The organism is Brevibacillus sp. SYP-B805 (assembly GCF_011059135.1).
GTDB lineage: Bacteria > Bacillota > Bacilli > Brevibacillales > Brevibacillaceae > Brevibacillus_F.
Genome location: NZ_JAALGD010000011.1, coordinates 55,950 through 113,412, shown reverse-complemented (window position 1 = coordinate 113,412; position 57,463 = coordinate 55,950). Strand labels below are relative to the sequence as shown.

Here is a 57,463-nt window from a genome sequence, read left to right as displayed (position 1 = left end):
ACCGTTCTTTCCGCGCGGAAGTGCCGGAGGGAGAGTACACCATTCCGCTTGGCAAGGCCAATGTCGTGCGCGAGGGCAGCGATGTGACCATCATTACGTACGGCGCCATGGTGCACACCAGCCTGAAAGCGGCAGAAGAGTTGGAAAAAGCGCGCGGGGCCAAAGCGGAAGTGATCGACCTGCGCACCATCACCCCGCTCGACATGGAGACGATTCTGGCTTCCGTGAAGAAAACCAACCGGGCGATCGTGGTGCAGGAAGCGCAGCGTTCGGCAGGGGTAGCGGCGGAAATCATCGCGCAAATCAACGAAAAGGCGATTCTGCACCTGGAGGCGCCGGTTCTGCGCGTAACCGCTCCGGATACCGTTTATCCGTTTGCCCAGGCGGAAGATATCTGGCTGCCTGATGTGAAGCGTGTCCTGGATGCTCTGAACCAAGTGCTCGATTTCTGATGGGCTGCGACCGGCTGGAGCGTTCGCTTGCGCCGGGCGGGTCATGAATAAACGGGCGGAAGTGGAATCTTCCGCCTTCTTTAGGAGGGAATAGCGTGAGTCTTTTCGTATTCAAGCTCCCGGAACTGGGGGAAGGCATACACGAAGGCGAGATCGTCAAATGGCATGTGAAGCCGGGCGATCACGTGGAAGAAGACCAGGTCATTATGGAAGTGCAAAATGACAAAGCCGTGGTGGAAGTTCCGTCTCCCGTGAAAGGGAAGGTACTGGAACTGAAGGTGGCGGAGGGAACCGTCTGCGTGGTCGGCGATCCGCTGATCGCTTTTGAAGCGGAGGGCGAAGTGCCCAATCTGCCGGACCATGGTCATGCGGAAGCGCCCGCTGCCGCTGCACCGGCGGCTGAACCGGCAAAAGCCGGGGTCGAACCCGGCTGCGATATCGGGGCACAGGTAAGCGCCAATGCCAACCAGCCGCTTGAGACGCCGCTGGCATTCCAGCAGGGAGCCGCTGCGGCTGCGCCTGTCGACCGCAAGCAGGTATTGGCTACCCCGTCTGTCCGCAAATACGCCCGCGAAAAAGGCGTGCAGCTCGCCCTCGTGCCGGGCACAGGCAAACTGGGCCGCATCACGCGGGAAGACGTGGATCGTTTCCTGGCGGGAGGCGCCGCGCCGCAAGCTGCCGCACCTGCAGCAGCTTCCGCGCAATCCGCTCCGGCCGCTGCAAATGTTGCGGAGGCTGCCACTGCACCGACCGTTTCATATGCGCCTCAGGCCGGCGAACTGGAAGAGCGTGTGCCGCTTAAAGGCATCCGCAAGGCGATCAGCAAGGCGATGGTCAAGTCGATGTACACCGCGCCGCATGTCACCATCTTTGACGAAGTGGATGTGACGGCCCTGGTCGAGCTGCGCAAACAGGGCAAGGTGCTGGCGGAAGAGAGGGGCATCAAGCTGACCTACCTCCCGTTCATTGTGAAGGCGGTGGTGGCCGGTCTGAAGAAATTCCCGGAACTGAATGCCTCCATCGACGATGAGAAGCAGGAGATCATTTACAAGAAATATTACAACATCGGCATTGCAACCTCTACGGATGAGGGCTTGCTCGTGCCGGTTGTCAAGGCGGCGGACCGCAAATCGATTTTTGAAATCGCGGCTGAAATCAATGAACTGGCAGCGAAAGCGCGTGACCGGAAAGCGACTGCCGATGAGCTGAAAGGATCCACCTTCAGCATCACCAACATCGGCTCGGCAGGCGGCATGTTCTTTACCCCGGTGATCAACCATCCGGAAGTGGCCATTCTGGGTGTCGGACGCATCAGTGAGAAGCCTGTGGTGAAAAACGGCGAAATCGTTGTGGCGCCTGTTCTCTCCCTGTCGCTCAGCTTTGACCACCGTCTGATCGATGGCGAACCTGCGCAGCGTTTTGTGAACTACTTGAAACAGCTGTTGGAAAACCCTACGCTGTTGGTGATGGAGGGATAATATGGTAGTAGGTGAATTTACCACCGAATTGGACGTTCTGGTCATCGGTTCCGGGCCGGGCGGCTATGTGGCGGCCATCCGCGCCGCACAATTGGGCAAAACGGTGGCGGTTGTGGAAAAGGCCCAGATCGGTGGCGTCTGCCTGAACGTCGGCTGCATCCCGTCCAAAGCGCTGATTCACGCTGCCCATACCTACGAGCATGCGCAGCATACGGCGGAGATGGGCATTACCATGGAGAATGTCCGGGTTGACTTTGCCAAGGTGCAGGAGTGGAAGAACAGCGTCGTGGGCAAGCTGACCGGCGGGGTATCCCAACTGTTTAAAGGGCACAAGATCCAGGTGATCCCGGGGGAAGCGCTGTTCGTCAACGAGAATGAAGTGCGCGTCTTCCACGGTTACGATGTCAACCGCTATCGGTTCAATCACTGCATCATCGCAACCGGTTCCCGGCCGATCGAACTGCCGGCCTTCCCGTTTGGCAAGCGCGTCCTGTCTTCCACGGAAGCCCTGGCGCTTACCGAACTGCCGAAGAGCCTGGTCGTCATCGGCGGCGGCTATATCGGCATCGAGCTTGGCACCGTCTTCGCCAAGTTTGGCACCAAGGTGACCATCCTGGAAGGGGGCGAGCAGATTCTGCCGGGGTTTGAGCCGGAGATGACCCGTTTGGTGGAGCGCAAGCTGAAAAAGCTGGAGGTCGAGATTCATACCAAGGCGCTTGCGCAGGGCATGGAAGAGACGGAGAACGGCGTGGTGGTCAAGGCGGAAGTGAAAGGCGAAGCGAAAAGCTTCGAAGCGGAGTACGTGCTTGTCACCGTTGGCCGCCGTCCCAATACCGATGAACTGGGCGTGCGCGACATCGGCATGAAGCTGACCGACCGCGGATACATCGTGGTTGACAAGCAGTGCCGCACCAGCATCCCCAACGTCTATGCCATCGGCGACATTGTGGAAGGTCCGGCCCTGGCCCACAAGGCTTCGTACGAAGGCAAGGTGGCTGCCGAAGTGATCGCCGGCCATGCCGCCGAGGTGGATTACAAAGCCATTCCGGCTGTGGTTTTCTCCGATCCGGAAATGGCCAGCGTCGGCTTGAGCGAGCGGGAAGCCAAAGAGAAAGGCATTGACTACGTGACCGGCCGCTTCCCATTCGCCGCAAACGGCCGCGCCCTCTCTGTCAATGCGGGCGAAGGTTTTGTGAAAATCGTGGCCGAAAAGGAATCCGGGCTTGTCCTGGGCGCGCAGATCGTGGGGCCGGAAGCATCCAACATCGTGGCGGAACTGGGGCTCGCGATCGAAATGGGGGCAACCTTGGAAGATATTGAACTGACCATCCATGCCCACCCGACCCTTGGCGAAGTCACCATGGAAGCGGCGGAACTGGCATTGGGCCGCCCGATACACGTTTTGAAATAACCTGGTCGCAAAGAGAAGGGGACGAGGCGATCCCTTTCTCTTTTGCGCGCATAAGGAGGACGAGGTATGTCCGTTACTGCCATGATCCACGACACGGCTGCGCTGTTTATCATCACCTGTCTGTCCATGCCGTATTTTGCCTTCCGGTTGGGCAAACTGACCGGAGCGGATGCGGCCAAGCTGGCTGGAAAGATAACCGTCTATCTGCGGATCGCCAACTTTGTCCTGATCATCTCCCTGCTTACCGGTCTTATGCGGGTGGGATGGACGTTCAGCGGCTGGGTCCTGATGGTGCTCGCGATCTTTTTGGCCATCGCGGCGCTGCTGGGGATTTCCATGAAAGCCGCCAAGAACATCGGCACAGAAGCGGCAGCGGAGCGGGATATCGCCGGGAGCGTTGCCAAATTCCAGCGCGTCAGCATGCTGCTCGCTGCCGCCATCATCGTGATGGTGCTCGTAAAAATTGTCTAAATTGCGACAAAGCCGACGCTGATCACCATCAGCATCGGCTTTTTCCATCCGTTCCCTATTTTCATGCGGTGGCAACTCTTGTAAAATGATGGCAGGACTAATCATGCGGAGGGTATTGCAGCATGGAAAATGCAGAAGCGATGATCGAACAGTTGCGCCAGCATTTGCAAGCAGAAGCGGAAAAGACAGGCTATAACTTTCTGGATCCCCGCATTGTCCGAATCAGCCAGGAGTTGGATCGGCTCATCGTGGCCAGCATGCTTCCCTTGATCAAACAGCCATGAATCCCGTGATGATGTCGGAGCCTCACCCGTCAGGGCAACAGCCACTGCCCGGGTGGGGCCTTTTGTCGTGTTTCTGCGGAATTCGGTATAGCAGGTGTCCGACACCGTCCTGGATGTGCCAGGCTGCATCATCCGGATAGAACCAGCTGGGATACAGGACAAGCAGGCGCATGTCCACGGAAGCGGGGGACGAGTCTGCATGGCTGTCTGAGCCAATCGGACTCCCCTCACCAAGGGGAAGGGGAATCGCCCGGAGAAACGAGAGCATTTTCTCGGGAGCCATGCGGGCCTCTTCGATGCGCAGCCCTTCTTTCTCCAACGCAGGGGCCACTTCCTGCCACGCTGCCGCAAATGCGCTTTCCCAGTAGGCGGACAAAAACAGGCTGAAACGTCCTTTGACAAATTCCGCATCGCGCTGCAGATCGACTTCCAGCGCGCTGGGGAGATGAACTTGGGCCAGCTGTTTCCCGCGCAGGGCAAGGGAAAAGGCCTCCCGGAAGCGACGGACAGACAGGTTGGTGATGTAGGTGAACATCTCCTCAGGCCCGGTGATTCCGACTGTGTGATTGGGATGAAAAATCCACGGGATGTTCTGGGAAAACGCAGGCGCAAAATAGCAAAACTCCGGCATCAGGGACAATTGTGACAGCACGGACTGCATATGGCCCATCCATTCGTCGGCTGGTTGCGCAGCCGGCGTGCGACAGAGAAGATGAAGGCTGGCTGCCAGTTCAAACAAACAAGAGACGCGGTACCGGACCTGATCCGGCGCGAGTCGTACAGCGGGAAAAGAAGTGGATTCCATGGGATCTACCTCCTGCGCATGCTGATTTCATCATACGCAGTATCGTGGGACAATTCAATCGGGAAAGAAAGAGAAGGCCAGGCTTGCCCTAGCCTTCTCTTGTCTTGATCTGCCGGGAGTGGTTTGCCTGCTTCACTTTTTTGGAACCGGACAGGGGCTGCCCATCCTGATCGGCCGGTTCATAGCGGTTGTTGAATGCTTTGTGCGGATTGTCGTTCAGCAGATTGTCTTTGCGCATGACCTCATCTCCTTCCGGCTTAGTATGGGTTAACCGGCTGCCTCCCATTCAGCGAAGGGAGCGGTAAGAAGGGATGGCTAACGGGGGGATTAACTGGTATGCTATAAGCTATGGGAAGGAGAGTGGAGAGATTGAAGCAACATACACGATTGGCGGCCTCCTTGGCCGTATGCGCGTTCCTGATCACCAATGGCTGTTCTTCCACCCAGCCGCCGGCGAATCAACCTGCCGCCGAGCAGTCCCAACCGGGCAAACCGGCTGAACCGACGCCTGCCCCAACCGGACAAGCCGCATCGTCTGCCGGACAGTCTGTATCGGCTGGACAAGCTGCTCCGTCGGCGGGACAACCCGCAAGCAAGGGGGAACAGCAGCCGATCAAGCCGGCACCTTCCGCGCAACAACCGTCGACGGGCGGGGGAGAGGTAAAACCGGCGCAAAAACCGACACCAGCCAATAAAAACGACTATCGCAATGAACTGGTGCTGTACCCGTCCATCGTCATCGGCCAGACCACCATGGATGACATGATCAAGGCATATGGACAGCCAGTGAAGGTGGAGACGGTTCCCTCCCGTTTCCGCGAAGACATTGCCAAGGGGGTAGACTCTCCGGCCGTGGAAGAAGTTCTTGCCACGTTCAAGGTGAACCCCCTGACCGGCAAAAAATTTAATACCCCGTTCCCTTTTTACTTTACAAAGGACAAAAAGATTTTGGTCGCGGCGCCCATCTTCTTCTTGCGCGACGGGCTGTTTGACAAAATGAAAAACAACACCATCACCTATCAGGATGTGAAGAACAGTTACGGGGAACCGGTGCGCGAATCGGAGAAATCCATTGAGTTCTATGATTTTGACCACAAAATCTCCTTGCTGGTGTACAAAAATGAGCGGGGAGAGCTGGCTTCCCTGTTGACCAAGTATGATCTGCTCTACGGATCAAACACGAATGGAATGAAACATCACGAGGCGATGGTGAAGCTGCTGAAGGCCATCAAGGGGGTAAAAAAGTAAAAGGAGCTTCAGGTACCATAATATATGTTATGTAACCTAACGGGCAGAGGAGAGGAAGCATGCCGCACTTGATTGCTCCGGTCTTTAATTCGGTGACGGCGGAACCGGTTGCCATCGAGTTGGACAAGCCGTTCGTGCTGGTCTCCGGCAACCATCGCCTCTACGAGGTGACGGCGCGTTACCTGCGCAATGAGATGAACGAGAACCGCTTTTTCTTCGATAAGAAGGTGAGCCCGAACAGTTTGTTCCTGTTTGCCGAATACCCTCGGATGAAGGTGACGGAAGACCGCCCATGGATTGAGGAGATTGAACACAAATTAAATCTGGCCGCCGAAGACGGGATCTGTTCCATTCCGTATGTGGTCACCAGCGAGCAGCCCGCCTACGGGATCACCTACCTGAAGCGGTCTCTGGAAGGCAGCCCGCTGGTGTTCCAAGGCAGAACGCGAGCGACCTTTGAACGATTGTTCCGCCATAAGGGGCAGTTTCCGCAATTGGCGTATAGCCGGTACATGCTCTCCCTGGAGAAGGAAAGCTGGGAAGACCGCTTGCTTGATCTGTGGATTGCGTTGGAGTCGCTTTTCGTGCCTGACGGCAAAAAGGGGGAGATCATGTACAAGCTCCGGTACCGCATCGCGTACTATTTCGCCGATTCGTTCGCACAGCGGCAAAGGCTGGCCGATTTTATCAAGCATTCCTACAATCACCGCTCGGAAATCGTCCACAGCGGGAAAATGATGGGGAGTGAGCTGAAGAAAGAGGTGCGGACGCTGCGCAAGCTGGCCCGGGCCGCGCTCATCAACCTCTATCTGGAAGGGGTGAATCAGCAGCTGCTGCGGACCCGCCTGGATGAATTGATCCTGTCGGGACAATGTTACCGGGAGCGTTTTCAGCCGGAGCATTTCGAGACGGTTGCGATCTAAAAAGGCAGTACGTCACTGGCGTACTGCTTCAGTATGCAGTCAAAGTGGGATCATGGGTAATGGTTCCTGCTCGCTCTCTTGACGCCCCGCGAGGAAGCTTTACGTGTCCGCTCCGAAACGCGACGCGGGCAGGGAGCTCAACATCTGGGCGTCACAGGGATGTGAGACTCACGCCCCCTGGGATCCCGCGTCTTTGTTTCTCCGCTGAGTCGGTCGTCAAAGGAGCTCGCTTGGCCCCATTCCTCCATGCCCCAAACAGAAGTTTGTCATCAGTCTGAGGCAGTACGTTACTGGCGTACTGCCTTTCTCCTTAGTAGACGGCCCATGCGTTGGGCAGAAAACGTCCCCGGTAGTATGGACAGGCCGTTTTCGTAATCGCTTCGCCGTTGTACAGCATCAGGGAACTGGAGCCGCCGTCCATGGCCATGGCGTTGATCACGCCTTTCTCTTCCAGCAGGTTGGCCAGGTCGGTCATGCTGGCGCCGATCGAGTGTCCCGGCTGGCGGCCGTCAATCACCACGAAGACGATGGTTCCGTCCGCTTGCTGCCCCACCGCTGTTCGGGGCTGGATGCCCCAGCTTTTGGCGGGACGGTCGGCAAACAGGTTTTTGCCGTTGACGATCAGCTGGGGACGGAAGCTCATGGCGTCGCGGGCTCCCATCTTGATCAGCTGCTGGGCGGTATAGCTGCCGGTGATCAGCTTGCCGTCATAGGTGATGGCAAGGGCTGTTTCACCGCTTTTCGGATTATAGCTCTGCAGGATCTTGCCGTCGTGGATCACCAGGCCAAACGCCGTTTTTCCCTTGCCATACCCGTCCGGATCATAGAAGCCGCTGGCGTTGACGATGCCGATCGCCTTGTAGGTTTTGGCAAACTCGTCAAGCAGGTCGCCGCGGTCCTTTCGCTTGGTGATGACCAGATGGACCCGGTTCGGATCATGGATATACATGATCTTTCCCCTGAAATTGTAGGTACCCTTGTCCACGCTGATCTCTTCGATTTCCACAAGTTCCCGCGGCTTTTCCGGCTCCTGCGGCGGCAGCGGTTTCGTGCGGGCCGCTGTCGGATCCGAATTGACAATGACGGGCTCTTTGATCTCTTTTTTCAATTCATTCAGCGTGGCTTCCGGCAAAAACGTGTAGGGGGCCCAATAGTCGTGCTGGGTCGTCAGCAGCGTGCCGGCGGCCCATTCCCGCAGTTCAAAGCCGGTGTCCGTCATGAACAAAAATACGCCGCCGGCTCCAGCGAGAAGAAGGAACCATAGACAGGTGTACAGTATGATCCGTTTCAGCCAGCGTAGCGGGTGGCGTTTTTTGCGTCTGTTTGCTGCCTTCACGCGAGATAATGTTTGCATGGTATTTCCCTTCCAACCCTTTTTCTCTCTTATCTATGACGAGCAAGCGTTTCAAAAGTTTCGCTGTCCGGATGAGGAATATGGGAAGGAAAGGGGAGGGAACAATACGGGCAGGAGGTGAGCAGGCGATGCGCGGATTTGACAAGGAGTTCCAGAAACAGGTGGAGGAATACATGGCGAATCCTCCGGGTACGGTGAACCAGCGCACGGAGAAGGACCGCCACGACAAAATGGAGGCAAGGGAAACACGGCTCGACAGCAACAACCGGTAGGCCGGACAGAGCCGAAAACAGGCGGAGTCCCTCGCGGATTTCGCCTCTTTTCTTCCGGGCGGAAACATGGTAAGCTATCCCGTACGTGAATGTGTAAGGGAGGATCCTGGTGGCTACTTCATTTGCTGCGTTGCAGATACCCGCTTCCTTTGTGGAGCATTTAACCGAACGGAACATCGTCACCCCGACACCGGTCCAGACTGCCGTCATTCCGCCCATCCTGGCAGGAAAAGATGTGCTGGCGGAGTCTCCGACCGGATCGGGCAAGACGTTGGCATATCTGCTGCCATTGTGTGCCCGGCTGGATGCCGAAAGCAAGGAGATTCAAGGGCTCATTCTTGCTCCCACCCATGAGCTTGCGATGCAGATCTTTCGGGAGGCCGAACGCGTGCTTGCCGTTTCCGGGCTGCATGCGGTGGCATTGATTGGCGGCGTCGATCCGAAGCGCCAGCTGGAAAAGCTGAAAACGCGGCCCGCCGTCGTGGTCGCGACGCCCGGCCGGTTGAAAGAGCTGTTGGAGCAGCGCAAAGTGAAGGTCCATACGGTGAAGACGGTAGTTGTGGATGAAGCGGATCGCCTGCTGGATGAAGGCTTTGCTGCAGCGGTGCGGGATGTGCTGCGGCGCTTGATGCGGGACACGCAGCGCCTCTTTTTTTCGGCGACGCTGCCGGAGTCGATCGTCTCGCTGATCGAGCCTTTGGTGAAAGAACCCGTGATTATCCGCGCGGAAGCACCGGCAAGCCGGATGAAGGTGCTTCACTTCTACCTGGTCTCGGAAGGACGCAAGAAGGTGGATACGCTGCGGCGTCTGCTGCGCCTGGTCAATGCCCGCTCGGCCATCGTCTTTGTCAACACCCTGGAGAAGGTGGAGGAGATCGTCGCCAAGCTGCGCTATCATCATCTGGAATGCCGACTCCTGCACCGGGATGCGAGCAAGGAGGAGCGCGCCCATACCCTGCAGCAGTTCCGCGCTGGCGCATTCCCCGTGTTGATCGCAACGGACGTGGCCGCTCGCGGGATTGACATACCGGGTGTGGAGTGCGTGGTGCATTTCGATCCGGCGGCGGATGCGGACGCATATGTGCACCGCAGCGGCCGGACGGGAAGGATGGGGGCCGCCGGACTCGTCTTTTCCATCATTGAGCCGAGGGAACGCTTTATTCTTGAAAAATTTTCCAAACGCCTGAATCTCCCGATCGTGGAAAAAGCGATGTCGTATGGCGCGCTGGTTGATCCGGCAGACGTACGGAAAAAGAAACCCCCCGGAAAAGCGGCAGCGAATGGAGCGGCCGGAAAGCCGGACAGGGGAACGAAGCCGCCCCATGGCACGCGCTCCGGGATGCGGAAGCGGTAAGCGTCGATACATAAGAACGGCCTCTTTGGAACAAAGTAGGGAAAGAGCGTATCTCTTTTCCCCCACCAGGAGGCTGATTATGCGGAAAGATCGTCTGGACGAAGAAGAGTTGCTGGTGAACGGCTTTGTCGGCGGAGAAACTTTGACGCGACAGGAACGGGAAACGCTGCGGGACGAGGCAAAGGAACTGCAGCAGCGGATGGATGACGCGAAGACGAAGCCCATAGCGGAATAGCAGGATGACAGAAGAGCAGTTTCAACCCTTACGTTGAACTGCTCTTCGTCTTCCTCAGATAGCGGTCGATCTCCGCAAGCAGCTGGTCCACATCCCGATAGGGCGGGTCGATCTGCAGCAGCTTGCGGATCATCCTCCGTACCTCCGGCGACAAGGCCAGCTCCTCTTCCCAGGGACGCTCCGGCTGCCCCGGTTGGGGGGTATACGTCGAGTAAAGCAGAAACAACAGAAAGTGGCCGAGCGCATACAGATCGCTTGCAGGCTCGACCTGGCGTTTGATCCGCTTTTCCGGCGGGTACTGATCCAGCGTATCGTGGAGGGCTGCGTCCTTGTCTCCGAGAAAGCGGGCGAGGCCGAAGTCGATCAGATAGGGTTTCCCCTCCCGGACGATCACGTTCGGAATGCGCACGTCCCGATGGATCACCTGCCGCTGGTGCAGGTAGCGCACGATGTCGGCAACCTCTGCCAAAAACGCGACCGCTTCCCTTTCCGTGAAGGTAGCCTGATGTTCAAACAAGTAATCCTCCAGGGTGGTCCCCGTCAGGTACGTCATGACGAGGAAGGAATCATTCCCGATCTCGAAGCGTTCCACGGCCTTGGGAATCTGCGGGTGATCCAGCGCCTGCAGGACCTTCATCTCATAGGTCTGCAGGTCCCGGCCTTTGGGCGAGCGGCGCAGGCTGGGCTTTACCTGTTTGAGCACGAACTCCCGGCCGGTCGGCTCATGGACGGCCAAATAGGCAATGCCGTAGCTGCCCAGCCCCAGCACAGCGGTCGTGCGGTAATCCTTCAGTTTGGTTCCGCGGGGATAGGGCCGGTCGGTCCATACGCGATGGAACCAGGCTTTCCCCTTTTTCCAGCACAATCTTCGCACCCTCCTGTCCGTTTCTCTTGGTTCATTATAGCAGGAGACGCGCTGCTCTGATATAATCAGGACGTTCAAACCGGACGAGGAGAAACAGCGCGATGCATTTTTCGATAGAATGGCTTGTCTTTACAGTGATTGAACAAGAAGCGGAAGAGAGCGGCAGCAAGCGCATCCGTATGACCAAGGCGCTCTCGCACGACGAATATCAGCGAAGCGAACTGAGGCCGTTTCTCGACGGCGAGTTCGTGAAAATCGCCAAGCGGAAAGTGGAGGCCAATCCCAAAAGCGAGGGAAGCCCGACGAAGCTGGGACAGTTCGTTGTGGCGGAGGGGCACGGCGTCGAGTCCAATCCCAACTACGCACTGCTCAACAAACTGCTTGCCGCAGAAAGCAAGGAACAAGGAAAAGAAGTCAGCCTGGAGCTGGTGCAGGCATATCTGCGCACATCGCAGGTGCGCAGCGGCGTGCTGCTCGTGGTCAAAACGAAGCTGGAGCGCTTCGACGACCGGTTCCTGTTTATCCTGAAATGCGACTTTGAGCAGAAAACGGCCGTCATTACGGATGAAACCACGTTGATCGCCAATGTGGAGAGGGCCATCAACGCCAAAAACATGAAATCGATCCTGTATCCCCACATGATTGAGCCCGGCATGCTGGACTGGTATCACGTCAAGATCCATCAATTTTCCCATGCCCGCTATTTTGAAGAGTTCCTGAAATACATCGAATACCCGCAAACCGTGACGGATATCGTGTCGCGGGAAGTGGTGTCGCTTGCGAAGCAGCATCTGGAACAGGTCTATCCGGAACCGACGGAAGAGCGATTGCGGGAAGAGGAGGCCATCGAGTCGCTGGCCGCCACTCCGAAGCGGGAGCTGTCCGAGCGCTGGGAGCATGAGACCGTGATGGAGGCGATGCAGCTCATCACGGAGCGGCAGCCGGATGTGGAGATGCGGTTCAGGCTTGACCATCTGCAGATCCGCGCCCTGCTCTCCGATTACGGTTCGCGGGTACACATCGCCAAGGCAAACGGGCGTTATCTCGTGCTGCTGGAAGGGGACAGCCTGCAGTTCGAGAAGGGGGTCTCGCCGGTGGAGTTCCTGAAGCCGAAGCCGCTGCAGGAGCTGCTGGCGGAGATGGGAGAGCGCGGCATGAACCCCCGCATGCAGCAGCAGGACGGGGACGATCTGCCGCCCTGGTAGTCCGAAGAATTGAAGGGGGTGAACGCGATGACAGAAAACGATACGGCACGCATCCGCTCTTCGGTGCAGCGCCGTGTGTGCGAACTGTTAACCCGGGAGCTGCCTGCAGGATGGCTGTGCCGGATGGAAGGGGACGGCCTGGTGCTGACGCGGCAGGACGGGGGACAGCCCCTCGAGAAGCGGCTCAGCCTCGAGGCGCTGTACGACCGGGTGCTGCGCCATCCCGAACAGCGGCGGGATGCCTTGTACGCCTTTGTGGAGCGTGTCGTGGCCGGCGTGCGTGGACTCATGGCCAGCCGTCGGTTGACGGGAAAAGAAGGGCAGGTATATCCCGTGGTGCGGCATCCCTCGTCGGTGAGACGGGAGGACGGGGAGACCGCATGCGTGACGCTGCCGCATACGGCGGAGACGGTGGTGGCGTTCGCCTTCGATCATGGCGACGGTTATCTGTTGATCGATCATCCCATGCTTGCGGAAGCCGGCTGGTCCCTCGACCATCTCCATGCACATGCCATGGAAAATCTCCGCAAGCTTGAGGTTCCGGTCCGCTCCCAGCAGGTTGGCCCCCACCTGATCCACTTCATCAGTCCGCGGGACGGCTATGCGGCCAGCCGCGTCCTGCTTGACGACCTGCTTGCCGATTATGACCGGAAGAAGGCGGGACAGATGCTGGGGGTAGCGATCCCGCATCAGGATGTGCTGATCCTGGCCGATTTGAAGGATAACACGGGTGCCCAACTGCTGGCGCGGCTGGCCAGTGATTTTGCGGCCAAGGGACCGATCCCCATCACGCCGCTTCCCTTTCTGTACGACAAGGGGCAGCTGGAGCCCTATCTGATCGTGCACAAGGATAAAGGATGATAAGCAGAAAGGACGGATCACGGATGTTGACCAAACAGGAGAAAGAACTGCTCGAAGAATGCCTGGATGAGCTGTACGAAGAATACGGCACCTACCGCAAATCGCTGAAACCCGGCGAGCCGATGAACGCCACGTACCAGCTCTTCCTCAGCATCGTGAAAAAGCTGGGACTTCGCCAGCCGAAGTAGGGAAACCCATGCTGCCGCCCGGATTCCGGCGCTAGTCAAGCAGCCTGAGAAAACGGGCCGCTTCATGGATCAGCCAGTACTTGGCCCGGGGACCAAAGATGTACAAGTCTGCCGCCGTGTTGACCATCCGCCTGACACGCTCCTCATCTCCCATAAGCCGCGCAAACTCTCCCATGATCATCCATGGATACAGGTCACCGGTGCGAAAGGTATCAAAGCAGGGGAAGCTGGCCGTCAATTGGTCATACAGCTGGATGGCCTCGCCGCTCTGCGGGGGGATGATCCCGTACAGGACCGGAAACGCCTGGCTGGTGGCGTCTGGATACCACTTGGTCCAGCGGGGGTAGTACCGATCATAGACCGCGAAGGTTTTTCGCTTGGGATCGTAGGTGGCGGCGATGCCCCTTCTGCAGGCAAGAGCCCCTTCATGGGCGAGCCGTGCCGCTTCCTTTTCTCCGATTTCCCCGAACAGAAAGGCCGCATCGGCCAATCCCTTGTATGCCTCACAATTGTCCATCAGATACTTTACCTTCCAGCGCCTTTTTGCCCAGGTAAGGCCATCGGGCTGCTGCAACGACAGCAGGGCGGACAGGAGCGTGCGAAGAACGTCCCGGTTCCTGATGCACCATGGGATGTCCCCGGATTCTGTCAGATAGGCGGCCAGCAGGGTGAAATAGGTGGCATGGTAGCTGTCCTCGCTGTCGGCTTTCCCCGTGTCGATTTCCTTCCCGTCTTCCAGGCGGTAATCGTTGACGAACCCGTCCGCTGACACATGGGCCAGATACCAATCCAGGTGATTTTTGACCGCGGAAAGCTCGCCGCAGGAGACCAATGCCAGCAGGGCTAGGTTGGTGAAATACGGATTGATGCTCGGACTGTGCGGTGACATCCGAAACGTTCCGCTCGGCAGTTGGCACTGCAGCAGGTATTTTTTCTGCCTTTCAATCATCAGGAGCACCGTCCTTTCCATGTTAAATAACCCCGCCGACTTAAGCTTACGCTGGTGTCGGCGGGGGCCCTGCAAAAAAAGCTTCGCTGCGGAAGCTTTCGTTCAGTCGGGGGTTATCCGATCATTTCCAATACCATCAAGGTCGTCAGCAAACGATCTCGGGCTTCTTCCCACGTTTTGCCGGTTTTTACGATGCGTTCCGATTGGTAGTCGATTTCGGCGATATAGACACCGTCGTGTTCATAGATCAGCATGGGTGACCTTCCTTTCCTGTTGCATTCCTTTCGCACATTGTATGCATGTGCTTGGGCAATGATGCATCCAAAAGAAAAGGGGCAGCCCCGTTGCGATTATTTGGGAAGAAATTGCAGAATGAAGCCGAGCATGCCCGCTGCGATCAGCGGCCCTACCGGCACGCCGCGGAAAAACGTGACACCGAGGATGGTGCCCACCAACAGCCCGGTGACGATCAACGGATTGGCCGTCAGCAAATGGGCGCCGCGCCCTCCCAGGAAGGCGACAAACAGGCCGATCGCCACCGCAAGCAGGGCTTTCCAGTCGGTCAACGTCTTCACGATCGTTTCCGGCGCAATTTTGCCGCTGGCGACGGGCGCCATGACGCCGATGGTAAGGATGATAATCCCGACTTGCAGGCCGTACTGTTCCAGATAGCCGAAAGCACGGTCAAAGTGAATGAGGCGCAGGAACAACAGCACGGTGACAGAAATGGAAATAGACGGATTGTTCCCCACAATGCCGAGTGCAAGAAAGAGCAAAAGCAACAGGTTGGTCATATCCATCGCTGGTACCCGCTTTCTTTTTTTGTCTATTATACCCCGAGTGCACCGGGGGTGGTGCAGCATGCAGCCGTCATTCTTCCTCCAGCATGCCCACCGGAAAACCCAGCTGCTCGCCATTTCCCTGGAACCGTCCCCAGGCGAAAACCCCGTTGAAATAATCGACGGTAAAGGGCGCCTCATGCCCGTGAACGCGGTAGGACTTGCCCACGCGAAAGCCATCGGTGCCGACAAAGTACGACTTGGCTATGAAAAATTTTCTTTCCACGACATGGTATTGGGACAGATCGCCCCTCTTTTTGGCATCGTCCATTTCCTGCCGCAGCCGTTCCATCTCTTCCTGCAGCTCGGCCAGCGTCATTTGGCTGAACAAACGCATTGCCATCTCCTCCTTATGTCTCTTCCATTGTAGCAGGAAAACGGATGTGAGGCGAAAAAAACGGCAGCGATCCGTGTGATCGCTGCTCTTCATTCACCCTGTTACTTCTCTGTAATGGTAATCGATTTGATCGTGACGGGCTGTACCGGCATGCTTACTTCCTTGGTGACCGGATTGGCTTTCACTTTCACGCTGGCGATCTTCTGCACCACATCCAGCCCTTTCGTCACTTTGCCGAAGATCGTGTAGTTGGGGAAGTTTTTCAGCCCTTCCACATCCGGGCCGGAGCCGATGAAGAACTGGCTGCCATTGGTGTTGGCACCGGCATTTGCCATGGCGACAACCCCGACTTCATATTTATGGCCGTTTTCCAGCTCGTCTTCAAAGGTGTATCCCGGGCCGCCTGTACCGTTGCCGAGGGGGTCGCCGGTTTGGATCATGAAGTCTTTGATGACGCGGTGAAACGTCAGGCCATCATAGAACTTGTCTTTGGACAGAAAGACAAAGTTGTTGACCGCCTTGGGCGCATCCTTGGCAAACAGCTGTACGGTGATATCCCCCATCGACGTATGGATGACTGCCGTATACTGTTTGTTGGGATTGATCTTCATCGCAGGCGGTTGGGCATATTTTTTCGCTCCGGTTGGTGCCGGGGGTGCGGCCGGTTCCGTCGTCTTTGGCTTCTCTGCCGGTGCGGGCGGAGGAGTGGGCGTTTCCTGGGCATTGTTGCCGCAACCGGCTAGAAGCAGGGTTGCAAGCAGCATCAAACAGATAGCACTAAGGATTCGCTTCATAGATGTGCACCTTCCTTTGCAAGTCTTCTTGGTCGTTCCACAGGATTATAGCACAAAGGAACAGGTGAATTCCAACCGGACCCATTGGCTGTTTTTTCGGGCAATTCGCCCTATTTTTCCTCATCTGCTATAATGGGAGAAATGCTGACAGAGGTGATGCCATCGTGACAGAGCGTTTCGAAACCAAAACCGTACATATCAGCCATCCCCATGTAACCGATGTAAGCAAAGCCACTCCGATCTATCAAACGTCCGTATTTGCGTTTCCGGGATTGGAAGAGGTGGAGGCATACTATGCCGGGAAACGCGATTATTTGTACACCCGCAACGGGAATCCCAATCAAACCGAACTGGCGGATGCCGTTGCGGCCCTGGAAGGGGCGGAGCGCGGCGTCAGTGCGGCATCCGGCATGGGGGCCATCATGGCCGGACTGCTGGCGGTCCTGCAGCCGGGGGATCATCTGCTGGCCTCCCATGAGCTGTACGGCGGCACCTACGCCCTGATTCAGAAAGAGTTGTCCCGTATTCACATCGAACTGGAACTGATAGATCTCACCAAAGTATCATCGCTTGCCGGCCATCTGCGCCCCACGACCAAAATGCTGTTCATGGAAACGATCACCAACCCGCTGCTGACCGTGGTGGATCTGCCGTTTTGGATCCGGGAGGCCAAGCAGCACGGCTTAACCGTCATGATTGACAATACGTTCGCCACCCCTTATCTCGTGCGGCCCGTCACGTTCGGGGCCGATCTCGTCGTCCACAGCGCGACCAAATACATCGGCGGCCACAGCGATGTGACAGCCGGTGTCCTGGTGGGACGTGCGGGACTGGTGGAGCGGGCGCGGGAGATCATCGTTCATTACGGGGCGTCCCTGAGCCCGTTTGAGGCATGGCTTGCGGCCCGCGGCCTGAAAACCCTTGCGTTGCGGATGGAGCGCCAATGCGACAACGCGAAAAAGGTGGCCGCATTCCTGCGGAACCATCCGGCGGTAAAGGCCACCTACTATCCGAGCGAAGCGGCCACCCGTTTTTTTGATCGGCCGAAGCAGGGAGCCATGGTTTCGTTCTGCCTGGCGGATGAAGAGAAGATTTACCAGTTCTACCGCTCCTTGAGCTGGATGAAGCTGGCCCCGTCCCTCGCCGGTGTCGAGACGGCCGTCTCTCATCCTGTCACGACCTCCCATCGCGCCTTAAGCGAAGAGCAGCGGCAGGCGACCGGCATCACGAAGGGGCTGGTTCGCCTCTCCGTCGGCATCGAAGCGTATGAGGATATCGTGGAGGAACTGGATCGCGCCCTGTCCCGCTAGCACCGCTTTGCCAAGCATCCGACTCGTCGCATCGGGACGGGTCTTTTTCTTTTTCTGCAATAAAAATTTTATCGACTGTGACCTTTTTCCCGGTCATCCGTCAAATGAGGTAGAAACAGCAAATGGGCTTGGGAGGAAGAGTGATGGGAATGGCCATGAAACAAGGGGTGCAGGAGCCCGTGTCACCCCCCTCTGAAAATGTGGAATATTTCGAATCGCGTTCTTTTACCGAGCTCTATGACGAGTACTTTGACAAGGTGAACCGCTATTTGCGCTACCGGGTGCATAATCCCTGGGATGCGGATGACCTGACCACGACGGTCTTTTTGAAGGCGCTGGAGAAATTTGACCAGTACAGCCGGACGAGTCCGTTTGCGTCATGGATTTTCCGCATCGCGCACAACACATTTGTCGATTTTGTCCGGAGGAACCGGGAAACGCCGATGGATCAGGAAGAGCTGTTCCAGGATGAGGCGGATGACACCTGGCAGCCGGAGCAGAATCTTTTGACAAATGAGGAAGTACTCTTGCTGCGGGAGAGACTGGACATGTTATCCCAGGATCAGCGGGATGTATTGACGCTCCGCTATTTCGCCGAATTGAAAATCCATCAGGTGGCGGAAGTGCTGGGAAAATCCGAGTCGAGCGTGAAAATGATCTCCTATCGGGCACTGCAGCAGTTGAAACGGCTGTATGAGGGAGGGAACCGCGATGAGAGATGATGAGCGCATGTCAACGGAAGAACTGCATGATTCGACAATCACGGATCTGCTCCGACACCTTCAGCAGCTGCGCCGGGCCGTTCCGGTCAATTATCAGTTGAAGGCGGAGTTGAGGGAAAAGCTGTTGGAGCGGATGCGGGAGATGGAGCTGCAGCATTCTCCTCAGCCGCCGGACAGAGACGTCGGAAGGCGCTGGAGTGTATGGGGGATCTACGGCGGTGCCGTGGTATTGATCCTGGCGGCCGTTCTCTTGCTGGTGACCCGCGATGCCATCGTCGTGCGCGAAGAGGAGCTGGCCGGATTGCGGATGGCCCAGTCCGCCGAACAGGTCGCACTGGCCCCGGACGGTGAGCATATCGCGTACGTGGCAAACGGGGATCGCTTGTACACCCGGCCGCTGTCCGAGGATCAACAAGAGAGCCGGTTCATCCTGCCTGCCACCACGGGACGGTACCGGGCGGTCGCCTGGTCCCACAGCGGGAGACAGCTGGCGGTTGTTGAAGAGAATCAACAGGTGAACCGCATCTGGCTGGTGGAAACCGATCCGGACGGAGCTGTGCGGGCAAGCAGCCGGCTGTTGAAAGAAGAGAAGGGAGCCGTCTACCACACACCCAGCTGGTCACCGGATAACCTGTCCATTGCGTATACCCGCATGACGGGAGGAAAAGAAGAGATTTGGGTAAGCAGCACGCTCTCCCTGCAGGAGAAGAGGGTGACGGAAGGCAGCCAGCCGGACTGGTCGCCGGATGGCGGTTCCATCGCTTTCGTGAAGGGGGGGACGGTCTCCGTGCTGAATCTCCGTACCGGAGAGGTGCGCACGATCGGGCCGGGAACATGGCCGGCATGGATCGCACCGGATCAGATCGCCTACACGACGCCGCAGGGCAATCTGGTTGTGGCCCGGCTTGAGGAGAAATCGGTGGAATCCGATATGCTGCCTGTCCCGGCAGCCATGAAAGATAGAATCGTACGAGCCGATTGGTCGCGCGACAGGAAAGAGATCCTGATATCCTACCAAGCGGGGCAGTCGCTCGCATTTGGCTTTGCCGTTCGACGATAGGGGAGGGAGAGAACAAATCATGTGGAAATGGTTGCTGGCACTTGTCCTGATCGTCCAGTGCCTGATTGCGATACCCGCCGCAGCGGATGAACCGTTCGACTTGTCGATCCATCTTCCGCTCGGAGGCGTCATCAAGAATAACCAATGGACCCGTGTGGAAGTTTCCATCACCAATAACGGAGGAGAGCGTTTTTCCGGAGAAATGGAGTTTGGCGACGAGCCGCATTCCGGTTTGAATCGGGCCATCTATCGGCAGGCCATCACGCTTGACGCGGGAGAAACCAAGAACGTTCCGATTGATCTTCCGGCTGAGATGCTCATGCAGGGACCGACAGAAGTTCGATTGATCAAAGGGGAGCAGGTGATGGCAACCGAGGAGTTTCCGCCGATTACCCCCAAAGGGGAGCGGGTGGTCGGGGTGATTGCCGACGAGCCGAGCGCCTTTCATTTTCTGGCCATCGGCAGCGATCAGCGGCTGGACAACTGGATTCCTTTTACCGTCCAGCATTTCGAGCCGGACGCGCTGCCGGATCAATCATGGATCCTCAAAAATCTGGACATGATCGCGATCGGTCCTCTCACTTCCGGCAAACTGAAGGAGAACCAACTCGCGGCGCTGAAGGAATATGTGCGGCGCGGCGGCGTGCTGATCCTGTCCGCCCGCCCCGGCGATGATGAGCTGGTCCAGCAATTCCGGGATCTCCTGCCGGTTGCGGGAGGACAAGGCGGCATGCTGACCAATCTCGGGGAACTGGAACGATGGACGGGAAGCACCCCGCTCCCCCTCTCGTCCATTCCCGTATACAACCGGCAATTCCTGCTGATCACAGCCAAGCAAATCGACGGGGGCGTGTATCTGTTTGCCAATTATGATGTGACGGCTGAGCCGATGGCATCCTGGCAATATAACCGGCAGCTGTGGAAAAAGGTGCTCACCCAAAGCAAGGCGGTTGAGCGCATGGCGGAGAAGGATGAACGGAGCCCCTTGGATGTCTCATTGGTGTCGTTAAGCAAATTGATTCCGGGCGTCCAAGTGCCATCCGTCGGCTGGATCATCCTGATCTGGCTGGTGTATCTGCTGGTTCTGGCGCCGGGACTCTATCTGGCGCTCAAGCGATGGGAGCGGCGTGAATGGGCATGGGGTATCATCCCGGTCACTGCCATCCTGCTTTCCGTTACCGTTTACCTGTTCGGCCGAACCACGGTCGCGGAGGAGGACGCGAGCTACCGCGTTTCCATGCTGCGCATACTGGATAAGGACCTGACGGAGGTGCAGACAGCCGCATCCTTTCTGACCGTCTCCGGGGGCAGCTATTCGGTACGGGCGGAGAACGGATTCCTTGCCGTTCCGCTGGCCTACAATCAAGTGAATATGGCAGATGACGATACGATGATGGGAACCGATGGACAGGGATCGAAAACCATCCAGTTCCGGAACGTGCCGTACCTGTCCATCAAGCAGGCCGTCGCCTCCGGAATCCTCCGGGATATCGGCTCATTTGACGCCGTCCTGCAGACGAATGGCGATCGTTTGCAGGGGGTGATTGTCAACCGGACGCGCCTTCCCATGGAGGAAGTGTATCTGAATCTCGGCTTGCAGCGCATCGCGCTTGGCTCCCTGCAGCCAGGAGAGAAGAAACAGGTGGATGCCAAGATCGAGGAATACGTGTTCCCCCAACAAAGCGATCAGGACTCCCCCTATGAACGGGCGCTGAACCGGGAGCAGCAGATCGCCAGACAGAAGGAATGGCTGATGAATGGGGAGTCCAACCAGCTCCGGCTGATCGGTGTCAGTTCCCAGCCTCTTCATACACTGGAACTGCTTCAGCAGGGACAAAAGCATGATTGGAATGTCGTCGTGCAAAACATCTCGCTGATGCCGGACGCTTCCGGCCACATCGTGTATCCGTACGGGACTTTGCCCGTCCAGAAGATCGACGAGAAGGGAATCGTGGATTACCGGCATCCCAACATCTGGAACCTGGGCAGGGGGGAAGTTACCTTCGCGCTGTCGGTCGATCAGAGCGGCCTGGACGTGACGAAGGTGGAGATTCCGCTGGATCAGAGCCCGTACCGTCCGTTCCGGAAAGAGATCTACCATGCCAAGACCGGGAAATGGAAACAGCTAGGAAGGGAAGAACGGGTGATCCTGGGGAAAGAGTTAGGGGAGTATCTCAATCGGGAAGGGCAGATTCTCGTGCGGTTCACCAACCCGACGGATCAGCGCTTCTCCCTGCCGCAGCCATACCTCCGCCTGGAAGGAGTGGAGAAAAGCAAATGATCCAGACTGTCCATCTGACCAAACAATACGGCAAGCTTGAAGCGCTGCACGATCTGAATCTTCATATTGAGAAGGGCAAAGTGTTCGGGTTCATTGGCCCCAATGGCGCCGGAAAATCGACGACCATGCTGATCCTGGCAACCCTGCTGGCTCCGACTGACGGCAAGGCGTACGTCGCCGGCTATGATGTGGTGAAGGAACCGAAACAGGTGCGCCAGGCGCTTGGGTATATGCCCGATTTCTTTGGGGTGTACGATAATCTGAAAACAGCGGAATATCTGGATTTCTATGCGGCGGCGTACAACATTCCACCGGCAAAACGGAAGTCGATCATCGTCGATCTGCTGGAATTGGTCAACCTGTCCGACAAGGCGGATGCCTACGTCGATTCCCTTTCCCGCGGCATGAAGCAGCGCTTGGGGCTTGCGCGGTGCCTGGTTCACAGTCCCGATGTGCTGATTCTCGATGAACCGGCTTCCGGTCTCGATCCGCGCGCTCGCATCGAGATGCGGGAGATCCTGAAACAACTGCGCGGGATGGGAAAAACCATTTTGATCAGTTCGCACATCCTGCCGGAGCTGGCCGAATTGTGCGACGAGATCGGCGTCATCGAAAAGGGGCGGCTGATCGCCTGCGGCGCAGTGGAGGAAGTGAGTGCCGGCACGCGCGGCATCTCCGTGATGCAGGTGAAGGTGCTGCAGAGCCATGACGCGGCGCGCACCGTGCTGCAGGCATCCCCGTATGTGCGCCGCCTGGATGACAAGGGCAGCCATTTTCGCTTTCAATTCACCGGGACGGAGGTCGATAAGGCGGTTCTGCTGCAGCAGCTGATCGGAGCCGGTATTCCGGTGGTCCATTTTGGCGAGTCCAAGGAAAATCTGGAGGACGTCTTCCTCGCGATCACGGAAGGAGTGGGCAGCTGATGAAAGCATTTCTCGCCAATCCGCTCATCGTCAAGGAAATGCGGGAACGGTTCCGGAAAAAGATCACCTATTGGATCCTCGGCCTCTATCTCTTCGTGATGGGCGCCATCCTGCTTGGCTTCATGTATGTGAACCAGCTGAACAGCATCATGATACCCGGCGAAAACCGGGAACTGTTTATCCTGATCGCCGTCATTCAATATGCCATGATCTGCTTTATTGCGCCGGCCCTGTCGGCGGGAACGATCAGCGGCGAGCGGGAAAGGCAGACGCTGCATGTGCTCTTGACCACCCAACTGTCGCCTGGCCGGATTATTTGGAGCAAGCTGCTGACCTCGCTCGCCTATATTTTTCTGATGGTCATCTCATCCCTGCCGTTGTACAGCTTCGTCTTCCTGTATGGCGGCATCTCGCCCCAGCAGCTGTTCACGCTGGTGCTCTTTTTCGCCGTCAACATCGTTTTCTTTGGCGCATTGGGGCTGTTTTGTTCCACCTGGATCAAACGGACCGGCGTAAGCACCATCACGGCTTACGGGCTGGCGTTCTTCTTCGTGGTGGGGACCGGGCTGGTCTGTCTGTTTACAGCGGATCTGCTGCAGGAATTGTACCCGCAGCAATATCCGCCGGGCGATGTGTATCAGGAGCCGGCTCTGCAGATGCTGGCCGCCTTGAATCCCGTCAATGTCATGTTCCAACTGCTGGGGGAAGAATTGGTTCCGGCCGGCGAATCCTTCTTGCCGCCATGGCTGATCTTTACCCTGTGCTACCTGGGATTCACCGGGATATTGGTAGGGTGGAGCACCTATCTGCTGCATCCCGTGCGCCGCTTGCCCTGGCATTGGACCAAATAAGCATATGGCCAACACTGACCAACGGAAAAACAGCCGTTGGTTTTTTTCATGGCTGGCGAATCATATACAGAGATAAAGAGAGGGGGCATTCAATAAAATATAAAATACAGATAAAATTTTATTTTCAAACTTGTAAAAAATGGGTACAATCTTATTACTTATATAAATTCTTTTTCCAAAAAGGGGGATCAATGTGAGAAAAGCAAAAAAATGGGCAGCCACTCTGGCCGTATTGCTGCTTGCCGGTGCAGTGGCGGCAGGATGCGGGAATTCCGCTCCTTCGTCCACAGGCACGCCAAGCTCGTCCCAGCAAGGAAACGCGACGCCGCAGACCGGAAACGGCACGGCGGAAAAGCCGGTCGATGGGGGAACGCTGACATTCAGCAGCTTCTCCGACATCGTGTCGGTGAATCCGCTGTTTGTACAGGACACGGCTTCTGGGGACATCGTCTACCTGATTTTCGCCAACCTGTATGACCTCGACCGGCAGGGCAAAATCGCCGCGAAGCCCTGGTCGCTGGCCGCCGAGCTGCCGCAGGTAAGCGAAGACGGGAAAACCTACACGATCAAGCTGAAGGAGAATGCCAAGTGGAGCGATGGACAGCCGGTAACCGCCGATGACGTGGTGTTCACCATCAATACCATTCTGAATCCGGAAACCGGGTCGCCCTTGACAAACCAGTTCGACAAGGTGGAATCGGTCAACAAATTGGACGACCACACGGTGCAAATCAAGCTGAAGCAGGTGTATGCGCCCTTCCAGTACTCGCTCTACAACCAGATCGTGCCGTATCATGTGCTGAAAGACGTGAAACCGAAAGAGCTGCAGAACCATCCGTTCGGGAAAGATCCGGCCAAAACGGTCACCAACGGCGCATGGAAATGGAGCGAGTGGAAACAGAAGCAGTACCTCACCTTCGACGCGAATGAGAATTACTGGGGACCGAAGCCGCATATTCAAAAGATCGTCATGAAAATCTACGCCGACCAGAACACGGAGGTGCAGGCACTGCTGAAAGGGGATACCGATCTGATCCAAGCGATTCCGGTAACCCAGGTGGAAGCGGTAAAGGCGCGGGGGAATATCAATGTGATTCTGGCCCCGGGTCCGCAGTATGAATATATCTCCTTCAACTTTGATCCGAAAAACTTTCCGGATCAGTTCGTCCCGTTTGCCAGCCAGAAAGCGCGCCAGGCGATCGCGTATGCGCTCAACCGCCAGGGCATGGTTGACAACGTGCTGAAAGGAACCGGCACCGTGATGAATGCGCCGTTCCTGCCGGGGTCCTGGGCGGATCCGGGCGATGCGGCGGTCAAGTACGACTATGATCCGGAAAAAGCGAAGCAGCTGCTGAAAGAAGACGGCTGGACGCCGGGACCGGACGGCATTTTGCAAAAAGACGGCCATCGCTTCTCCTTTGAACTGCAGTACAACGCCGGCAACAGCCGCCGTGAGCAGGTGGCTGCCGTCATTCAGCAAAACCTGAAAGACGTGGGCATCGAAGTCACGCCCAAAGCGATCGACTTCTCTTCCTGGATCGACCAGAACGTAAATCCGGGCAAATATCCCGCGATTCTGCTGGCCTGGTCACTGACCAACCCCGACCCCGATCAGGAGCAAATTTTTTCCTCCAAGTACTTCCCGCCGAAGGGTCAAAACACCGGCTGGTACAAGAATCCGAAGCTGGATGAACTGTGGGTGAAAGGGTACTCCACGATCGATCAGAACGAGCGCAAGAAGATCTATGCGGAAGTGGCCAAGGAAATCTCCACCGACCTGCCTTACGTCTTTCTGTATCAATACGGGCAGCCGGAAGGACTCGGGCCACGGGTGCATTTTGCGGAGGAGGACAGACCGGAGCCGTCGCTGGCCTACGGTTATTTCTACCACATTATCAACTGGTGGGTAGACAACAAGTAATCGGAAGGTACGCCTTTCAAGAAGGGCGTATCGGGGATGACAAGACGTGAAGCTACAGACGGAGGGGAAGGGAGAGGCCATCTCCCTTCCCCTTCCATAAACGAAGGGAGGGCGCTGGATGACCGAATATCTGATCCGCCGATTGCTGCAATCCCTGTTGGTCCTGTTTCTGATCACGGTGGTCACCTTTGCGCTGATCCACGCGGCGCCGGGCGGGCCGATGCAAATCTTTCTCGCGCCCGGCCTCTCCCAGGAAGCGGCCAAGATTCAAGCGCACAATATGGGGCTGGACCAGCCGCTGCCCATCCAGTACCTGCGCTGGCTGGGCGGTTTGCTGCGGGGCGACCTGGGCTATACCTTTAAAAACCATCTTCCCGTAGGGGAAATCTTGTGGCCGACGGTATGGAACACCATGGTATTGATGGGAACTGCCTGGTTCCTTTCCCTGCTGGTCGCCATTCCGTGGGGCATCTACAACAGCACGCGTGAATACGGGTTCTCCGACCAATTGGCTTCGATCCTGTCATATCTCGGCTTCGCCATGCCCACGTTTTGGTTCGGCATCATCCTGCAAGAGTTTTTCGCGCTGAAACTGAACCTGCTGCCGCTCTCCGACATGTGGACAATGGGCAGGGAAGGGGAGATCGGCGACCTGATTCTGCACCTGATCCTCCCCGTTACCGTCTTGACGCTCGGCTTTTTGGCCGCCTACGTCAAATATTCCCGCTCCAGCATGCTGGAAGTGCTGCAGCAGGATTATATCCGCACGGCCCGGGCAAAAGGGCTGCGGGAAAGAAGGGTGATTTTCCGCCATGCCCTGCGCAATGCCTTGATTCCGATCATTACGATCATCGGGCTGGACCTGCCGTATCTGGTGGCAGGGGCGGCGCTGACCGAGAGTGTCTTCAACTGGCCGGGGATGGGCCGTCTCTTCGTGGACATGGCGGTGGCGCGCGAGTACTCCGTGCTGATGGCGATCACCCTGATCACCGCCGTCATCGTGATCATCGGCAACCTGCTTGCGGACATACTCTATGTGCTGGTCGATCCGCGCGTTCAGCTCGGACGGAAGGGAGGACAATCGGCATGAGTGACGTACAGCTTCGGGAAAACCCAGACGTTCAGCAGAGAGTCGGCCGCGCGCCGAAAAAGACACACATCCCCCCTGCCGAAAAACGGCCGCCCGGACTGTGGGCTGCCGCCTGGAAAAAATTTATGCGCAATCCGTTTGCGGTCGTGGGCCTGATCGTTCTTCTCTGCTTTATCTTTGCGGCTCTGTTTGCCAAATGGATCACCCCGTTTGATCCGAACCGGATCGATATGCTCAATGCCAATCTGCCCCCCGGCAGCGGCGAGCATCTGCTGGGAACGGATGAATTGGGACGCGACATCTTTGCCCGCCTGCTGTACAGCAGCCAGGTTTCTCTCCTCGTCGGCTTCGGCGTCGCGCTGGTCTCCGTCGTCATCGGCACCCTGATCGGAGCGGTCTCCGGCTATTTCGGCGGATGGGTGGATGCCTGCTGCATGCGGCTGGTGGACGTGATGAACTCGATTCCGCTGCTGTTCCTCAACATCCTGATCCTGGCGATATTCGGTTCCGAGTTCATCTACATGATCCTGATCCTCGCGTTTACCAGCTGGATGGGCGTCGCCCGGCTGGTGCGGGGGACATTTCTGCAGTTGAGGGAAATGCAGTATGTGGAAGCGGCCAGGGCGATCGGCGTCTCCGACTGGGGCATTATCACCAGACACCTGATCCGCAATGCAACCGCGCCGATCATCGTCAACGCCACGCTGATGGTGGGGACAGCGATCCTCAGCGAATCGGCGCTGTCGTATCTGGGATTGGGGGTGCAGGCACCGCAAACCAGCTGGGGCTTGATGCTGAGCAATGCGCAGGAATTCATGCTGATTGACCCCCTGCAGGCGCTCTACCCGGGGTTGTGCATCCTGATCGTGGTATTGGCGGTCAATTTTATCGGTGACGGTGTGCGGGACGCGTTGGATCCCCGGAAGAAGATGACGATTCCGCCAAGGAGGTTGGCAAAGTGGCGCAGCGCTTACTCGAAATCCAAAATCTAACAACCGGCTTTCTGACGGAACAGGGTATCGTCAAGGCGACCGAACGGGTAACCATCACGGTGGAGAAAGGGCAGACGGTCTGCCTGGTCGGCGAGTCCGGCAGCGGCAAGAGCGTGACGTCACTCTCCATCATGCGCCTGCTTGAGTATGCCGGCGGGATCATCCTCGACGGGAGCATCCTGTTTCACGGGGAGGATCTGGTGAAAAAAACGCAGGATGACATGATCGGCATTCGCGGCAACAAAATCGCGATGATCTTTCAGGATCCGATGTCCGCCCTTAATCCGGTCTTCACCGTGGGGGACCAGATCGCGGAAAGCCTGATGCACCATCAGAACATCAGCAGGGAGGAAGCGTGGTGCAGAGCGGTTGAACTGCTGCGTCTGGTAGGAATACCGGCTCCCGAAATGCGGGCCAAGCAGTATCCGCACCAATTGTCGGGCGGCATGTGCCAGCGGGTCGTGATCGCGATGGCGCTGGCGTGCAATCCGGAACTGCTGATTGCCGACGAACCGACCACGGCGCTTGATGTCACGATCCAGGCGCAAATCCTGGATCTTCTGCAGCGGCTGCAGAAGGAATTGGGCATGTCCATTCTGCTGATCACCCACGATATGGGCGTCGCCGCCGAGATGGCGGATCGCATCGCCGTGATGTATGCCGGCACCATTGTGGAAGAGGGAACGGTGGCGCAGATCTTTGACCGACCCCGTCACCCCTACACGGTCGGGCTGCTGCGCTCCATTCCCGGATTTGAAGGCGAACGGGGCGTGGAGCTGTACACCATCCGGGGAAACATCCCGAACATCAGCCAGCTGCCGTCCGGCTGCCGCTTTCATCCGCGCTGCCCGCATGCGATGGAAAGGTGCCGACAGGAAGAGCCGCTGCTGCGTGAGGTCGAAGGCGGTCAGTATGTAGCCTGCTGGCTGGAGGAAGAGACGGCCAAGGATGTTGGACAAGACGGAGAAGCTGCCCGGTGGAATATGCATGCAAGCAAAGCAGAGGTGAGCCGCCCATGAAACAGACGTATTTGGTGGAAGCGCGTCGCGTCAAAAAGTATTTTCCGATCAAGACCGGTCTGCTGAACCGGGTCGTGGGCCATGTGAAGGCGGTTGATGACATCAGCTTCGGCATTCGGTCGGGGGAAACGTTTGGCCTGGTAGGGGAATCGGGATGCGGCAAGTCGACGCTGGGCAGAGTTCTCCTCCAACTGCAGAAGGCGACGGACGGGGACATTTTGTTTGCCGGACAAAACATTCGTGAACTGGATTCCCGCGACATTCGCCGATTGCGGCAGGAAATGCAGATCATCTTTCAAGATCCGTATGGTTCCTTGAACCCGCGTTTTCTCGTGCGCGACATCATCGGGGAACCGCTGCGCGTCCATCTGCGCGCCTCCGCAAAGGAAGTGGAAGAGCGGGTTGTCGAACTGATGGAGCTGGTAGGACTGGATGCTTCGCGCCGCAACCGTTATCCTCATGAATTTTCCGGCGGGCAGCGGCAGCGTATCGGCATCGCCCGGGCCATCGCCCTGCATCCCAGGTTCATTGTCGCGGACGAGGCGGTTTCGGCCCTGGACGTCTCGGTGCAGTCGCAGGTATTGAATCTGTTGATGAAACTGCAGAAGGAATTGGGCCTGACCTACCTGTTTATCGCGCACGGGCTGAATGTGGTGCGCCATATTTCCGATCGCGTCGGCGTGATGTATCTGGGAAAAATGGTGGAGGTTGCCCCGACGGAGGAACTGTTTGCGCATCCCCTTCACCCGTATACGGCCGCTCTGCTGTCCGCCATCCCCAGGCCGACGCCTCATCGAAAACAGCAAAGAATCGTGCTGCAGGGGGATGTCCCTTCGCCGGCCAATCCGCCTGCGGGCTGCCGTTTTCATCCGCGCTGCCCGCTTGCCCAGGAGCGCTGCCGGAGGGAGGAACCGCTGCTGCAGGCAGTGTCGGGCGAGCGGCAGGTGGCCTGCCATTTTCCTCTCGAATAAGGCCAATCTGCGGAAAAATCCTTTCGTCTCGGAAGGATTTTTCTTTTTCACACCTCGGCCAATCTGCCCCCGTTTTGAACAGCGTGCCTACTTTTTTTTGCTTCTTGTCCAAAAAACAAGTATGATGAAAGGGTACAAATCCACAAAAAGGACGTGTCCATCATGAGTGAAGCCGATAACAAAGAGTTGGAACTGGGCGACGTGATCACGCTGGATGACGAAAACGGCGAAGTGATCGGGGATTTTGAGGTGATCGCGCTGTTTGAATCGAACAACAAGCAGTATGTGGCGTTGACCGCCGCGCAGGACGAAGAGAGCGAGACGGAAGAGGATACCGAAGAAGAGATCGATATCTTTGTATTCAGCCTGCAGGATGGGGAATTGGTTCCGCTTGAGGAGAGCGAAGAAGCGGAAGCATACGCGAAGCTGGATGAGCTGCTGGAAGATATCGAACTGGTAAGCCATGAAAAGTAAACATTCCTGTTTCTGAGGAGAGAACCCGACCGGCAAAGCGCTATACAGCCGGTCGGGTTTTTCTCTTCCCAGTTCTGGGGATTTAGGTTCTTTAAAGTGATATAGTGACGAAGCAAGCTTTGGGGGCCCCCGCCGACACCAGCAAGGGACCCCACTCGGCAAAGCGTTAGCTATCGCCGAGTGGGTGGAGCGTTCGCTTAAGTCGGCGGGGTTATTGTACTACATGAAAGCTCTCCAAAAAATGGGGTTGGTAGATGCTGACCATCCATGCCGAGAGCAGGATCAAGCCGGCGGGAATTTATTGCAGATAGAGATGGCCCACCCCCGGGATGAGCGCCGACCAGACTGCGGCCACCCAGGGAACCCGTTTGTCCAGAAAGTTGATGCCGATTCCCGATATTTTCATCAGTTGAATCGGAGCGTTTTCCGTGTCAGCCAGCAGATACTGGTGATTGATGTCCACGGTCAGCCGATAGCTGTCCCAGATCGCGTAAATGCAGACCGGGATGTACAGCAGGAGCCAGCGCACATCCAGCGCCTGTTTCGCTTGGTCAAACCGTCCGGTAAAGGAGTAAATAAAAGCGGTATTCAGGTTCGCGTTCACGTTGATCAGGAATTCCCAAATCATCAGGACAGAGCCTTTGAGGAAGAAACCCAGCTTCAAGTGACCGAAACTGGGAAAAGCCGCCGACGACCAGGCCGCGAGCCATGGGTTGCGCAGTTGGATATGGTTGAGATTATAGTTATCCATGTGAGAAAGAAAACGGCGGTATGATCCGGATGCGTGCTGATCGTGCAAGAAGACGAGCCTCCTTTGCGGGCTTTTCGCGGACAGGTGCCATGCTGAAAAACACTCTACCCGTCCCAGTGGGGTAGAGTGTCGGACACAGACACGCCAGCGCTAATCGCTCATCTTGATGATGTTATCCTTCAAGTCCCGCACCACCAGGAGGCAGGTATAATCGCTCTCTTCCAGCTCGCGCACCAATGCCGAGGCCTCATCCTTCGTCAGGCCGAGGTGTTCCAGTTTCGAGCGCAGCTCCTTTCCGCCGTTGTTGAAATACTGGGCCTTGCTGTCGATATCGCCGACTGCGCTTTCAACATGGGTGCTGAACTTGTAGTAATTGTCCCGCTGATTCGAGTGGTTCTTGTCCGGATTCCACTTCAGCACCCAGATGTCGTCCTTGGCGTACCCGGAGGAGTTGAGAGCCTGAATGTCGGAGACCAATTCCTGATCGTAGCGGTGGAATTTCACAAACGGTTTGGTTGCGCTAATCACAAAAAATCCCCCTTTATACCAGTCGGTTACAGCATCCTTCCATAGCTTGCCCCTGACCGCTGCCCATTAACCGGCAAGCTTTGACCAACCTTGTCCGCAGTGCTAAACTATAAAACGTGAATTCCTGTGCAATGGGGAGAGTTCGATATGCCAAAGTTCAAGCTGTTTGCCAATAAGAAAGGGATTGCAGATCAGAAACGGAACAACCAGTACGTCAAGTTTGCCCGCCAGATTTATGTCGAGGCGAAAAAAGGCGGTCCTGACCCGAACGCCAACCTGAAATTGAAGGCGATTATCGCCAATGCCCGGGCGATTCAGATGCCGATGGAGAATATAGAAAGAGCGATCAAAAAAGCGACCGATACCGGCAACGCTGACAACTACGAAGAGATCCGCTATGAGGGGTATGGGCCCGGCGGGGTGGCGGTGATTGTGGAATGTCTGACCGACAACCGGAACCGCACCGCTGCGGATGTGCGAGCCATCTTCAACAAACGGGGCGGGAATCTGGGAGAGACCGGTTCCGTCAGCTTCATGTTTGACCGCAAAGGGGTTATCGTGATCGACCGCGAAACGCATGCCGTTGATGAAGACACGATCCTGATGCACGCCCTGGAAGCCGGTGCCGAAGATGTGGTGGTGGAAGAAGATACCTACGAGATTCTTACCCATCCCCATGAACTGGATCAGGTGAAGGCGGCATTGGAGAAGGAAGGATATACGTTCAGCAACGCGCAGGTGCAGTGGCTGCCGCAAACCACCACCAAAATCAGCGGGGAAGACGCGGCCAAGATGCTGAAGATGATGGAAGCTTTCGAAGAGAACGACGACGTGCAAAACGTTTACGCCAATTACGAGATTGATGACGACGAGATGGAAAAGTTGCTGAAATCGTGATCGTGGAACCCGCCCGGCTGGCGCCAGCTTGCAGTCGGGCGGGTTTTCGCGTCATGGAGGTTTTTTCTTTCCGTCAATTGGTATACAATACCGATGAAGTGTTCGCCTCTACGCTGCTGCAATGGAACACAAAGGGGAGTAGGTAATGAAGGAACATGAGACGCTAACCTATACGGAAGAGGATATCCAGGTCCTGGAAGGGCTGATCGCCGTCCGGAAGCGACCTGGCATGTATATCGGCTCGACGGGAAGCCGCGGGCTGCACCACCTGCTGTGGGAAATCGTGGACAATGCGAAGGATGAGACGCTCGCCGGCTTTAATGACACGATCATCGTCACGCTGGAAAAAGATGGAAGTGTCAGCGTGGAAGACCACGGGCGCGGCATTCCGACCGGGATGCACAAAAGCGGTCGTCCCGTTCCCGAGGTGATTTTTACGACGCTGCATGCCGGCGGCAAATTCGGCGGCGGCGGCTACAAGAAAAGCGGCGGGCTGCACGGCGTGGGCTCCAGCGTGGTGGTTGCGCTGTCCAAGTGGCTCGAGGTGGAGATTCACCTGCACGGCAAAATCCATAAGCAGCGCTTTGCATATGTCGTGGACGAGAACGGCGTGGAGCATGTCGGCAAACCGGTCACCGGCCTGGAAGTGGTTGGCACTACCAACCGCACAGGCACCACCGTGACGTTCCTGCCCGATGATGCCATTTTCAGCACCACCCGTTTCGATTACGAACTGATCCGCGACCGGCTGCGCGAAACCGCTTTCCTGCTGAAAAAGCTGCGGCTGGTGCTGATCGACAAGCGGGGGCCGGAAGTGAAGCGGGAAGAGTTTTACTATGAAGACGGCCTGAAATCGTATGTGGCGTATTTGAACGAAGGCAAGCAGCCGCTTCATCCGGTGGTCTATTTCGATGGGGAGAAGGACGACGTCTATGTGGAGCTGGCCTTCCAATACAACGACGGCTACACGGAGACGCTGGTTTCCTATGTCAACTCGATCCCGACCACGGACGGCGGCACCCATGTGACCGGTTTCCGCAACGCCACCACCCGCGTGTTTAACGAATTCGCCCGCCGCAAGGGCTACCTGAAGGAAAAAGATGCCAACCTGACCGGGAACGACCTGCGCGAAGGCTTCCTGGGCGTGCTGTCGCTGCAGATGGCGGACGTTCAGTTCGAATCCCAGACCAAGGACAAACTGGGGAACGAAGAAGCGCGCACCATCGTGGAGCAGGTGGTTGCCGAAAAGCTGGGCTATTTTCTCGAAGAAAATCCGGAGATTGCCAAGCTGCTGATCGAGAAGGCGATCCGCTCGGCGGAAATCCGGGAAGAGCTGAGAAAGCAGCGGGAAGCGCTCCGCGGCGACAAGAAAGGAAAGGGTACGAAGAAGAGAAAATCGATCTCGGACAAGTTCGCCCCGCCGCAGCACAAAGATCCGAAGCGGAATGAACTGTTCCTCGTGGAGGGGGATTCCGCCGGCGGCTCCGCCAAGCAGGCGCGCAACTCGGAGTTTCAGGCCATCTTCGGGTTGAAGGGAAAACCGTTGAATACCGAAAAGGCCAAGCTGTCCGAGGTGCTGTCCAACGAAGAGTTTCGCACGATCCTGGAAGTGCTGGAGACCGATATCGGGGAAGACTTCTCCATCGAAAACTGCGCGTTTGACAAGATCATCATCATGTCCGACGCCGACGTGGACGGTTCCCACATCCAGACGCTCCTGCTGACGTTTTTCTTCCGCTACATGCAGCCGCTCATCGCTGCCGGGAAGCTGTACATCGCGCAGCCGCCGCTTTATCAGGTACGGAAGGAAACAAAGGGGAAAGAGGCGCAGGTGATCTACTGCTGGAACGATGCGGAGCTGGAGCAGGCGCTGAAGAAGCTCGGCCGCGGAGCCGAAGTGCAGCGGTACAAAGGTCTCGGCGAGATGAATGCCGACCAACTGTGGGAGACGACCATGAATCCCGAGACCCGCAAGCTGATCAAGGTATCGCTGGAGGATCTCGCCCATTGCGAAAAGCTTGTCACCGTGCTGATGGGAGACAAGGTTCCCCCCCGCCGCGAGTGGATCGAGAGCCACGTCACGTTCGAAGTGGGAGAGGATGAATAACGATGCTGTCCAATCAAGTGATCGAACAGAGCTTCGCCGAGATCATGGGCAAGCGTTTCGGCGATTACGCCAATCTGGTGATTTTGTCCCGGGCCATTCCCGACGCGCGCGACGGCTTGAAGCCGGTGCAGCGGCGGATCCTATACGCGATGTACCAGGAAGGCAACACCAGCGACAAGCCCTACCGCAAATCGGCCAAAACGGTCGGGTACGTGATGGGGACCTTCCACCCCCACGGCGACAGCGCCATTTACGAAACGATGGTGCGCATGGCCCAGTGGTGGAAGATGCGGCAGGTGCTGATCCAAGGCCACGGCAACTTCGGCAGCCTGGATGCCGATCCGCCGGCCGCCATGCGCTACACCGAGTCCCGCCTCTCTGCCCTGGCCAACGAGATGCTGCGTGACATTGAGAAAGAGACCGTCACCTTTATCCCGAACTACGACAACTCGGCCCAGCAGCCGGCGGTGCTCCCGTCCCGTTTCCCCAATCTGCTGGTAAACGGGGCGTCCGGGATTGCGGTCGGCTTTGCCACGGACATCCCGACCCACAATCTCGGAGAGGCGATCGACGCGACCATCGCCCAGATGAAAAACCCCGACATCACCGTCGATGAACTGATGCAGTACATCAAAGGACCGGATTTCCCCACGGGCGGCATCGTGCAGGGGGTATCCGGCATCCGCAAGGCGTTCGAGACGGGACGGGGCCAGTTTGTCATCCGGGCCCGCACCCATATCGAGGAGCCCAAAGGAAGCAAGGTCAAGAAGATCGTCATCTCGGAGATTCCATACGATGTGGTGAAGTCCAAGCTGGTCGCCGCGATCGACGAGCTGGTGATGGAACGCAAGATCGAAGGGGCGCTGGCCGTACGGGACGAGACCGGCCGCAAAGAGGCAGAGCAGAAAAAGGTGCGCATCGTGATCGATGTGCGCAAAGAGGCGGACACGGACGCCATCCTGCATTATCTGTACAAAAACACCGATCTGCAGGTGTACTACAACTACAACATGAATGCCATCCATGAGGGCTCGATCCGCCAGATGGGGCTGAAGGAGCTGCTCGATGCCTACATCTCCCACCAGAAAGAGGTGGTGACCCGCCGCTCCCAGTATGATCTCGACCGGAAACGGAACCGCGAGCATGTCGTCCAGGGATTGATCCGGGCCAAGTCGATCCTGCGGCAGATCGTGGAGACGATCATGGCGTCCGACGACCGGGCGCATGCCAAGGAAAACATCATGCGGGAATACGGCTTCACCGATATCCAGGCGGATGCCATTCTCAGCATCCAGCTGGCCTCCTTGACCCGGATCGACATCGTCAAGCTGGAGAAGGAGCTGCATCAGCTTGGCAAGGAGATCAAGGAGCTGGAAGCCATTCTGGGCAGCGAGAAGAAACTGATCCAGGTGATCGTGGGCGAGCTGACCGAGATCAAGAACAAATACGGGGAGCCGCGCCGCACGGACATCCAGGGCGAGATCGAGGAGATCAAGGTGGATCTCGCGATGCAGATCAACGCGGAAGACTGCATCGTGACCCTGACCAATGAAGGGTATATCAAACGCACCAGCCCCCGTTCCTTCAAATCCATGGGGGGAACCATCGATACCTGCGGAGTGAAGGAAGGGGACAGGGTCCGTTATTTTGCGGAGACCAACACCTCCCATACGGCGCTGTTCTTCACCCAGGACGGCAGATATTTCGCCACGCTGGTCAACGCCATCCCGGATGAAAAGTGGAAGGAGATCGGCTCGGCGCTGGTCAATGTGATCCCGCTGGAAAAGCAGCAGCAGATCGTGGCGATGCATATCGTCCCCGATTTCAAACAGCCGCTGTTCGTGTGCCATGTGACCAAGTCCGGCCTGATCAAGAAAACGCCGCTCGCCGAATACGAGACCAACCGTTCGGGCGCGCTGGTGGCCGCCAAATTGAAAAGCGAGGACGACGAAATCGTCAATGTCCTCCTCGTCGGGGAGGAAGGAACGTTCCTCGCCGTGACGAAGAACGGGATGGGCATCCGCTTCCCGCAAAGCGAAGTATCCCCGACCGGCCGCGCTTCCAGCGGGGTGAAGGCGATCAATCTCGCCGACGACGACGAATTGGTCAGCGTGCTGGCTATTCCGGAGCAGGAGGCGGGCGTCGTCTCCATCCTGACGGCAGAAGGCATTGTGAAACGAACGGCGCTCGCCGAACTGCCTGTCCAGGGGCGGGCCGGAAAAGGGCTGGTGATGATCCGCAAGCGCAAGCTCAATCCGCATCGCGTCGTGGCGGTGCAGCTGGAGGATCGCGAACTGTTGTACGCGCGCACACCGCACGGGGAGTGGGTGCTGGTGAACGCACAGCATGTTCCGATCAACGAGCAGGGAGGCATCGGTCGACTCGTGGTGGATGCGGGTGTGAGCGCGGTCGCTTACGAAGCGGTGCTCCCCACGGAACACGCCAAGGAGCCGCCGGCAGCCGGTCAACCGCCGGCAGCGGAAGCACCCCATTCCCCGCATGACGAAGCGCCGGTGGAGCAGATCAGTCTCTTTGAGGACGGAGAAAAAGGATGAGTAACATGACACAACCGTTTGCCCCATTTGCCTCATCGCTCAGCCGCCAGCAGGTTTCACTCCTGCTGGATACGGTGCTGTATTTTGAAGACGCGCCGAAGCTGCTCTCCATTCCAGACGGGAATGAGACGCCGGTAGCCGTCCCCCTGCTGCCGGAAACGCTGCGCAGCATGCTTGACAGCCTGCCGGAAGACGAACCGTTTGCAAAGGGCCGTTTTCAGTTTGACTGGCTGAGCCATGGAGAGAACCTGGGAGAGCTGCTGGTTACGCTGCCAACAGGGGAAACCATCCGGCAGAGAACCGCGTTGGATCAGTTTTCCCCGCTGTAACCGGAGCGTTATTTCCTAGGCAAGCGCAGGTTTCGCGGCGCCTCGATCCGGTTTGACATGTAGGGAAAGTTTTTTGTCGCAATCGGCAAAACTATGCGGGGAGGTGACCCGCATGGAGCGAAACATGATGGTGAACGGACGGGTGCTGAACTTTGCCACCACGTACGACGGCGATTCCCAGTATAACGTACAGGTGCGCAGCGGCGAAAAGGTGATCTCGATGTTCAAGGTGTCGGCGGATCAGGAGAGCGATGTGTTTGAAAGCGCATTGGCCCGGTTCAAGGCAGACGTCGAGGTAGGCAACGTCAAGCTGTAAGCAGGAGAAACAAAGGCTTATTCCGGAACACCCGGGATAAGCCTTATTTCTTTAGACGCGCATGCTGGATGGTGTCACAGAGTTTCTCGCATCCCCAGCCAGGCAGCCATCTTCCCCCGTATCCAAAGATCCAGCCCCTTTTCTTCTCTTGCAAAACGTGGTACAACAGGTGAGAAGCATGAACAGGAGGTCGGAGAGATGCAGCATCAGCAGCAGCCTGCCTGGATGAACGACATCCGGCAGTGGCGTGAACAGAAACCCGATTTGTCCCGCCTGGCTGAGGGCCAGCTGATCAGCTGGCTGGCAGATTTGCAGGCGCGGCGGGAACAGCTGGATGAACGGGAACGGAACCGGGCGGAAGCGGTTCTGCTGACGCTGTTGGCGGAAAAACGGCTTCAGCGGCCGGGGGGCGCCACGCAGGCGGAAGAATGGATCGGCCGGGCGCGCCGCCTGGACCCTGATCTTCGCGATGCCGCCCGGCTGCAGGTCCGCATCTGTCTGCAGCGGATGCGGGAAGAGCTGGGTGTCCGCGATTATCCGCAGTTACGCGAGACGGACAACGCCGTCACCAAGAAAAAGCAGCTCGAACGGCTGCTGACGCTCCTGGAGGAAGAATCCCGGGCGGACTGGGAACGGGAGCAGCTGCTTCAACAGGCGCAGGAAGCAGCCCGCGACGCGGCAGACAGGGAAGCGGAGATGACGCTGGCCGCCCTGCTGGAGTGGCAGCGTGAGCGGACCGACATGCTGCAGCAGTTGAAAGAAAAGGCGGACGCCTACGCCGCTTCCCTGCAGGGGCTGTACTATTCGTCAAACCTGCTGGCGGAGCTGCAGACCGACATCCGCAGGCTGCAGGAACACGAAGCGCGCAGGGAACGCCTGCTGCAGGAGGAACAGCAGGAAGACACGCCCGGCGAATCCGCCCTCGCCGACATCGATGCCTTGATCGGCCTGCAGGAGATCAAAACCCGGGTCAAGCAGCTGGCCGACTTTCATCGCTATCAACGGCTGCGCAGCGAGCAGGGGTGGGTCATGCTGGATCGGCCCGAACTGCATCTGGTGCTGACAGGCAATCCGGGAACGGGCAAAACGACGCTGGCCCGGCTGATCGCCAGGCTGTACCGGGAGCTGGGCCTGCTGGAAAGCGGCCACATGGTGGAGGTTGACCGCTCCCATCTGGTCGGGGCGTATGTAGGGCAGACGGAACAGCGCACCATGGAGGCGATTCAGCGGGCGGTGGGCGGGGTATTGTTTATTGACGAGGCCTACAGCCTGAAACGGGCGGATGCAAGCGGCACCGACTACGGCCAGGTGGCGATCGACACGCTCGTGGCGGCCATGACCAGCGGCGAATATGCCGGCAGATTCGTCGTGATTTTAGCAGGGTATCCGGAGGAGATGCGCCACTTTTTGCTGGCCAACCCGGGGTTGCGCAGCCGCTTTCCCGAGAGCGGCCACTTCACCCTGCCCGATTATACCGTGGAGGAGCTGCTCGCCATTGCCGAACAGGTTGCCAACCGGAATGATTATGCCCTGCCGCCGGAAACCAAAATCGCCCTGCGCCAGCGGATCGAAAGGGAGAAGGTGGATGAAACCTTCGGCAATGCCCGTACCGTGCGAAACATCGTCCTGGATGCGATTGTGGCAAAAGGAAAGCGGCTGGGCGAGAAAGAATCGCTCCACATGGCCGATTTTACCATCCTGTACCCGCATGATGTGGAGGGGGAGCCCGACGGCGGGCGGACAACTTCTGCCGCGCAGGCGCTGGAGGCGTTGATCGGGCTGCGGGAGATCAAGGATGAGCTGCAAAAGATCCGGGCTTACCTTCACATTCAACGGCGCCGGCTGGAAAAGGGACTCGCTTCCGTTCCCATCGAGCTGCATGCGGTGTTTGCCGGCAATCCCGGCACCGGCAAATCAACCGTCGCCCGCCTGTATGCCGCCATCCTGCATGAAACGGGCTACCTGAAGCGCGGCCATCTGGTGAGCGCAAGCCGCGCCGATCTGGTCGCCGGGTACGTCGGCCAGACAGCGGCCCAAACGAGACGAATTATCCGGCAGGCGCTCGGGGGCGTCCTCTTCATCGATGAAGCCTATGCCCTCCATGCGGCGAGCGAGAACGATTTCGGCCGGGAAGCGATCAGCACGCTGGTGGAGGAGATGACCCGGCACCGGGAGAATCTGGTGGTCGTCCTGGCAGGCTACCCGGATGAGATGAACCGCTTGATCGCAAGCAATCCGGGACTTGCTTCCCGCTTCAAGAAATACTTCTATTTCCCGGATTACACCCCTGCCGAACTGCTGGCTATTCTGGAGCAGCACGCCGCTGCGGCCGATTACCGGCTGCAGGGAGAAGCACGGGAGAAGCTGGCCGCCAAGCTGAACGAGCTGTCCGCTCAGGGCACACTGGCTGGCAACGCCCGCCTGGTGCAAAACCTCGTGCTGGAAGCGATCAAGCAGCAAGCGCTGCGGCTGGCGGCCATGCCGGAGGAGAAGCTGACGGCGGATCTCCTGCGCGACCTGGCTTGGGAAGATTTCCTTCCGCTTTGGCGGGAATAGTCCCGTCAAAATTTTTTATTCCTACTATTCATAATGGCGTGTCTTGTCATATAATGGGAAAAATGAATGTCCGATTTGGGAAAGGGTGTATCTGATTGCAGAGAAAATGGCTCGCCGCATTGTCAGGAACGATCGCACTCGCGTTGTTGGCCGGAGGGATGCCGGCAGCTGCGAAGAAGACGCCGGGGCATGTCAGCAAGCGCTTGGAAACGGAAGCGCCCACCGGACTCTCCCTGCGCACAACCAAATCCCTTCTGGCGAAATTGTCCCAAGACGATCACTCGTCCAAATTGGTCATCATTACGTTCGACGGCCCGATCGAGGAAGCATGGAAAGAAAAAGTGGAGGATCTGGGCGTGGAATTGGGCGACTATCTCCCCGATTTCTCCTTTCTTGCGCGCGTGCCGAACGACAAGGCCCGCGCCGCGCTGAACAAATTGCCTTTCGTCAAACGGGTTCAGTCGTATTTGCCGTCGTACAAGCTCTCGCCGGCGTTGGCGAAAGCGCTCGACTCCAGGAAAGACGTCCAGGTGGCCGTCATCGGCTTCAACCGCAAGAACGACCTGCGGCCCACCCTGAAACGCCTGGGGGGGAGCGATTTCTCCCATATCGAATCGGTGAAGGGGATTCGCCATATCTCCAGCCTGTCCGTCCAGGGCAACCGCCTGGACAAGCTGCTTACGTCGGACGATGTGGTCGCGGTGCTGCCGATCCCGGAGAGAAAGCTATACAATGATGTGGCGGCAGGCATTATTCACGCCGACACGCTGCAGGGTACGGGATATACGGGGAAAGGGCAGATTGTTGGGGTGATCGATACCGGTCTGGATACCGGGGACGTGAACGCGATCCATCCGGACCTGCAGGGCCAGGTGAAGGCACTCTATGCGGTCGCCCGGAAAAACGACGCCAGCGATCCGATCGGTCACGGCACGCATGTCGCCGGCTCCATCCTGGGTACGGGCAAGGCATCGGATGGCCGATACAAAGGGATGGCCCCGGATGCGAAGCTTGTTTTCCATTCCGTTGGCGGCAACACCGAAGAGGACGGTTTGCTTTTCGACGATGTTTATTCCTTGCTGGAAGAAGCGTATGAGGACGGGGCCCGCATCCATTCCGACTCCTGGGGAGGCGGCGATGAAGGCGAATATTCGATTGATTCCTTTCTGTTCGATGCGTTTTTATGGGAACATCCGGACATGGTGGCCCTTGTTGCCGCCGGAAATAGTGGAGAAGACGGCTATGGAACGGTGGGAAGCCCGGCTACGGCCAAAAACGTGATCACGGTCGGCGCTTCCGAAAATGACCGACCGGAAATGGACGATCCAGATTCCGACGATCCCGATGAGGTGGCGTACTTCAGCAGCCGCGGACCGACCCTGGATGGCCGGATCAAACCGGATGTCGTGGCGCCTGGTACCTTTATCCTGTCGACCCGCTCTTCTTTGGCCTCCGATGAGCACTTTTGGCTGCCATTCAACCAATACTATGCCTACATGGGCGGAACCAGCATGGCGACCCCGGTGCTGGCCGGCGGCATCGCGCAGATCAGGCAGTATCTGACCGAGAAAAAGATCACCAAACCGAGCGGAGCTTTGCTCAAGGGCATGATCCTTACAGGCGCCGATGTGCTGCCCGATGGGTATCTCGAGGATCAGGGATTCGGCAGGGCCAATCTGGAGGCCGCGCTGGAGACCACCTTTGTGGACGAAACCAAAGGGTTGAAGACAAAAGGCAAAGCAACCTACACGGTGAACGTGACCGATACGTCCAGGCCGTTTGTCGCCACCCTGACATGGACCGATTATCCCGCGTCCCCCATTCCGCTCAAAAAGCTTGTCAACGACTTGAACCTGACCGTGAAAACCCCGGACGGGAAAACCTACAACGGCAACGATTTTGAGCAGCCCTACAACAACGAGGTGGACAACCTGAACAACGTGGAGCAGGTATGGATTCCCCATCCGAAAAAGGGTACCTACACCGTGACGATTGCGGGTTACAACGTTCCCGAAGGCCCCCAGCCGTACGCTTTGGTCACCAATGGCAAGCTGATCGATCCCAGCATCAAGACGGAAACGAAAAAGGGAACGGTTGGCACAGCCAGCGGCCGGAAAACATATGCCGATTACCCGATCAGCGTGAAAAAAGCGGGCAGCATCGCGCTGTCGCTCAGTTGGGACGATGACGACGATGCGGATCTCGAGCTCCTCCTGTTGGACAGCAAAGGGAAGGTGGTCGCTTCCACATCCACCGGCAGCAGCCCGGAAACGCTCTCTTTTGCTGCCTCCAAAGCAGGCAGCTACAAGGTGCGCGTGCAGGCGAAGTCCGGTGATGCCATAAGCTATACGCTGTCGATGAGCTATCCGGGAAAATAAAGCCTCTATCCGCAAAAGGATGCCGAACACGCGGCATCCTTTTTCCTGTGCAGACAATTGGTAAAAATTCGATAATATGGTAACATGGACATGATCATTCCAGAGACAGATAAAGGGAGAGGATTTGATGAGGACAATCAAAAAACGAAAAGGCGCTCGGCGTCTGCTTGCGGGTCTGGCGGCGGCCGCCCTGCTGCATCCGGCAGCATTCCCGGCAGCCCATCACGCGTCCGTCGTATCGGCAGAGGAGCAGCAGACCGCACTGCGGAAGGAAGAAGCCATCCGGCTGGCGCAAAAATGGGTATCGATTCCGGCGGATTACCAGCTGGATGATGCCACTTACGAAGGCGACAGCCGTCCCGGGTTTTTGACGAAGCCGTCATGGCGGCTGTCATGGCGCAAGGGGCGGGACAATTTCCTCAGCGTGACGCTGGATGGCGCAACCGGCAAATTGCTGCAATATTCGCAGTTTGGCAAGGGACGGGAGGCGGGGAATAAAGGAGAGGCGCTATCCCCGGAGCGCGCCATCCAGATCGCCGATCAGTTTCTTGAGCGGGTTGTCGCGAAAGAAGAGCGGGCCAAGCTGTCGAAGCCGAATGAATATCAGAACCGGTATGCGTTCTATGGCGGCAGGATGGGCGAACAGCTGGTCAACTACACGCGCATCGAAAACGGCATTCCGTTCTTGGAGAACGGCTTCAGGCTGATGGTTGGCGCGGACGGCCAGGTGGTCGAATTCAACCGGGAGTGGTATGAGGGGGCCATACCGGATGCCAAGCCGGCCGTATCCCTGCAGGATGCGGAAAACATCCTGCAGGAAAAAGTGAAACCATCCCTCGCCTATGTGCGGCTGGATACGCTGACCGGCGATTATGGCAGCGGCGATGACCGCTATCTGCCGGTCTACAAGTATGATGAGTTTGCTCCCCAGCTGCTGGATGCAGCCACAGGCGCTCTGGTGAATCTGCGCGGCGAGCGGGTGGACAAACCGATCGAATGGAAGCCGCTGGGTACAGACAAGCCTGCATCCGCACCAAGCGGGAAGGTGATCGGCAAACAGGAAGCGCAGCAGATTGCGGAAGCCTTGATCAAACGCCTGCCCGGCACATACCGGTCGGATGGCAGCCACGGCAGCGGGGCAAGCGTGGGCCCGGACGGCATTGAAAGACGCAACTGGGATTTCGAATTCACCCCGCTGTCGGCAGCGGATGGGAAGAAAGAGCCGCTGATCCTGGGAATCAACGACCGCGGACAATTGATTGAGTACAGAGCGGGGGAACGCGTTCCTTTCCCTGACGAGAACGGGAAGAAAATCGACCATCCCGTGCCGTGGGAGAAGGCGAAGGAGAATGCGGTTAATCTGATCAAGGCGCTGATGGCCGACCAGTTGGGGTCCATCTATCTGATCGATCGGCCGCCTTCGGAAGCGGAAATGAAAGCGATCACGGAAAACGGCAGAAGATACACGATCCAATTCGGCAGAATGAAAAACGGCATTCCGCTCGAAAACGCCGATTTTCGCGTAACGGTGAACCCCGAAACCGGCGAAGTGGAAATGTTCCATACCTTTAGTGATGACACCGATTTCCGGTTTGTGGATACGCAAGGAAAACGGATCGATGCGGATACGGCCAAGCAGGTGGAGGAGAAGCAGAAAAAAGTGCTGCTTACCTACTATCAACCGATTTCCTTGAATCCGTCCGATGAAGAGAAGCAGCCGATCCTCGCTTACCGATATGTCGGGGATGAAGGAGTTGTCAACGCGGCAACAGGCGAGTGGTTCAGCTTCGCCAAGCTGCAGGAGTCGAAAGTGCCGACGGATATCATCGGCCATCCGGCCCAAGCGGCGCTGCAGCTCGCCGTCAGCCAGGACTATTTGCGCGTGCAGGACGGCAAGGTGGAACCGGACAAACAGGTGACCCGCGGCGAGATGGCGGAGATGCTGGCCCGCGCAACGAACCGGATCGAGTTCGAGGCGCTGCATCGGACGTTCTTTCTCGATGACGAGGAACCAAGCCGCCCCTACCTTTTTGACGATGTCAACCAGTCGCATCCGCAGTACGCCGCCATTCAGAAATGCGTCCAATTGGGGCTGATCGCCAAGGAAGGGAAGCGCTTTGAACCGGATCGGGCCATTACCAGACTGGAAGCGGCCGAGATGGCCGTCCGTCTGTTAGGCTACCAAGCGCTCGTTGACAAACCGGAGATCTTCACGTCTCCTTATCGGGATGTGGCCAAGGAGAAACAGCCGGTCGTCGCGCTTGCCAGCGCGTTCCAGCTGTTCCCATCGCTCTCCGGTTCCTCATTTTCCCCGAATGTTCCGATGACACGGGCCGATGTGGCCCTGCTGCTGCAACAGCTGCAGAAAGCGGCGGAGCAAAAATGACGGCAAGGAAACAGGAACTGGTACTCTGTAAAATTAAATATGCAGGAAGCCTATTATCAGCAATAGCAATAAGCAATTTAATAAAATGTTAGATATTCTATTGATGGATGAGTAATGCAAAGGGGGTATCCCCTAGATGTGTTGCTCATCCTCTTTGTTTTGTTATAAATGGTGGAATCATCTGAATGATTTTTGGGAAGGCAAAACAGGTGGCAATAAAAAATATCTATAGACTTGGAATCGGCGTTCTTTGTTCCGCTAAAGGGCAGTATTGTTCAAGGATCCAACCTTTACCTAAGTTGCTCTACAGATGGTTTTGTAAAAAGAACTGGCCCGGTGTTGTTTGTTCGGTTCGATGAACTAAACGCATACTTAATAAATGTTATGGGACACGGGAGTTGGACTAATCAAGAAAATGATTCGCATTATTCACCGTAGTTATATACTTTTAGACAGACCAGCTATCGCTGGCGATACAAGTCAGATACTTTTTAAAGCCTCTAATTTGCATTTTAAGCCATTTTGACTATCATAGTTGGAAATAGGTGTTGTTTAAGAACGTGTCTGAGCGGTTCTGTGAGGAGTTTTAACGACGAATGGGTTTGAGGAACTTCTCTGAACGACATAATTTTTATTTTAGGAGGGAACAACATGGAAGTTTTTGCAAAATATTTAGCAGGTATCGATAACCCCGACCACCGCGACCGAACAGAGGAAATTTTGGCGTGGGTTGCTAATAAATTCCCAAATTTGGAACCGCAAATCAAGTGGAATACGCCAATGTTTTCCGATCACGGCACATTTATCATCGGCTTTTCCACAGCGAAGCATCATTTGAGCGTTTCACCCGAAAAGGTAGGCATTGCGCACTTTGCCGATGACATTGCACAAGCTGGCTACAGCGCTACCAAAGGCTTGTTTCGAATTCCGTGGAATGAGCCGGTAAATTACGAATTGCTTGAGAAAATGATTGAATTTAATATTCAGGATAAAGCAGACTGTTCAACTTTTTGGCGGAAATAGAAAAAATAAGATAGGCCTTAGAAAGCATGTGAGGGCTTCTTAGGGCTTCTGAGAGGCTTTAAGGAGTTGATAACTATGCAAAACTATGCCCCACGCTTTTACATGCCCCAACACTCTTGTTGGGGACGCCCTGACATGGCGAATGTCAAAGTTTGGGGTGCGCCCTTTTTTCATAAGTGTAAATTATTACAGAAGCTAAGAAAATAATTCTCTTACTTATGATAAGTTCAATACTCATCATTTTATTTACCGAATTAAAATGTTGTTGTAAATAACAAAGAGAAATGGATAGAGATTCAGATGTTTTCTGAGACCCCTATCCATTCTTATATCACCAATAAGATGTTTAACATCATATTCAATTATTTATTCTTATTGCTTATTTAGGGATAACCCTCATTTTAAATAAAACAGTCCGCTAGTGCCTGTTCCCGTTTCAGGACAACCAGTCGTAAGCGCGCAGGGCAACCTCCAAACACAGGCGGCGGTGCGGCATCTCAAAATCGGAGCCCAGCAGTTCGCCGATCTTTTCCAGACGGTGGTAAAGCGTCTGGCGATGGATGTACAAGCGGTCCGCCGTTTCCTGCTTGGACAGGTTCTGTTCCAGATAGACGCGCAGGGTATGCACATACTGGCTGCCGTTCTCCTCGTCATAACGGAGCAATGGTTCCAAATAATCGGCAATAAAGGAACGGAGAACGCGCTCCTGCGGGACATGGTAGAGCAGCCGGTAAATTCCCAGCTCATCGAAAAAGGTGGCCTCCTGCTCTCCATCGAAGAGCAGGGCCTGCTCCGCTTCCTGGAAGTGGCGATCCGCCTCCGCCAAGCGCTCCGACAGACGGCTGACCCCGAAAGCGATCGCGCCATCCGTGCCGACCGCCTGTTTGCTTACTTTCGCCAACTCCGCCAGCGCTTTTTTCAAGCGGCTGCGCATCTCTGTCTGATGGTTCGCTTCCATCGCCATCAGGTAGAGGCGGTTTCCCCTCGCCGTCAGCAGCGAGCGAAAGCCGTAGCGCGACAGGATGGACCGATAGACGCTGAAGCGCTCATGCAGCGTCTGATTCTCCGGATTCTCCTGCAGCCGTCCCGCCCGGAGCTGCATCACCACGGCATAGTAGGCGGAAGAGGCGTTGGAGCGGATGCCGAGCAGCGAACGCAGCTGCTCTTCCTGGTGCTGGCTGCCGGCGATCATCTCCTCCATCAGGCGGGATTCGCTTGCCAGGGCACGTTCTGCGGCAAACATGGTGCGCATCAGGATTTGCGCCATGGCGGCGGCGGTGTAATCCAGCTCGAGGAGAAGCACTTCCTCCGGCTCCCGCTCATACAGCACCACTCCCAGATAGGCAAGCACATGGCCCATGGCGGTGATCGGCTGATAGCAAACGGTTTTTTTCTCCGTCATGGGGAGGCGGCCGCTGGTCTCAACGGGAGATGCGCCGGCAAGAAGATGCTCCTTCAGGAGGGCGGTCATCTCCGCCTGGACGCTCTGCGGCATGGCGGGCATGTAGACGGGAGCGGCCTGGCCGTCGCAGGGTAGATAGAAGGTCTGCAACTGGACATGGGCCTGAAAATGCTGCTGCAGCCGGGTTGTCCCCTGCGTGTGCAGGCTGAGCTGCTGAAGATCGCGGGCGTATGCCTCCAGCTTGCGAAGGGCGTCCATCTGCCGGTTGACGATGATTTCATGCAGGTCAAGCGTGATGTCGACGAAGCGTACAGGCTGATGAAAGATGATCAGCGGAAAGTCGTGATGGTCGGCCAGTTCGCACATATCGGCCGGGATCCGGGGAATATAGGGGCCCAGTTCGACGCACAGACCCGCCGCCCTGCGCTGAATCAGCTCCGTCAGGTAGGCGAGCCGCTTGACCGCATCCTCCCCGAAGCCAAGGCCGGTCGAGAGGATGAGCTCCCCGCCGTTCAAAAAGCGGCCGTTTTCAGCCGTTTCCAGCACATGAACCCAGCGGATCGGGCGCCCCAGTCCGCGCTTCCCGGCAATCGCTTCCGCATGCTGAAACAACGGCCGCTTCAACACCTCTGTTACGGTCAACCGCCATTCCGTCTTCACGTGCTCCCTCTCCTTTTCCCATGACAATATGTAAGAAGTAGTGTACGGAAGTATGAACAGGATGTCTAGTGATTGTTGCGGAAATCTTCAGATAAAATGGTGATAGCTACCAATATCTGAGAGTAAGGGGATGACACAATGGGAATGGCGACGGTTGGACACGTGATGAAAAACTATATTGGCGGCCAGTGGGTGTATGCCCGGACGGATCAGTATGAGGATATTCCCAACCCGGCAACCGGTGAAGTCATGTCCAAGGTACCGCTTTCGAGCAAGCATGATGTGGACGACGCCGTGAAGGCCGCGCTGGCCGCTTTCCCGGACTGGAGCGAGATGCCGGTGGTGGAGCGGGCGCGCGTCATGTTCCGCTTTCAGCAGCTGCTGTTTCGCCATCAGGATGAGCTGGCCCGCATGATTACCAGGGAAAACGGCAAAAATCTGGCCGAAGCGCAGGCCGAGATGCTGCGCGCCATCGAAATGGTGGAGTTTGCCGCCGGAATGCCAACCTTGTTGATGGGAGAAACCCTGCCCAATATAGCCAAGGGCATCGACAGCTATACGCTGCGCTTCCCGCTGGGGGTGGTGGCGGGGATCACGCCGTTTAACTTCCCGGTGATGGTGCCGATGTGGATGTATCCGATCGCCATCACGGCGGGCAATACGTTTGTGCTGAAACCGTCCGAGCGCACGCCGCTTTCCTGTATCCGGGTTGCGGAACTGCTGCAGGAAGCGGGCTTGCCGGACGGGGTCTTCAATGTCGTCAACGGCGCGCATGACGTCGTCAACGGCATTCTGGAGCATCCGGACGTGAAAGCGGTTTCGTTCGTCGGCTCTCAGCCGGTTGCCGAGTACATTTACAAGACGGCAGCTGCGAACGGCAAGCGCGTGCAGGCGCTGGCAGGGGCGAAGAACCATCATCTGGTCATGCCCGACGCGGATCTGCGGCGGGCCGCCAAGACGATCGTCAGCTCCGCATTCGGCTGTGCCGGGGAACGCTGCATGGCGGCCAGCGCGGTGGTAGCGGTGGAAGAGATTGCGGATGAACTCGTGCAGTACCTGGTGGAAGAGTCGGACGCGCTGAAGATGGGCAATGGTCTGGAGCCCGGCGTCGATCTGGGACCGGTGATTCGCCCGGCCCATCTGGAGAAGGTGCTCAGCTACATTGAACGTGGAGAAGCTGCCGGCGCCTCCCTCGTGCGGGATGGCCGCCGCGATGTGAAACCGGAGGAGAAAGGCTATTTCCTCGGGCCGACGATCTTTGACCATGCGGATGCGGAGATGGTGATCGTCCGCGACGAAATCTTTGCGCCGGTGCTGAGTGTGATGCGCGTCCGCAATTTCGAGGAAGGTCTGGCCGTGATCAGCAAGTCCCGCTACGGCAACGGCGCGACCATCTACACCAACAGCGGCCGCTATGGCCGGGAGTTCGTCCAGCGTGTCGAAGCGGGCATGGTGGGCGTCAATGTCGGCGTGCCCGCGCCCATGGGCTTCTTCTCCTTTACCGGCTGGAAGCAGTCGTTCTACGGGGATTTGCATGCCAACGGTAAGGACGGCGTGGAGTTTTTCACAAGAAAGAAAACGGTTACGGAGCGCTGGTTCGATGACGGCGAACGCCATATCGGTTCGCAGCGTGTGTTTGTGAAGTAATCCATCCTATCGGAAAGGGGCGATTCCCGATGAGTCAGGAACAACAGAGCGTTACCCGGGCACGGGAAGACAAGGAAGAGCTGCTCCAGAGCGACCGTACCCATATGTGGCATCACATGTCCCCGTACAATCCCAATCCCATGATCGTGACCGAGGCGAAAGGATCATGGGTGACCGATATCGACGGGAACCGGTATCTGGACGCAATGGCGGGGCTGTGGTGCGTCAACGTGGGCTATGGCCGGCAGGAGCTGGCCGAGGCGGCCTATGAACAGTTAAAGACGATGGCCTATTTTCCCCTGACGCAAAGCCACATCCCGGCCATCAAACTGGCGGAGAAGGTGAGCGAGTGGCTGGGGGAGGAGTATCGGGTGTTCTTTTCCAACAGCGGCTCCGAAGCGAACGAGGTCGCCTTCAAGATCGCCAGGCAGTATCATCACCAGAACGGGGAGCCGGGCCGCTACAAGTTTGTCTCCCGCTACCGGGCGTATCACGGCAATACGATGGGGGCGCTGGCGGCGACGGGGCAGGCCGTCCGCAAGCAGACATACGAGCCGCTTGCCCCCGGGTTTTTGCATGTTTCTCCGCCGTACTGCTACCGCTGTCCGTTCGGGAAATCCTACGGCAGCTGCAGTCTGGAGTGCGCGCAGGCCTTCGACGAAGCGATCAACTGGGAAGGGAGCGGCACGGTTGCCGGCGTGATCATGGAACCCGCCATCACCGGGGGCGGTGTGATCGTCCCGCCACCGGAGTATTTGCCAAAAGTGCGGGAGATTTGCGACAAGCACGGCGTCCTGCTGATCGTGGATGAAGTGATCTGCGGCTTCGGCCGCTCGGGACGCAAGTTCGGCCACCAGAATTTTGGCGTGAAGCCGGATATCGTCACCATGGCGAAAGGGATCACCAGCGCCTACCTGCCGCTCTCTGCGACCGCCGTCCGGGCGGAGATTGCCGACCGCTTCATGGAGCAGGGGGTGAATCAGCATTTCCGCCATGTGAATACGTTCGGCGGTAATCCGGCGGCCTGTGCGCTTGCCCTGCGCAATCTGCAGCTCATGGAGGAAGAGGAGCTGATCGCCAGGGCGGAGCAGCTGGGGAACGAACTGCGGCAAAAGCTGTCCGCGCTGGAGTCGCACCCGCACGTGGGGGATATCCGCAGCTTCGGCTTCCTCTGCGGCATTGAAATGGTGGAAGATCGCGCCAGCAAGGAACCGGCGGCTCCGGACAAGGTGACCAAAGTAATCGCCGAATGCAAGAAGCGCGGCGTGATCATCGGGCGGAACGGGGATACGGTGCCCGGCTACAACAACATTCTGACGCTCTCCCCGCCATTCTCCACGACCAGCGAAGAGCTTGGCTTCATTGTGACGGTGCTGCAGGAAGCGTTTGAGACGCTGTAACACGATTTTTTGAAAGATGCAGGGGGAATACGGATGAGCATCAAAGCAGGAGATGTTTTTACGTGGCAAAGGACGTTTACCGTGGAAGAAACGCTGCAGTTTGCGCAGCTCTCCGGTGACATGGGCAGGCATCACATGGAGCCAGATGAAAACGGGCGTCTCATGGTGCACGGCCTGCTTACGGCCAGCATTGGCACGAAGATAGGCGGCGATTTGAACTACATTGCCCGCGAAATCACCAGTGAATTTCTCAGACCTGTATTTACCGGGGACACCATCACCTGTGAGCTGACGATTACCGAAGTGGTCCAGATGGAAGGATATAAAAAAGTTTCCATCAAAACCGTCAATCGGAACCAACACGGGAAAGAGGTGCTGATCGGCTCAAGTCACGGAATCATCAGGGATTGATTTTCTCAGTTTGCAGACAAAGTCCGTCATGCCATGGTGATGGTACTCTCTCGCTCTCTTGACGACCAGCAAAGAAGTTGGCCGTGTCCGCTGCGAAACGTGACGCGGGCAGGGGGGCAAACATCTGGGTATCTCGAAGTAGGGAGACTTGTGCCCCCTGTTTTCCCCCCTCTTCGTTTCTCCGCTGTGCAGGTCGTCAAAGGAGCTCGCGTCAGCCAAGATGTTACATCACTCCACACGGTACACGCAAAGAAACCGTTCTACGCCGGGATACTTCTCTCCGAGACTGCTTGCTGCAAAACCGAACTTTTTGTAAAAGCCAACAGCGTCATTGTCGGTTTCCGCTGATATGCTTTCCAAATTGAAATGTTCGATTACACGATTTATCATCCGACTGGCCCAACCGCGGTGACGATAACCCGGGTGAACGGAAATGTGCTTGATGATGGCTTGGTTGGATGCGAGAAGTTGGACCCCGATAAGGCCAATGAGCATGTCATCTAATTCCATACCGAATAGAAACAGATCCCCATGTCCTATGTATGATTGTACGATCTGGTTTATTTTTTGGACGGCCGGTGCCTCAACAGCATAGGATAGCAATTGTCTTACTCCTGGCTCATCCAAGCGATTTTTTAGATCAATCACTTTGATTCACCTCCCCTTGTATTTGTCTTGACATTATGAATTATAATTTTATGAAAATTCAAATGAAACGAGGGTTAAAAATTGGCTCTTCCATCTGTTGAAGAACAATTTGCTGATGCGTTGAAATCCATTGCTCGAAACTTAGAAATAAAGGAGTATGTTCAACAATCCCCCGAACTTTATCCTTTTTTTCAGCGTGCGGCTAAGCGATTTGTAACAGGCGAATCAAGAAATGACGGTATATCCATTGGTTATCAACTAATACAAAAGGGATACCGCATTTCTCTTGAATACATTGGGGAGAACACCACCAACAAGTATGAGTGTATTCGAGCCAAAGATGAGTTTATAGCGTTAATGAAAGAATGTGGAAATCGAGGGTTAAGTTCTCGCATTTCTTTTGATCTATCCCATATTGGCTTATCTGTTGACCCTGAACTTGCCTATCAAAACTTAGCAGAAATGGCGAAAGAAGCACAATCCCATGGTCTTACTCTTATGCTTAGCATGGAGGAATCGGCTAAAACGGATCAGATACTCTCTATCTACAAAAGAGTCGTTAAAGAATATTCCAACGTAGGGGTCACACTTCAAGCCCAATTGCATCGAACGCTTAATGATCTCAACGATTTACTGAACTACGCTGGTACAATTCGTATCGTTAAAGGGGCATACCAAGAGCCATCAGATATTTCTATCCCTCGTTCACAAACGTTGGATCATCGTTACCTCGAATTAGTTGATTTGTGCGTTAAAGCAGGTCATCAAGTTTCAATCGCTTCTCATGATGAAGCCATACACAGACAAATCATCGAGCGTGGTTATTTGCAAAACCCACATGTAGAAGTAGAAATGCTTTACGGAATTCGTCCCGATCTCTGTCGACAACTAAAGGATAATGGGCGATCCGTTCGGGTTTATCTAACATATGGTACTGAGTGGTACTTATACCTCTGCCATAGAATCGCTGAATATCCACCCAACATTTATGTTGCCATCACGGACATGATTCGGGGGGGTGAAGACTCCTCGCAGCTTTACTAAACTACTAAGCAATAAAAAGTTGGTAAGTCCGTAAAGAGTCGTAAGTTTCCTCAACCTCAAACAAACATGCAGTAACGAGCATGTCTTTAAGGTTTTTCGTACTTTTTGCTTCGCGAATAGAGCTGTTAACTTGCATTATTGTCCGTGAAAATTTGGAAATTTCTTGTCGTTCGTTGAAATATAGGACGCGCAAAAGGACCTCTCATATAGGGGTTCTTATTTAGCAGATCGGAAAATTTAAGTTCATTAAAGTGATAAAGTGACGAAGAAAGTTTGGGGGCCCCCGCCGACTCCAGCGTTAGCTGAAGTCAGCGGGGTATTTTACATATAAGGAATTGGCTGTCACCTCCTCAAAATCGTTAGATCACTGAAAAATACACCTGGACAGACTTTTAAAAAGGACGAGCATTGAAACGAAAAACGTGTTTGCAACGTCTCAGTATTGCCCGCTAAATTCAGCCCCAACTATGAATGTTAGGGTTTGATTGCGAAAATGTTGGTAACAATTTTACATATTAGAAATTAAATAAAATATTTAAAAATTTACAATTATTGGTATAATTGTTTCTGAAAGGAGTGATGTTCATGAAAAAATTAAACTTATTATCGGTACTCTCTGTTTTAGCATCATTGTCCTTTGCTTCCCATGCATTCGCTTCACCCGCTGTATATTCCATTGGTGTTTCCGAAGAATTGCAACAAGAAGACGAATGGTGCTGGGCTGCTGCGAGCGTTTCCATTTTGGACTATTTTGGTGAGTCGGTAGATCAAGACGAAGTAGTAGAGTATGTAAAAGGTGACGTCATCAATGAGGGAGCTACGGATTCAGAAGTTCAAGATGGATTGGAACACTGGGGAGTTGATAGTACGCGAACAACTTCTTACCTGAGTTTTTCAACAATTAAATCAGAAATCTATAATTACGAGCGACCAATCTATGCTGGTTGGACATGGGATACTGGTGGTGGTCATGCTGTTGTTCTTGATGGGTATGATGATGATACTACTGATTATGTAGAGTACATGGACCCATGGGATGGGGATCACAAATCCTCAACCTATAATTGGTTTAAAAGTAGCTCCGATCATGTTTGGGACGGAACGCTTTACAAAATGCGTTAGGGGTGAAAAATGATGACTAAGAAAAAAACGCTTTTCACACTATTTACGGTATCATTGTTCGCATTAGCTCTAGCAGCTGTACCAGTGTTTGGAGCAAAGATTGAATCTGACATTCCAACTGAAGTGAAACAAGCGGCAGAAGAGGGATTAGCTTTGTTTCAATCCAAAGTCTCGGGCAACCCCACCTCTTACGGATATCATGATGCTTCGGAAGTGAAACAGACAACACTGGGTGAGGGGTATCAGATTCATTACGTTAATGGTCAAAAACTGGAAAATGATAACAAGGGAAGCTTGTTAGACATATCGGAGGCAGCAGATGTTTGGGAATTTACCGTGGATCTGAATGGTCAACCAAAATCGTTTCTTACGATTGCTTTTGAAGACGGCAAATATCGTGTCGTAGAGTTTGGTGGCAATGCTGCAGCTTACGGAGACACCATGAAGAAATTCAAGCAAAAGACGAATCAAAAGCCGATCCTGGTCAAAGCAGGACCTGCATTTTACTTCGTCAAAAAAAGCGGCAGCGATGAACTTGTTTTGCCAGCAGTGACAGAGAAGCAGGCCTCCATACTTGGCTTGGATGACGCTACAAGCTTTAAACCTTCTTCAGAAGTAGTGAAGATGTTAAAAGAAATACAGAAGAAGAATAAAGGCAAACGCGGGTAGGACTACTCCCCCTAATGAAACCAAACTCCTTGTGATGAGCAAGGGGTTTGGTTTTATTATGCCATCGGTTACAATAGCGAAAATAAGGTGTAAGTTTACATAACTTTTATTATGTGAATATCATTGCCTCCCCCTTCACTTACGCTTCTTCCCTTCCAGATTCCCCCTTTTGATTGCACGCTTTTTCGCTCCCGCCGGTGAAATGGAATACATAAACGTGCCTTCTCTTTCATTGATTAATAGCAAAAGGATCGAGGAGGTTACGTATGATGAGCGCTAATCCGGATTTGCACCCATCCGACTCCGCGCTGAGACGGAATTTTGCCGAGGTGGTCCCCCCGCTGAAACCCAAGGAAGCGATGGACGAAGCCAATCGATGTATCTACTGCTATGACGCTCCCTGTATCAAGGCGTGCCCCACGTCGATCGATATCCCCGCGTTTATCCGGAAGATTGCGACGGGAAATCTCTATGGCTCCGCCCGGACGATCATGGAGGCCAATCCGGTGGGAGCCAGCTGTGCCCGGGTGTGTCCCACGGTCGAACTCTGCGAAGGGGCCTGCGTGCTCAACAAGGCGTCCAGACCCATCATGATCGGGCTGCTGCAGCGCCATGCGACGGATTGGGCGATTCGCAACAATGCCACCTTTTTTCAACCGGGCGAAAAAAACGGCAGACGGGTGGCGGTCGTCGGCGGAGGACCCGCCGGGCTGTCGGCCGCGCGCGAGCTGGCCCGTTACGGTTACGACGTGACGTTGTATGAAGCCAGGGAGAAAGCGGGAGGGCTCAATACATACGGGATCGTCTCCTACCGGCTGCCCCAGGAGATCGCCCTGTGGGAAGTGGCGCAGGTGGAAGCGCTCGGGGTCAAGTTCCGGCTGAACACACGCGTGGGGGTGGATGTGCAGGCGGAGGAACTGCTGCAGCGCTACGATGCCGTCCTGCTGGCGGTCGGCATGGGCGCCGTTCCCTGGCTTGGCATCGAAGGCGAGGATCTGGAGGGTGTGCTCGACGCCATCTCCCTGGTGGAGGAAACGAAAACCAAGCCGCTGCGTAGGGATTTCATCGGCAAAAAAGTAGCCGTTATCGGCGCGGGCAATACGGCCATCGATGCGGCCACCTGTTCGAAGCGGCTCGGGGCGGAGCGGGTCCAAATCTTGTACAGGCGTACGGAACACGAGATGACCGCGTACGCCTTCGAATACGATTTCGCCAAGCAGGACGGCGTGGAATTTCGCTGGTTGGTGGCCCCGGAGCGCATCATCGGCCGTGACGGCAGGGTTGCGGGACTGGCGCTTTCCCGCGTGCGGCTGGGGGAGCCGGATGAGAAGGGGCGCAGGCGCCCCGTGCCGATCGCAGGGAGCACCTTCACGATCGACGCAGACTTTGTGATCAAGGCGATCGGCCAAACGCGGCATACCGCTTTGATTGAGGCATTCGGCCTGGCTCATCGGCAGGGTGTCGTGTCCGTGGATCCAACCACCTACCGGACGTCCCATCCGCAGGTGTATGCGGCGGGCGACGTGATGTTCGGCGGGGGAAAAGTGGATGCCATGGTGGTCGACGCGGCCAATCACGGCAAACGGGCGGCACGGTCCATCCATGCGGCGCTGTCCGGGCCCGCTGCTGCAACGGTTTGACGGAAGGAGGGACAAACAGATGGCAGATTTATCGATCAATCTCGCGGGAATCAAGTCTCCCAATCCATTCTGGCTGGCGTCCGCGCCCCCGACCAACTCGGGCTACCAGGTGCAGCGGGCCTTTGAAGCGGGGTGGGGCGGGGCGGTGTGGAAAACGCTGGGCGAGCCGATCATCAATGTCACCTCCCGCTTCGCTGCCCTTCACTACGGCGGGCAGCGGGTCCTGGGGTTGAACAACATCGAGCTGATCACCGACCGGCCGCTGGAAGAGAATCTGAAAGAGATCGCTGAAACCAAGAAGCGTTTTCCCCGCCACGCGGTCGTCGCCTCCCTGATGGTGGAGCACCGGCGCGAAGCCTGGCACGAAATCGTCAAAAAGGTGGAATCGGTGGGGGTAGACGGACTGGAGCTGAACTTCGGCTGTCCGCACGGGATGGCGGAGCGCGGCATGGGTTCGGCGGTCGGACAGCATCCGGACCTGATCAGGCAGCAGGTGGAATGGGTGAAGGAAGTGGCCGAGACCCCCGTCATCGTCAAGCTGACTCCCAATATTACCGACATCCGTTTTACCGCCCGTGCCGCCAGCCAAGGCGGAGCGGATGCCGTCAGCATGATCAATACCATCAACAGCCTGATCGGCGTGGATCTGGACACCTGGCTGCCGATTCCGCACGTGGACGGCAAAGGGGCACACGGCGGGTATTGCGGTCCTGCCGTCAAACCGATCGCGCTTCACATGGTGGCCGAGTGCGCGCGCGATCCGCTCGTCGGGATTCCCATTTCCGGCATTGGCGGCATTGCCACCTGGCGCGACGCGGTGGAGTTTCTGCTGATGGGCGCGACCGGCGTCCAGGTATGCACGGCCGCCATGCACCATGGGTTCCGCATCGTCGAAGACATGATTGACGGGCTCAACCGCTACCTGGATCAAAAAGGCATCCCTTCCGTAACGGAACTGGTCGGCAAGGCCGTTCACACTTATTCGGATTGGGGCAATCTGAATCTCCATTACAAGATCGTGGCCCGCATCCACGAAGAGACCTGCATCAACTGCA

55 protein-coding genes and 1 pseudogene (2 of these 56 only partly in view) are annotated in these 57,463 nt (G+C 56.4%); 42 read left to right on the top strand and 14 right to left on the bottom strand.

Annotated features, from left to right (window positions below):
• From G3578_RS14365 to G3578_RS14345, 5 genes are all read left to right on the top strand, one after another.
• Positions 1-452, top strand: the 3' end of a protein-coding gene (locus G3578_RS14365; RefSeq protein WP_165213648.1) for an alpha-ketoacid dehydrogenase subunit beta. Its footprint begins 529 nt before the window's first position; 452 of the gene's 981 nt are visible here — the last part of the coding sequence; its start codon lies beyond the left edge, outside the window; the stop codon is at positions 450-452.
• A gap of 95 nt (positions 453-547) precedes the next feature.
• On the top strand, positions 548-1,930 hold the full coding sequence (locus tag G3578_RS14360) for a 2-oxo acid dehydrogenase subunit E2 (protein ID WP_165213647.1): 1,383 nt from the start codon (positions 548-550) through the stop codon (positions 1,928-1,930).
• 1 nt (position 1,931) lies between these two features.
• Positions 1,932-3,341, top strand: a complete 1,410-nt coding sequence (gene lpdA / locus G3578_RS14355) for a dihydrolipoyl dehydrogenase (protein ID WP_165213646.1) — start codon at positions 1,932-1,934, stop codon at positions 3,339-3,341.
• A gap of 66 nt (positions 3,342-3,407) precedes the next feature.
• Complete coding sequence (locus G3578_RS14350; RefSeq protein WP_165213645.1) at positions 3,408-3,812, top strand: hypothetical protein; 405 nt, start codon at positions 3,408-3,410, stop codon at positions 3,810-3,812.
• Positions 3,813-3,934: 122 nt separating this feature from the next.
• Positions 3,935-4,096, top strand: coding sequence for an aspartyl-phosphate phosphatase Spo0E family protein (locus G3578_RS14345; protein WP_165213644.1), 162 nt, complete (start codon positions 3,935-3,937; stop codon positions 4,094-4,096).
• A 22-nt stretch (positions 4,097-4,118) separates the two neighbouring features.
• Here G3578_RS14345 and G3578_RS14340 read toward each other — a convergent pair whose 3' ends face one another.
• Both G3578_RS14340 and G3578_RS14335 read right to left on the bottom strand, forming a co-directional pair.
• The gene (locus tag G3578_RS14340) at positions 4,119-4,901 is read right to left on the bottom strand and encodes a hypothetical protein (protein ID WP_165213643.1); all 783 of its coding nucleotides are present in this window, start codon (positions 4,899-4,901) and stop codon (positions 4,119-4,121) included.
• An 88-nt stretch (positions 4,902-4,989) separates the two neighbouring features.
• On the bottom strand, positions 4,990-5,139 hold the full coding sequence (locus G3578_RS14335; protein WP_165213642.1) for a small acid-soluble spore protein P: 150 nt from the start codon (positions 5,137-5,139) through the stop codon (positions 4,990-4,992).
• 131 nt (positions 5,140-5,270) lie between these two features.
• On the opposite strand from G3578_RS14335, the gene G3578_RS14330 reads away from it, so the two are divergent.
• Together G3578_RS14330 and G3578_RS14325 are read left to right on the top strand one after the other, a co-directional pair.
• The gene (locus G3578_RS14330) at positions 5,271-6,149 is read left to right on the top strand and encodes a hypothetical protein (RefSeq protein WP_165213641.1); all 879 of its coding nucleotides are present in this window, start codon (positions 5,271-5,273) and stop codon (positions 6,147-6,149) included.
• Between the two features lie 59 nt (positions 6,150-6,208).
• Positions 6,209-7,072 (top strand): HEPN domain-containing protein, encoded by an 864-nt coding sequence (locus G3578_RS14325; RefSeq protein WP_165213640.1) that lies wholly within the window; start codon positions 6,209-6,211, stop codon positions 7,070-7,072.
• Positions 7,073-7,382: 310 nt separating this feature from the next.
• On the opposite strand, the gene G3578_RS14320 is transcribed toward G3578_RS14325, so the two are convergent.
• Positions 7,383-8,426, bottom strand: coding sequence for a phosphodiester glycosidase family protein (locus G3578_RS14320; protein ID WP_165213639.1), 1,044 nt, complete (start codon positions 8,424-8,426; stop codon positions 7,383-7,385).
• Positions 8,427-8,554: 128 nt separating this feature from the next.
• Between G3578_RS14320 and G3578_RS14315 the strand changes: the two genes are divergently transcribed.
• From G3578_RS14315 to G3578_RS14305, 3 genes are all read left to right on the top strand, one after another.
• Positions 8,555-8,698 carry a hypothetical protein gene (locus G3578_RS14315; protein WP_165213638.1) on the top strand — a complete coding sequence of 48 codons (144 nt, stop codon included), beginning with the start codon at positions 8,555-8,557 and terminating at the stop codon, positions 8,696-8,698.
• A gap of 109 nt (positions 8,699-8,807) precedes the next feature.
• Complete coding sequence (locus G3578_RS14310) at positions 8,808-10,052, top strand: DEAD/DEAH box helicase (protein WP_165213637.1); 1,245 nt, start codon at positions 8,808-8,810, stop codon at positions 10,050-10,052.
• 79 nt (positions 10,053-10,131) lie between these two features.
• Positions 10,132-10,287, top strand: a complete 156-nt coding sequence (locus tag G3578_RS14305) for a hypothetical protein (RefSeq protein ID WP_165213636.1) — start codon at positions 10,132-10,134, stop codon at positions 10,285-10,287.
• 28 nt (positions 10,288-10,315) lie between these two features.
• Here G3578_RS14305 and G3578_RS14300 read toward each other — a convergent pair whose 3' ends face one another.
• Positions 10,316-11,152 carry a serine/threonine protein kinase gene (locus tag G3578_RS14300; protein WP_165213635.1) on the bottom strand — a complete coding sequence of 279 codons (837 nt, stop codon included), beginning with the start codon at positions 11,150-11,152 and terminating at the stop codon, positions 10,316-10,318.
• 101 nt (positions 11,153-11,253) lie between these two features.
• On the opposite strand from G3578_RS14300, the gene G3578_RS14295 reads away from it, so the two are divergent.
• From G3578_RS14295 to G3578_RS14285, 3 genes are read left to right on the top strand one after another with little or no spacing between them, the layout of a single operon-like run.
• Positions 11,254-12,357 carry a DUF3900 domain-containing protein gene (locus G3578_RS14295; RefSeq protein ID WP_165213634.1) on the top strand — a complete coding sequence of 368 codons (1,104 nt, stop codon included), beginning with the start codon at positions 11,254-11,256 and terminating at the stop codon, positions 12,355-12,357.
• 27 nt (positions 12,358-12,384) lie between these two features.
• Positions 12,385-13,218 (top strand): DUF1444 family protein, encoded by an 834-nt coding sequence (locus tag G3578_RS14290; RefSeq protein WP_241254629.1) that lies wholly within the window; start codon positions 12,385-12,387, stop codon positions 13,216-13,218.
• A 23-nt stretch (positions 13,219-13,241) separates the two neighbouring features.
• Entirely contained in the window at positions 13,242-13,406 is a 165-nt protein-coding gene (locus G3578_RS14285) for a hypothetical protein (protein WP_165213633.1), read from the top strand.
• 31 nt (positions 13,407-13,437) lie between these two features.
• On the opposite strand, the gene G3578_RS14280 is transcribed toward G3578_RS14285, so the two are convergent.
• From G3578_RS14280 to G3578_RS14260, 5 genes are all read right to left on the bottom strand, one after another.
• On the bottom strand, positions 13,438-14,376 hold the full coding sequence (locus G3578_RS14280; RefSeq protein WP_165213632.1) for a prenyltransferase/squalene oxidase repeat-containing protein: 939 nt from the start codon (positions 14,374-14,376) through the stop codon (positions 13,438-13,440).
• Between the two features lie 92 nt (positions 14,377-14,468).
• A complete protein-coding gene (locus G3578_RS14275; RefSeq protein ID WP_165213631.1) occupies positions 14,469-14,609 on the bottom strand; it encodes a hypothetical protein in 141 nt (46 codons plus the stop codon).
• A 96-nt stretch (positions 14,610-14,705) separates the two neighbouring features.
• Positions 14,706-15,155 carry a DUF441 domain-containing protein gene (locus tag G3578_RS14270; RefSeq protein WP_165213630.1) on the bottom strand — a complete coding sequence of 150 codons (450 nt, stop codon included), beginning with the start codon at positions 15,153-15,155 and terminating at the stop codon, positions 14,706-14,708.
• 70 nt (positions 15,156-15,225) lie between these two features.
• A complete protein-coding gene (locus G3578_RS14265) occupies positions 15,226-15,531 on the bottom strand; it encodes a YfhH family protein (protein ID WP_165213629.1) in 306 nt (101 codons plus the stop codon).
• Positions 15,532-15,632: 101 nt separating this feature from the next.
• Positions 15,633-16,325: a peptidylprolyl isomerase gene (locus tag G3578_RS14260; protein WP_165213628.1), complete on the bottom strand. Its 693-nt coding sequence runs from the start codon at positions 16,323-16,325 to the stop codon at positions 15,633-15,635.
• A gap of 164 nt (positions 16,326-16,489) precedes the next feature.
• Between G3578_RS14260 and G3578_RS14255 the strand changes: the two genes are divergently transcribed.
• The 12 genes from G3578_RS14255 (at position 16,490) to G3578_RS14200 (ending at position 29,939) form a co-directional block, all read left to right on the top strand.
• Complete coding sequence (locus G3578_RS14255; RefSeq protein WP_165213627.1) at positions 16,490-17,635, top strand: PLP-dependent transferase; 1,146 nt, start codon at positions 16,490-16,492, stop codon at positions 17,633-17,635.
• Between the two features lie 143 nt (positions 17,636-17,778).
• Positions 17,779-18,357 carry an RNA polymerase sigma factor gene (locus G3578_RS14250; RefSeq protein ID WP_165213626.1) on the top strand — a complete coding sequence of 193 codons (579 nt, stop codon included), beginning with the start codon at positions 17,779-17,781 and terminating at the stop codon, positions 18,355-18,357.
• On the top strand, positions 18,347-19,417 hold the full coding sequence (locus G3578_RS14245; RefSeq protein WP_165213625.1) for a TolB family protein: 1,071 nt from the start codon (positions 18,347-18,349) through the stop codon (positions 19,415-19,417). Before G3578_RS14250 ends, G3578_RS14245 begins: the two co-directional genes overlap by 11 nt.
• A 19-nt stretch (positions 19,418-19,436) precedes the next feature.
• Positions 19,437-21,698: a type 1 glutamine amidotransferase family protein gene (locus G3578_RS14240; RefSeq protein WP_165213624.1), complete on the top strand. Its 2,262-nt coding sequence runs from the start codon at positions 19,437-19,439 to the stop codon at positions 21,696-21,698.
• On the top strand, positions 21,695-22,621 hold the full coding sequence (locus G3578_RS14235) for an ABC transporter ATP-binding protein (protein WP_165213623.1): 927 nt from the start codon (positions 21,695-21,697) through the stop codon (positions 22,619-22,621). The genes G3578_RS14240 and G3578_RS14235 overlap by 4 nt, the downstream gene beginning before the upstream one ends.
• A complete protein-coding gene (locus G3578_RS14230) occupies positions 22,621-23,472 on the top strand; it encodes an ABC transporter permease (RefSeq protein WP_165213622.1) in 852 nt (283 codons plus the stop codon). Before G3578_RS14235 ends, G3578_RS14230 begins: the two co-directional genes overlap by 1 nt.
• Before the next feature lie 193 nt (positions 23,473-23,665).
• Positions 23,666-25,393 (top strand): ABC transporter substrate-binding protein, encoded by a 1,728-nt coding sequence (locus G3578_RS14225; protein ID WP_165213621.1) that lies wholly within the window; start codon positions 23,666-23,668, stop codon positions 25,391-25,393.
• Positions 25,394-25,511: 118 nt separating this feature from the next.
• Positions 25,512-26,483 (top strand): ABC transporter permease, encoded by a 972-nt coding sequence (locus G3578_RS14220; RefSeq protein ID WP_165213620.1) that lies wholly within the window; start codon positions 25,512-25,514, stop codon positions 26,481-26,483.
• The gene (locus G3578_RS14215; protein ID WP_165213619.1) at positions 26,480-27,475 is read left to right on the top strand and encodes an ABC transporter permease; all 996 of its coding nucleotides are present in this window, start codon (positions 26,480-26,482) and stop codon (positions 27,473-27,475) included. The genes G3578_RS14220 and G3578_RS14215 overlap by 4 nt, the downstream gene beginning before the upstream one ends.
• Positions 27,442-28,494 carry an oligopeptide/dipeptide ABC transporter ATP-binding protein gene (locus tag G3578_RS14210; RefSeq protein ID WP_165213618.1) on the top strand — a complete coding sequence of 351 codons (1,053 nt, stop codon included), beginning with the start codon at positions 27,442-27,444 and terminating at the stop codon, positions 28,492-28,494. Before G3578_RS14215 ends, G3578_RS14210 begins: the two co-directional genes overlap by 34 nt.
• The gene (locus G3578_RS14205; protein WP_165213617.1) at positions 28,491-29,465 is read left to right on the top strand and encodes an ABC transporter ATP-binding protein; all 975 of its coding nucleotides are present in this window, start codon (positions 28,491-28,493) and stop codon (positions 29,463-29,465) included. The genes G3578_RS14210 and G3578_RS14205 overlap by 4 nt, the downstream gene beginning before the upstream one ends.
• A 162-nt stretch (positions 29,466-29,627) precedes the next feature.
• Positions 29,628-29,939: a DUF1292 domain-containing protein gene (locus G3578_RS14200; protein WP_165213616.1), complete on the top strand. Its 312-nt coding sequence runs from the start codon at positions 29,628-29,630 to the stop codon at positions 29,937-29,939.
• Positions 29,940-30,237: 298 nt separating this feature from the next.
• Here the strand turns inward: G3578_RS14200 and G3578_RS14195 are convergent, their stop codons facing one another.
• Positions 30,238-30,738 carry a hypothetical protein gene (locus G3578_RS14195; RefSeq protein WP_165213615.1) on the bottom strand — a complete coding sequence of 167 codons (501 nt, stop codon included), beginning with the start codon at positions 30,736-30,738 and terminating at the stop codon, positions 30,238-30,240.
• A 102-nt stretch (positions 30,739-30,840) separates the two neighbouring features.
• Positions 30,841-31,218 (bottom strand): general stress protein, encoded by a 378-nt coding sequence (locus G3578_RS14190; RefSeq protein WP_165213614.1) that lies wholly within the window; start codon positions 31,216-31,218, stop codon positions 30,841-30,843.
• A gap of 147 nt (positions 31,219-31,365) precedes the next feature.
• Here G3578_RS14190 and G3578_RS14185 point away from each other — a divergent pair, with 147 nt between their 5' ends.
• The 9 genes from G3578_RS14185 to G3578_RS14145 all read left to right on the top strand — a co-directional run bounded on the left by G3578_RS14185 (position 31,366) and on the right by G3578_RS14145 (position 45,765).
• The gene (locus G3578_RS14185; protein WP_165213613.1) at positions 31,366-32,115 is read left to right on the top strand and encodes a YebC/PmpR family DNA-binding transcriptional regulator; all 750 of its coding nucleotides are present in this window, start codon (positions 31,366-31,368) and stop codon (positions 32,113-32,115) included.
• Between the two features lie 145 nt (positions 32,116-32,260).
• Entirely contained in the window at positions 32,261-34,222 is a 1,962-nt protein-coding gene (locus G3578_RS14180; RefSeq protein ID WP_165213612.1) for a DNA gyrase/topoisomerase IV subunit B, read from the top strand.
• 2 nt (positions 34,223-34,224) lie between these two features.
• Entirely contained in the window at positions 34,225-36,777 is a 2,553-nt protein-coding gene (gene parC / locus G3578_RS14175) for a DNA topoisomerase IV subunit A (protein ID WP_165213611.1), read from the top strand.
• Between the two features lie 5 nt (positions 36,778-36,782).
• The gene (locus G3578_RS14170; protein WP_165213610.1) at positions 36,783-37,106 is read left to right on the top strand and encodes a hypothetical protein; all 324 of its coding nucleotides are present in this window, start codon (positions 36,783-36,785) and stop codon (positions 37,104-37,106) included.
• A 112-nt stretch (positions 37,107-37,218) separates the two neighbouring features.
• Entirely contained in the window at positions 37,219-37,422 is a 204-nt protein-coding gene (locus G3578_RS14165; protein WP_206529690.1) for a hypothetical protein, read from the top strand.
• Positions 37,423-37,620: 198 nt separating this feature from the next.
• Positions 37,621-39,978, top strand: coding sequence for an AAA family ATPase (locus G3578_RS14160; protein WP_165213609.1), 2,358 nt, complete (start codon positions 37,621-37,623; stop codon positions 39,976-39,978).
• Between the two features lie 95 nt (positions 39,979-40,073).
• The gene (locus G3578_RS14155; protein WP_241254628.1) at positions 40,074-42,356 is read left to right on the top strand and encodes a S8 family serine peptidase; all 2,283 of its coding nucleotides are present in this window, start codon (positions 40,074-40,076) and stop codon (positions 42,354-42,356) included.
• A gap of 127 nt (positions 42,357-42,483) precedes the next feature.
• Entirely contained in the window at positions 42,484-44,742 is a 2,259-nt protein-coding gene (locus G3578_RS14150; protein WP_165213608.1) for a YcdB/YcdC domain-containing protein, read from the top strand.
• Between the two features lie 651 nt (positions 44,743-45,393).
• Complete coding sequence (locus G3578_RS14145; protein ID WP_165213607.1) at positions 45,394-45,765, top strand: iron chaperone; 372 nt, start codon at positions 45,394-45,396, stop codon at positions 45,763-45,765.
• Between the two features lie 436 nt (positions 45,766-46,201).
• Here the strand turns inward: G3578_RS14145 and G3578_RS14140 are convergent, their stop codons facing one another.
• A complete protein-coding gene (locus G3578_RS14140) occupies positions 46,202-47,827 on the bottom strand; it encodes a PucR family transcriptional regulator ligand-binding domain-containing protein (protein ID WP_165213606.1) in 1,626 nt (541 codons plus the stop codon).
• Positions 47,828-47,965: 138 nt separating this feature from the next.
• On the opposite strand from G3578_RS14140, the gene G3578_RS14135 reads away from it, so the two are divergent.
• From G3578_RS14135 to G3578_RS14125, 3 genes are read left to right on the top strand one after another with little or no spacing between them, the layout of a single operon-like run.
• Complete coding sequence (locus tag G3578_RS14135) at positions 47,966-49,474, top strand: CoA-acylating methylmalonate-semialdehyde dehydrogenase (RefSeq protein ID WP_165213605.1); 1,509 nt, start codon at positions 47,966-47,968, stop codon at positions 49,472-49,474.
• A 29-nt stretch (positions 49,475-49,503) separates the two neighbouring features.
• Positions 49,504-50,874: an aspartate aminotransferase family protein gene (locus G3578_RS14130; protein WP_165213604.1), complete on the top strand. Its 1,371-nt coding sequence runs from the start codon at positions 49,504-49,506 to the stop codon at positions 50,872-50,874.
• A gap of 33 nt (positions 50,875-50,907) precedes the next feature.
• The gene (locus G3578_RS14125) at positions 50,908-51,285 is read left to right on the top strand and encodes a MaoC/PaaZ C-terminal domain-containing protein (protein ID WP_165213603.1); all 378 of its coding nucleotides are present in this window, start codon (positions 50,908-50,910) and stop codon (positions 51,283-51,285) included.
• Between the two features lie 228 nt (positions 51,286-51,513).
• Here the strand turns inward: G3578_RS14125 and G3578_RS14120 are convergent, their stop codons facing one another.
• Positions 51,514-51,933: a GNAT family N-acetyltransferase gene (locus G3578_RS14120; protein WP_165213602.1), complete on the bottom strand. Its 420-nt coding sequence runs from the start codon at positions 51,931-51,933 to the stop codon at positions 51,514-51,516.
• A gap of 81 nt (positions 51,934-52,014) precedes the next feature.
• Between G3578_RS14120 and G3578_RS14115 the strand changes: the two genes are divergently transcribed.
• The gene (locus G3578_RS14115) at positions 52,015-52,977 is read left to right on the top strand and encodes a proline dehydrogenase family protein (RefSeq protein ID WP_165213601.1); all 963 of its coding nucleotides are present in this window, start codon (positions 52,015-52,017) and stop codon (positions 52,975-52,977) included.
• Positions 52,978-52,981: 4 nt separating this feature from the next.
• Here the strand turns inward: G3578_RS14115 and G3578_RS14110 are convergent.
• Positions 52,982-53,089: pseudogene (locus tag G3578_RS14110) on the bottom strand (IS1595 family transposase); the annotation flags it as partial.
• A 473-nt stretch (positions 53,090-53,562) separates the two neighbouring features.
• Between G3578_RS14110 and G3578_RS14105 the strand changes: the two are divergent.
• From G3578_RS14105 to preA, 4 genes are all read left to right on the top strand, one after another.
• Positions 53,563-54,099: a papain-like cysteine protease family protein gene (locus G3578_RS14105; protein WP_165213600.1), complete on the top strand. Its 537-nt coding sequence runs from the start codon at positions 53,563-53,565 to the stop codon at positions 54,097-54,099.
• Positions 54,100-54,111: 12 nt separating this feature from the next.
• Complete coding sequence (locus G3578_RS14100; protein WP_165213599.1) at positions 54,112-54,768, top strand: hypothetical protein; 657 nt, start codon at positions 54,112-54,114, stop codon at positions 54,766-54,768.
• A 269-nt stretch (positions 54,769-55,037) separates the two neighbouring features.
• Entirely contained in the window at positions 55,038-56,408 is a 1,371-nt protein-coding gene (locus G3578_RS14095; protein ID WP_165213598.1) for an NAD(P)-dependent oxidoreductase, read from the top strand.
• Positions 56,409-56,427: 19 nt separating this feature from the next.
• Positions 56,428-57,463: the 5' portion of an NAD-dependent dihydropyrimidine dehydrogenase subunit PreA gene (gene preA / locus G3578_RS14090; RefSeq protein ID WP_165213597.1), read on the top strand. Its footprint extends 245 nt past the window's final position; 1,036 of the gene's 1,281 nt are visible here — the first part of the coding sequence; its start codon is at positions 56,428-56,430; its stop codon lies off the right edge, out of view.

Excerpts from the sequence above, each read along its gene's own strand:
- G3578_RS14160 (WP_165213609.1), top strand. The coding sequence starts at position 37,621 with ATGCAGCATCAGCAGCAGCCTGCCTGGATGAACGACATCCGGCAGTGG.
- G3578_RS14185 (WP_165213613.1), top strand. The coding sequence starts at position 31,366 with ATGCCAAAGTTCAAGCTGTTTGCCAATAAGAAAGGGATTGCAGATCAG.
- G3578_RS14095 (WP_165213598.1), top strand. The coding sequence starts at position 55,038 with ATGAGCGCTAATCCGGATTTGCACCCATCCGACTCCGCGCTGAGACGG.
- G3578_RS14285 (WP_165213633.1), top strand. The coding sequence starts at position 13,242 with ATGTTGACCAAACAGGAGAAAGAACTGCTCGAAGAATGCCTGGATGAG.
- G3578_RS14150 (WP_165213608.1), top strand. The coding sequence starts at position 42,484 with ATGAGGACAATCAAAAAACGAAAAGGCGCTCGGCGTCTGCTTGCGGGT.
- G3578_RS14290 (WP_241254629.1), top strand. The coding sequence starts at position 12,385 with ATGACAGAAAACGATACGGCACGCATCCGCTCTTCGGTGCAGCGCCGT.
- G3578_RS14130 (WP_165213604.1), top strand. The coding sequence starts at position 49,504 with ATGAGTCAGGAACAACAGAGCGTTACCCGGGCACGGGAAGACAAGGAA.
- G3578_RS14220 (WP_165213620.1), top strand. The coding sequence starts at position 25,512 with ATGACCGAATATCTGATCCGCCGATTGCTGCAATCCCTGTTGGTCCTG.
- G3578_RS14270 (WP_165213630.1), bottom strand. The coding sequence starts at position 15,155 with ATGGATATGACCAACCTGTTGCTTTTGCTCTTTCTTGCACTCGGCATT.
- G3578_RS14320 (WP_165213639.1), bottom strand. The coding sequence starts at position 8,426 with ATGCAAACATTATCTCGCGTGAAGGCAGCAAACAGACGCAAAAAACGC.
- G3578_RS14165 (WP_206529690.1), top strand. The coding sequence starts at position 37,219 with ATGGAGCGAAACATGATGGTGAACGGACGGGTGCTGAACTTTGCCACC.
- G3578_RS14135 (WP_165213605.1), top strand. The coding sequence starts at position 47,966 with ATGGGAATGGCGACGGTTGGACACGTGATGAAAAACTATATTGGCGGC.
- G3578_RS14345 (WP_165213644.1), top strand. The coding sequence starts at position 3,935 with ATGGAAAATGCAGAAGCGATGATCGAACAGTTGCGCCAGCATTTGCAA.
- G3578_RS14335 (WP_165213642.1), bottom strand. The coding sequence starts at position 5,139 with ATGCGCAAAGACAATCTGCTGAACGACAATCCGCACAAAGCATTCAAC.
- G3578_RS14265 (WP_165213629.1), bottom strand. The coding sequence starts at position 15,531 with ATGCGTTTGTTCAGCCAAATGACGCTGGCCGAGCTGCAGGAAGAGATG.
- G3578_RS14240 (WP_165213624.1), top strand. The coding sequence starts at position 19,437 with ATGTGGAAATGGTTGCTGGCACTTGTCCTGATCGTCCAGTGCCTGATT.
- G3578_RS14315 (WP_165213638.1), top strand. The coding sequence starts at position 8,555 with ATGCGCGGATTTGACAAGGAGTTCCAGAAACAGGTGGAGGAATACATG.
- G3578_RS14250 (WP_165213626.1), top strand. The coding sequence starts at position 17,779 with ATGGGAATGGCCATGAAACAAGGGGTGCAGGAGCCCGTGTCACCCCCC.
- G3578_RS14100 (WP_165213599.1), top strand. The coding sequence starts at position 54,112 with ATGACTAAGAAAAAAACGCTTTTCACACTATTTACGGTATCATTGTTC.
- G3578_RS14280 (WP_165213632.1), bottom strand. The coding sequence starts at position 14,376 with ATGGAAAGGACGGTGCTCCTGATGATTGAAAGGCAGAAAAAATACCTG.
- G3578_RS14200 (WP_165213616.1), top strand. The coding sequence starts at position 29,628 with ATGAGTGAAGCCGATAACAAAGAGTTGGAACTGGGCGACGTGATCACG.
- G3578_RS14215 (WP_165213619.1), top strand. The coding sequence starts at position 26,480 with ATGAGTGACGTACAGCTTCGGGAAAACCCAGACGTTCAGCAGAGAGTC.
- G3578_RS14180 (WP_165213612.1), top strand. The coding sequence starts at position 32,261 with ATGAAGGAACATGAGACGCTAACCTATACGGAAGAGGATATCCAGGTC.
- G3578_RS14350 (WP_165213645.1), top strand. The coding sequence starts at position 3,408 with ATGTCCGTTACTGCCATGATCCACGACACGGCTGCGCTGTTTATCATC.
- G3578_RS14260 (WP_165213628.1), bottom strand. The coding sequence starts at position 16,325 with ATGAAGCGAATCCTTAGTGCTATCTGTTTGATGCTGCTTGCAACCCTG.
- G3578_RS14305 (WP_165213636.1), top strand. The coding sequence starts at position 10,132 with ATGCGGAAAGATCGTCTGGACGAAGAAGAGTTGCTGGTGAACGGCTTT.
- G3578_RS14325 (WP_165213640.1), top strand. The coding sequence starts at position 6,209 with ATGCCGCACTTGATTGCTCCGGTCTTTAATTCGGTGACGGCGGAACCG.
- G3578_RS14125 (WP_165213603.1), top strand. The coding sequence starts at position 50,908 with ATGAGCATCAAAGCAGGAGATGTTTTTACGTGGCAAAGGACGTTTACC.
- G3578_RS14275 (WP_165213631.1), bottom strand. The coding sequence starts at position 14,609 with ATGCTGATCTATGAACACGACGGTGTCTATATCGCCGAAATCGACTAC.
- G3578_RS14340 (WP_165213643.1), bottom strand. The coding sequence starts at position 4,901 with ATGGAATCCACTTCTTTTCCCGCTGTACGACTCGCGCCGGATCAGGTC.
- G3578_RS14230 (WP_165213622.1), top strand. The coding sequence starts at position 22,621 with ATGAAAGCATTTCTCGCCAATCCGCTCATCGTCAAGGAAATGCGGGAA.
- parC (WP_165213611.1), top strand. The coding sequence starts at position 34,225 with ATGCTGTCCAATCAAGTGATCGAACAGAGCTTCGCCGAGATCATGGGC.
- G3578_RS14205 (WP_165213617.1), top strand. The coding sequence starts at position 28,491 with ATGAAACAGACGTATTTGGTGGAAGCGCGTCGCGTCAAAAAGTATTTT.
- G3578_RS14170 (WP_165213610.1), top strand. The coding sequence starts at position 36,783 with ATGACACAACCGTTTGCCCCATTTGCCTCATCGCTCAGCCGCCAGCAG.
- G3578_RS14295 (WP_165213634.1), top strand. The coding sequence starts at position 11,254 with ATGCATTTTTCGATAGAATGGCTTGTCTTTACAGTGATTGAACAAGAA.
- G3578_RS14235 (WP_165213623.1), top strand. The coding sequence starts at position 21,695 with ATGATCCAGACTGTCCATCTGACCAAACAATACGGCAAGCTTGAAGCG.
- G3578_RS14145 (WP_165213607.1), top strand. The coding sequence starts at position 45,394 with ATGGAAGTTTTTGCAAAATATTTAGCAGGTATCGATAACCCCGACCAC.
- G3578_RS14245 (WP_165213625.1), top strand. The coding sequence starts at position 18,347 with ATGAGAGATGATGAGCGCATGTCAACGGAAGAACTGCATGATTCGACA.
- lpdA (WP_165213646.1), top strand. The coding sequence starts at position 1,932 with ATGGTAGTAGGTGAATTTACCACCGAATTGGACGTTCTGGTCATCGGT.
- G3578_RS14105 (WP_165213600.1), top strand. The coding sequence starts at position 53,563 with ATGAAAAAATTAAACTTATTATCGGTACTCTCTGTTTTAGCATCATTG.